This is a genomic window from Acinetobacter sp. NBRC 100985 (genome assembly GCF_000241225.1).
Taxonomy (GTDB): Bacteria; Pseudomonadota; Gammaproteobacteria; order Pseudomonadales; family Moraxellaceae; genus Acinetobacter; species Acinetobacter venetianus.
Genome location: NZ_BAEB01000004.1, coordinates 1 through 56,758, shown reverse-complemented (window position 1 = coordinate 56,758; position 56,758 = coordinate 1). Strand labels below are relative to the sequence as shown.

Here is a 56,758-nt window from a genome sequence, read left to right as displayed (position 1 = left end):
TGAAACTTTTCATATCATCCATGCGTTTAAACCTCATACGCGCTATACCTTTAAAATGTACCGAGATAGAGCAAATCGTGTAGAAAACTTGCTCAATGCATCAGCTCCAGATCCTTTGTGTGTTGATCTATTGCAAGAAGAGCGCATGATTCGTCGATTCTGCCGTCCGTATGATGTAAAGACAGGTTTGGGCGAATTTGTTGAAAAAAAGATTTAATCAAATAGCAGCTTGAATGCTGTGTGGATGAAATTGGAAAAGTAAATGTCAAAACATATTTTAATTTTAGCGGGTGATGGAATTGGTCCTGAAATTGTTGGTGCTGCTGAGAAAGTACTGACAAAGGTCAATGATAAATTTAATTTAGGTTTGACATGGGAACATGGCTTATTGGGTGGCTCAGCAATTGATGCCCATGGTGAACCATATCCAGCAGTGACAAGTGCACAAGCTCAAAAAGCAGATGCGATTTTGTTGGGTGCGGTAGGCGGGCCTAAATGGGACATGATTGAACGTTCAATTCGTCCAGAACGTGGGTTGTTGAAAATCCGTAGTGAATTAAATTTATTCGCAAATTTACGCCCAGCGATTCTTTATCCTCAATTGGCAGATGCTTCGAGCTTAAAACCAGAAGTTGTTGCTGGTTTAGATATTTTGATTGTTCGTGAATTAACAGGTGGTATTTACTTTGGTCAACCACGTGGTATCCGAGAATTAGAAAACGGTGAGAAGCAAGGTTATAACACTGACGTTTATTCAGAAAGTGAAATTAAACGTATTGCCAAAGTTGCTTTTGAATTGGCTGGCTTACGTGGTGGAAAAGTTTGTTCTGTCGATAAAGCAAATGTATTGGAAGTTACTGAGCTTTGGAAGCAAACAGTGACTGATTTACAGCAAGCACAGTATTCAAATATTCAGCTTTCACATATGTATGTCGATAATGCAGCAATGCAACTTGTTCGTGCACCAAAACAATTTGATGTCATCGTAACAGGTAACTTATTTGGCGATATCTTGTCTGACGAAGCAGCAATGTTAACGGGTTCAATTGGTATGTTACCTTCAGCATCTTTAGATGAAAATGGTAAAGGTATGTATGAACCTTGCCACGGTTCAGCTCCAGATATCGCTGGAAAAAATGTTGCAAACCCACTTGCAACGATTTTATCTGTTGCGATGATGTTACGTTATACTTTCCGTGAAGAAGCTGCGGCAAAAGCGATTGAAGATGCAGTAGGTCAAGTTTTAGACCAAGGTTTGCGTACAGCAGATATTATGTCAGAAGGAATGAGCAAAGTCGGTACAGATGCAATGGGCGATGCTGTTGTTGCTGTGTTAGGCTAAAAATCTGATCTATAAAAAATGCAGCGTGTGCTGCATTTTTTATTTGTTGTTAGCAGGCTTTTCCTTCATAACGAATAGAACGTGCAATTTTTTGCTGATCAAGCTCAAAAATAATATGGCAGTAAAAATTGACATCGTAAGATTGGCTATATGTCGTAACTGTTGAAAGGCGAGAACCATCTGAAGTTCCCATATTCATTGGAATAGGAATATTAATTGGGCGAAGTACGGTAAAAACTAACTGCTGGTCAGTTTGGGTTGGTTGTTTTAGAGTTTGGAAGCCTAGGCTCTTGAGATTAAGATTTTGCTGAATGTTATCTGCTGATTGACCGATATAAGGTTGTAAGTAGTCTTGTAGTTGAACCGAGCGCCAGCCAGGGGTTGCACAGCCTTGTAAAATGAGCGCTATAGATAATATGTAAAACTTATAATTCCGCATGAATATTCCTTTATTTCTAAAATAAATCTTTGAATTTATTATAATCGATCACTATTCTAATCGGGAAACAAAAATATACAAACTTGTCTATTTCGGAGTAATGTTCAAGCATAACAAAATGTGATTAGATATGTCGCATAATTAAGTTATCGAGAAAATTTGATGCATAAGATAGTGCTTGGTCTTTTGTGTTATGTCGTTGCGACATTAAGCTATGCCGATAATTGTGATAAAACACGCAATACTTATGATGATATTTACTGCACTAATAAGATTTATGCTAGTGCTGATGCTGACTTAAATAAGAATTATCAGCAGTTACGCAAACATCTCAATGAAACGCAACAAAAGATTCTAAAAAAGTCGCAGCTGGCTTGGATACGCCATCGGGATGCAAGTTGTACCGATTCGCAGCAAAACAGCGTTGATGTGGAATGTCGGTTGAGCACTACTCAGGAGCGTAACCATTGGCTATTAGAGCGCCTACGCGAGTGCCAAACTGTAGGGTGTAAAACCACACGTCTGAGCGAATAATTTAAGAATAAGCGTAAAAAAAGCCACAATCATGTGGCTTTTTTGCATTCACTAATCTGACTTAGCGCGCACGATAAGTGATACGACCCTTAGTTAAGTCATAAGGTGTCATTTCAACTTTAACACTGTCACCTGTCAAAATACGGATATAGTGTTTACGCATTTTACCAGAAATGTGTGCAATAACTTCGTGACCGTTTTCTAAACGTACACGGAACATCGTATTAGGAAGCGTTTCGGTGACAACGCCTTCGAACTCAATGAGTTCCTCTTTATTGGCCATAGCCTACCTGATGATCAAATTGGAAAGGCGCAAATTATAGTCAATTTATTTGAAATTTACAAGACGCTCTCTTAGCAAAGCTTGTACAGATGAATTGGAAAAAACTGTCAGACAATCCTCATTTTTTTTTAACAAAAGAAGCAGAATAGTGTTGTCAGTTTGGTCAATCAACGTTAATCTAAAATTATTGTTTATTGTCACAATAACGTATCTACAGGGAAGGGCACTGCGTGGGTCAGTTAACAGATGCATCGGTTGTATTGCGCTTTGGTTATCAGGCAATTCGTAAAGCAGGATTACCAACTGAAGAGATTCTAACAAAAGCAGGTGTAGCACTAAATCAAGTTGATACAAATGCAAGAACCCCACTGAGTGCACAAAATGCATTCTGGATTGCGGCACAGGAAGTGAGCAATGACCCAGATATCGGTTTGCATTTAGGTGAGCATTTACCACTGTATCGTGGTCAAGTGATCGAGCATTTGTTTATCAGTAGTGAGACTTTTGGTGAGGGGCTCAAGCGAGCTTTGGCTTATCAGCGGTTAATTAGTGATGCTTTTGACGCTAAGTTGGTGATTGAAGATGGGCGTTGTTACTTAAGTAACGGTGAACAGTATTGGTCTGACAATTTAGTGAATCGCCATTTTTCTGAATGTGCGATGTCAGGAATCTTACGTTTTTTAAATTTATTACGGAAGGTCAGTTTCAACCGATTTTCATTGATTTTAATTTCAATGAGGGTGCGGATGATGACGAGTATTTCCGTGTTTATGGATGTCCAGTTAGTTTAGGTCAGAGAGAAACGCGCTTATATTTTGATATGGCAGTTTTGGACTATCCTTTATGGCAGGCTGAACCTGAATTACTACAATTACATGAGCAGCTTGCAATTGAAAAGCTGCAAGAACTTGCTCGTTATGATTTAGTCGGTGAAGTGCGCCGTGCAATCGGCTCAACACTTGAAAGTGGTGAGACAACGTTAGAAACAGTGGCTGCACAACTTAGTATTACGCCACGCCGTTTAAGAACACAGTTAAGCGAAGCGAATACTAGTTTTCAGCAAATTCTATCGGATTATCGTTGTCGTTTAGCGAAAAAGTTATTGGCGAATACCAATGAAAGTGTAGAGCGCATTGTATATTTAACAGGTTTTTCTGAACCAAGTACGTTCTACCGAGCGTTTAAACGTTGGACGAATGAAACACCTGTTGAGTATCGGAAACGAAAGCAACGCTAATAAGAGTATGAGGAATTCTAAAGCCTTATCGTTATTGATAAGGCTTTTTTTATTCCGGTAGATTTAACCATTGTGGCCCAAGGGGTGGCTGAGGCAATTCAAATTGATCAGGGTAATAGCACTGGATGAAGTATAAGCCATCAGGTGGTGCAGTAACGCCAGCAGCTTTACGATCTTGCGCTGCAAACATGGTATCAATGTGTTCAATTTCATACATACCTTGGCCAATTTCAAGCAAACATCCCATGATATTGCGAACCATGTGATGTAAGAAGCCATCTGCTTGTATGTCTAAGACCAAATAACGACCATGTTGGAATAAGCGGCAGTGCTTAACATGGCGAACGGGCTGATTTGATTGACATGCAGCAGCTCTGAATGACTCGAAGTTATGTCTACCTTCAAACTTAGATGCGGCTGCAATCATTTTATCAATATCAAGTTCAGAATAGATGTGTGTAACCTGTTTATGTAGCAGAGCAGGGCGATGAGGTGCGTTATAAACAATATATCGATAACGTCGAGCAGTCGCTTTAAATCGTGCATGGAAATTTTCATCCATACATTTGATCCATTGGATTGAAATATCTTTCGGTAACTGACTGTTTGCGCCCATCATCCAGCCGCGCTCTGGTCGAATTGCCTCTGTATCAAAATGAGCAACCATGTTGGTCGCATGAACCCCAGCATCGGTACGTCCAGCAGCATGAACAATAATCGGTTCATTGGCAATTTTACTGAGGACTTTCTCAATGGTTTCTTGGACACTTACAACGCCAGCTTGTTGAGTTTGCCAACCACGGTATTGAGTACCGCAAAATTCAATACCGATTGCATAACGTTGCATATTTAAACCTCAAGATAAATGCTGATTCCATTGATCAAAACGTTGATCAGGGGATGGGTATTTTAAATACATTTGCAGCGCTTTTGCATATAAATCAGCATGGCTTAGACAATCATTGACCAAAACTTTCGCTGTATTTACCCAAGAACTAATCGCATAACGTTGATCTAATTGTCCAAAAGTCACTTGAGAACTAATGATACAAATACATCCTTTGCTAAATAGAGCTTCAAATAATGTAATGAGTTGATCATTGATTGCGATATTGCCTGTACCAAATCCTTGTAAGATTAAAAAGTGAGGAGGATTGGATAAGATATTTTCAAGTTGTTGTTGTAATTGGAGTTGTCCAATCGGTTGAAGCATTAGATTGAATACACTTAAATGAGCGGCTTTTTCAATATGTTCATTCTGTACAACGAGCATTTTGGTCGCAGTCTTACAATCTAGGTTTGCATCAACTCCAGCAAATGCATTTAAATCGGTAGTATGAACTTTAAGAGTGGTTTGAGCATGGAAAACTTGGTTATTGAATCCAAGATATACTCCTGCTGGAAGTACTTGCACCTGTTCTAACGCTAAATATAGGTTGCCAGTTGCATCTGTGAACTCTCTGGTATCGCTACCATCGATATTGAGTAGAGGATATTGGCTACCTGTGATGATGGCATGGCAAGATTGAGCTAAGAAGCGCGCAAGGGTCGCTGCTGCATAACTGAGCGTATCTGTACCGTGAATAATTACAAAATGTTGATAATCCTGCAATTGCAGTTGTTGTATTTGTTGTATGAGAGGAAGCCAATCTACAGCTGTACAAGCACTACTGTCTTTGATACTTGGTGCTGCAAAGCAGTCTACATTTAAATGTGGCGGAATAACCTTTTCGAGTAAAGGTAAAAAATGCTGTTCAGGCATTGGCATGAGTGGTTCGCCAACACAGCCAAAAGTTCCACCCATGTAGATTAAAGCGATTTTTTTCATCATAAAAAAAGCAGTCTTAGAGACTGCTTATATTAGACTGATCAAATTCAGGAAGCTATTTTATTCAGTAACTTTTCTGAGCTTTGTTGTTGATCAGCATCAAAAATAGACTGACTGTTTTGTAATAAAGTACGAGCAGATTCGTAAGCGCCTAATTCGATATATTGCTCAGCTAAATCCAAATTCAGTTGAGCTTCATTCAGTTGTTCCAAACCAGGGAATGATTGAACAAGCGGATCATTGCTAACAACAGATGAGACTTGTGTTGCGGTTTCTGATGTGGTGAATTCAGTAGTTTGTTCCGCAGCAACTGGCGTTGGTTCAGCAAGGTCAAACGAAAACTCTGTTTTCTCTGCTGGTGTTTGAGTCGTTGGTTCAAAACTAAAGTCCAGACTAGGAGTTTCTTCTACTTTAGGTGCTTCAGTTGGCTCAGGTGCTACGTCTAAAGTAAAGTTGAAATCTGGTTCAGTCTTAGCTTCTTCTTCAACTTTGGTTTCTTCTGGAGTCGCTGTATTTGGCTCTAGACTGAAAGAAAATTCAAGAGGGGTTTGTTCTTTAACTTCTGTAGTTTCAGATTCTACAGGGGTAGGAGATGCCTCAGGAACTTGCGTCTCTTTCTGTTCAAAAGAGAAATTAAAGTCTAAAGGTTGAACCTCTGGTGTAGGTTCAGCAGGTTTTTCTTCTTCGACTGGCGCGACGTATTCAGTTTGTAAGTCATCAAAAGATTGATTTGATGGTGCTTGAACTAAGGCATCAAAGTCTGCTGTATTATTTTGCGGTGCAGCTGCTTCCGTCGTTGTTGGACGTTGATTAAAGTTGCTGCTGTTCGAATGAAAATCAATTGAGTCTGGTTGTTTATTTTTTTCGTATTCACTTTTTTTAGCTTCAGCTGCATGAGCAATATCTTCAAGCTTTAAAGCATGAACATGCTTGATTAATTGATCAATCGCAAAATCATCTTTTTGGGCTAGATGGATATCTAAAAGAAATAAATATAATTCATGTTGAGAGTTATCTTGCTTTAACGCTTGATTAATTTGAGCCTCTGCAGCTTGAAAGTTTCGTTCTTGAATCTGTTGTTCAATTTTTTCACGTAAACTGTCAGATATTGCAGTTGTTACGAGTGGAGCGGCTTCTTGTTCTTCGCGTGCTAAGGTTGTGCGTGATGTCTTTTTGGCAGTTGCTTTTTTCGTTGCTTTTCCAGCAGTCCCTTTCTTAGGTGCTGCTGTATTCTGATTGTCACCACGTTTCTTTAAAACGATTGCGACTACCAATACGATGACGAGTAGTACAATTATTATAGTTGACATGATCTATACCCCTTAAAGATAGAGCCGCTTTTGCAAATTTATGAGAATCTTCTCGTAATTCAGTGTGTTGGCTTTTTAGTTTCCTGCTGCGCTTTCAACCGTTCTTGTAGCTCGGCAAGTCGAGCATTTAGGAGTTGAATTCGCTGTTCCTTCTGACGTAGTGCCAACTCTAACTGTGTTACGTTTCGTTGTAATGTAACGGTTTTTTCCCGAGCTGTCATAACTTTTAATGATAAGTCAGTACTGGTTTTTTGCTGTAATGTGTCTTTTTTCGCACTTCCTGTACTTGAATCTTGATTGCTTTCAGCAACAAGCGACATTTCCGCTTGTTGTAGGCGATATTTTGTTTTTCCAGATGCTGGTTGAGGTGTTTGCGCTGCAATCTGATTCACATTTTGATTTTGACGACTCGGGATATTACCTAGATTGAAATTTAATTGAGAACCTTGTCTAAGCCGGTTTGCATTTCCACCAATAAATGCATGTTCATTCTGTGCCTTAATTTGGTTCATCACTTGCGACACAGGTTTATGTGTTTGACTCGCAATACGATGAGCGATACTCCACAAAGATTCATTACGTGCTACGACATGCTGTTGTTGAGTATTTTCACCTGAAACTGAGGGTGTAGTGTTTTGAGGTGCTTTTTGCTTAACAGGTTGCTCTTTATTTTTAGCACGATATGCAGCGATAGTATCTTCTTTATTCTCAATAAGTTTTTCTGGGTTATCTTGATCTTGGTTTTTACCAAGAAGACTTTCATTTACTGGTTCGTTTTTTGCGGTCTGTGTAACGGCAGTTTCTTTAAGTTCTGTTTTGGTTGTTGGGATTGTAGAATTTTGTCCAGTTGTTGCTGTTTTAGCCGTTATTGGCTGTGTATCGTTGTTTGCAACTGGAGCGCTGACACTTTGTTCTACTTGAGATGGTACAACTGAGATAGCTGCAGAAACAGATACTTTATCAGTTGCAATATCTAAAGCTGGCGGGAGTTCATACGGAGCATTTAAAAGTTTCTCTTGTTTCAGAGTTGGCTCTTTGGGTATAGATGCTGTATTAAAGCGAGTACTTTCAGGTAAATCGAGAGCAATATCTTTTTCACTCACAATAAACTTAGGCGTTAACGTTTTTTCATTACTTACTGTCGCTGCTTGAACTTTTTGTATGTTTGATCGAATTGGTTGTCTAATGTGCTTTAAATGTGATGCACCATCTTCTTGTATTTTAATAATAATATTGAGTTCAGCATCTGTCATAGGACGAGAAGAGGTAATGACGATGACACCTTCGCCTCGGTTATTTCGACGGGTAAAGAAATTCAGTGCTGATGGTGGCTGGTGAGCTGCCCCAATCATAACGAGGTCTTCTGGTGTTGCAAGGCTGACTTCTAATTTTGCATTTGGATCTGCCTGATGAAAACTCATTTCAGCATAAAGTAATTCGCCAGGTGCAGACTGGATTTGTAAAGGATCGAGCGTAATTGCATAAAGATGTTGCGAAGATAAGATGGTTAAAATGGCAATTTTTAATTTGTTATAAACAGTCATCTCGATCCATGAAAAAGTGATGTTATAGTCAGTTCAAAAGTATACATTACCGTGATGTAAATGAATTGTAAATTCTTCATGTTTGATTACATAAAAAAAGCCGATCAAATGTGATCGGCTTTTGATTTCTATCGTTTTTTGCTTACGCGTTCTTGTATTCAACCAAAATGCGTAACATACGGCGTAAAGGTTCTGCAGCGCCCCAAAGCAGTTGGTCGCCCACTGTGAATGCACCTAAATATTCTTTACCCATATTTAACTTGCGTAAACGGCCTACAGGTACAGTTAAAGTACCAGTAACGGCAACAGGAGTAAGATCGGTCATCGATGCTTCACGTGTATTCGGTACAACTTTAGCCCATTGGCTAGAGCTACGAATCATGTCTTCGATTTCATCAAGTGCTACATCTTTTTTCAATTTTAATGTAATTGCTTGAGAGTGACAGCGCATCGCACCGATTCGAACACAGTGGCCATCGATAGGAACGATTTGTTGATTGCCCAAAATCTTATTGGTTTCAACTTGACCTTTCCATTCTTCTTTAGACTGACCACTTTCGAGTTGCTTGTCGATATAAGGAATTAACGAGCCAGCCAATGGCACGCCAAAGTTCGCTTTAGGGAAGCCTTCACCGCGTTGCAAATCTGCGATTTGACGGTCAATATCAAGAATTGCAGACTTTGGATCGTCTAGTAATTCTTTAGTATTGTTGTACAAGTAACCCATGCCTGTGATGAGTTCACGCATATTTTGCGCACCTGCACCAGAAGCTGCTTGATATGTCATTGAGGTTGCCCATTCCACTAAGTTGTTTTGGAATAGAGAACCTAAGCCCATCAGCATCAATGAAACTGTGCAGTTACCACCAACAAAAGTTTTAGTGCCATTCACTAAACCATCTTTGATGACATTTAGGTTGACAGGGTCAAGAACGATAATTGCTTCATCATCCATACGTAATGTAGATGCAGCATCGATCCAGTAACCATCCCAACCTTCTGCTTTAAGTTTTGGAAAAACTTCAGATGTGTAGTCGCCACCTTGACAGGTTAAAATGACATCCATTTGCTTCAGACTTTTAATATCTGTTGCATCCATAAGTGCTGGGGCAGTCTTACCACCAAATGAAGGTGCTTCGCCACCTGCATTACTGGTAGAAAAATAGAATGGCTCAATATGAGCAAAATCATTCTCTTCAACCATACGTTGCATAAGGACAGAACCAACCATCCCACGCCAACCGACCAGACCTACTTTCATGTCATTGTGCCTCGGTATGTAAAAAACTTTAAAGGGGTTTGAGTGTATCAAAAGCGACCACAACTGCAAGCTTTACGTAAATAAAACGATAATTTAATTGAGTGGAATAACTTGTTTGTATTAGATACAAAATTGATAAAGCCATAACTTTATTAATAAATTCCCTCTATCCTCAAGAGTAAAATTAACATGATATGGATTGAGATTTGTGCAGTAGTAGTTATTTGGCTGAGTTTATGGTCACTGATTCCTAGAGATGAATGGTGGTTTCGAGGAGCTGATTTTCCAAGATTACAAATATTAGCAGTGGGTTTAGTCACATTACTTGGCTTGTTGTTGATTAAGTCCGAGTGGACATTATTCAGAGAGCTATTATTAGTTGGGTTAATTGCGGCTGTTGCTTACCAATTAAAAATGGTTTTGCCTTATACGCCGATTTGGAAAAAACAAGTTAAACACGTTACTAAACAGCAGTTAAATGAATCACAGCAGATTTCGTTGCTGGTTGCGAATGTGCTTACACCAAATGACAAGTATGAATTGCTGCTCCAGCATATTTACCAGTTACAACCAGATATTGTATTAACGCTTGAATCAGATGAGTTGTGGCAGAAAGCATTGCAGCCTATAGAACAAGAGTATCGCTATAAAGTTGCAGTCCCATTAAATAATTTATATGGAATGCATTTATATAGTCGGCTTCCTTTGTTGGAATCAGAAATTAAATTTATTTTAAGCGATGAAATTCCGTCAATACATGCCTGCTTAGAGTTGCGTTCAGGTGTACAAGTTCAACTTTATTGTTTACATCCTAAACCACCGAGTCCCACTGAAGCGAAAGATTCAACTTTGCGAGATGCTGAATTATTAATCGTTGGGGATCAAATTAAAGATTTAGATGAAAGTTGTATCGTGATGGGGGATTTGAATGACGTGGCTTGGTCTAGGACGACGCGATTATTTCAACGCATCAGCGGCTTACTTGATCCACGTGTTGGTCGATATTTTATGAATACCTTTCATGCCGACTATCCATTATTAAGATGGTCTTTAGATCATATTTTTCATAGTACAGATTTTGGTTTAGTTGAAATGAAACGCTTGTCTCATATTGGTTCAGATCACTTTCCGATTTATGTGGTACTGCAAACAGGTAAGGTGTTTGAACAACAACAGCAATCACTAGACGAAACACCATCTGATGCTGAAGAAGCTGAAGATGCTATTCAGGAAGGGATTGAAAAGGCCGAAAAGGAAGAAAAAATGGTTGTTGATGAGCTAGCGCAACCTTATAAATAGGCTGGCTGATTAAACAACCCTGATGTAAGCAATATCGTACATGGATTTAGTCCTACAGCGAATAGTCCAGTAAGACCAAAAGGTTTATTCTAAATACATCAGCACAGGGAAGCAGGAATGGAATTCCGATCTAAGGATAGCTAGCGCTGAGATGGAAAAGCATTATGGATATGATGCATGCGATGGACGCAAGATAATAAAAAATGTGAAAGCACAACCTCATTTGCCCGAGTTTCGTAGGATGCGAAACTCGGGTTTTAATTTTTTAATAGATCTTTTCATAACCCTCAGGTCGCGTTTTAAAACGACGGTGAAACCACATCCATTGTGTTGGTGCGATACGTAACTGCGCTTCAATGATTTTATTGATGCGAATGGCATCTTCAACCTCATCTTCGCTTGGCATGTTCTCAACCATAGGCTCAATCAGTACTTTGTATTTTGGATTGCGAATATCACCATAACGATAAAAATACAGTGGGATCGCAACGGCTTTTGAGATTTTTAATAAACGGCGATGTGCGGTAACAGTTGCCGCAGGGACACCAAAAAATGGTGCCATAACCCCTTGTTTCAAGCCAAAGTCTTGGTCAGGACTATACCAAATCGCGCCACCATCTTTTAAACGACGGACTAAGCCGCGCATGTCATCGTGATCAATTTGTTGTTGGTATATCGTGGCACGACAACGATAAATCAGCATATCTAACATCGGATTATTTTGAGGGCGATAAACCACATCAGGGTCAAAATATTGTGCGCATATATAACCCCCTGCATCGAGCAGCGTACTGTGTGTCCCTAACAGTAATATGCCTTTGCCTTGTGCTTTTGCTTCTGTAATGTGTTCTAAGCCTTCAATGCTATGTCGTCCTTTAAACCATTTTGGACAATACCAAGCATTTAAGGTTTCAAATACACCTAACATCATATCGACAAAGACTTGCTTTGCTTGTGCTTCAACTTCAGCAGCCGACCATTCAGGAAAGCAAAGCTCTAAATTTCTTAGTGTTGTTTTGCGGCGCGATTTAAGCAAATGCCAACACAACGCTGCCAAACCATGTGCCAAGCGCCATTGAATTGCCCATGGCAAAATTGCCAATAACATAAGAAAAGTAATGGCGATCCAAATTTTCCAATACTTAGGAAGTAAAAACTCCCATTGAAATTCGCCAGGAATATAAGGCTGTTTTTGACTCATAAACTTAGATGCGTGGATGATGTTAAATTTTGCAGCAGTGTAGCATGAAGTAAGCCTGATAATATGCCAACAAGTTTTTGTTCGGCTGCTACTCGGCGGAAATTGAATGATAAGTTCTTTGCCTTTATTTTAGCTGTAATACAATGCAGATCACACCAGACTCAATCCAGATTGAGTTGAGGATCAATAAAACAAAAAGGGAAGGGATGATGAATATTCAGGAAATATCACAAGGAAAGAAAGTCGATGTTCAGAAAATGATCGAGTTTTATGATCAATTAGATGGGGTTGACTGTTCATTTATGTATGGTCGCTGGAAAGGATTTGAGGTAGTAACAGGTCATCAGATGAATGGACTATTGGAGCTGGCAAGCTGGTATGGGAAGCTATTTATTGATCAGGAAACGGTATATCCGCTAGTGATACTCAATGCGAAGAAAACAGCATTATTTTTCCTTGATCCGAAATGGTTGCCTCTAAATATTGATTTTAGCCTTCTGAAAAATAACAGTAAGTATCTAGCTGGTGCTTTGAAACTATTAAAAACTAAAGACAGTAAAGCACGTTTAAGAATGACTGAGTTTCGAGGGACAATATCGGCAACAATGATTTATGATGAAAAGCCCATTCACGATGTGTTTCGAAAAATAGATGAGAATACCGTATTAGGCTGGATGGATCTAAAACAGCAAGCTCAGCCCTATTTTTTTATTCTGCAACGCGATAATCAAAGTTCGCTTGGCTTTGAATAATCTAACTCTCTGTGAGGATTTATCTTTTGCAAATTGAATCTGAGATCAAGTTGTACTTACACTTTTTAAATCTAAAAAGATAAAGCGCATGCTTTTTGTCGATATATCAATGACTACAAAATGGGAGCAAATCTTGAAAACGATAAAAATAATCAAAGGTGATATTACTCAAATTGCTACGGATGCGATTGTAAATGCAGCCAATACTTCTCTCTTAGGTGGAGGTGGTGTAGATGGTGCAATTCACCGAAAAGGCGGCGCAGCGATTTTGGCAGATTGTCAAAAAATAAGAGCAAAACAGGGTGGTTGTGCTGTTGGTGAAGCGGTGATGACGACAGCGGGAAATTTGCCTGCGAAATATGTCATTCATACCGTTGGACCCACTTGGGTCGATGGACAACACGATGAGGCTTTATTATTGGAAAATGCTTATCGGAACAGTTTTAGGTTAGCTGAAGCTTTGGCATTAAAAAGTGTAGCCTTTCCAAATATCTCAACTGGTATTTATCGCTTTCCTAAACAGCTTGCAGCACAGATTGCATTTACAAGCATTGCTGATGAGCTTAGAAATGGGCGAAGTGTAGAAGAGGTTATATTTGTCTGTTTTGATGAGGAAAATTTTAATATGTATCAAGTAGTCAAAGATGAGCTTAAATTAGAAGATATTGTCGTCATTTAAATCGAGCACCTGTGTCGATGACAGGTGCTCGATGATTTAATTATCCTTTAGATGCGTTTTCTAACTCATCCCAACGCTCTAATTTTTCTAGCAATAATTCTTCAATTTCTGCTAAACGTTGACTTGCTAAAGTTGCGGCATTGGCATCCGAAACAAACCATGAACCATCTGCTAATTTTCCTGATAGTTCAGCTTGTTCCGTTTCTAGTTTTTCAATCTCAGCAGGGAGCTGTTCTAGCTCACGCTGATCCTTGTAACTGAGTTTTACTTTTTTTGGTGCAGCTGTTGCTGCCGCAGCTTCAGCTTTGGCATGTGCTTTTTTTACATCACTTTTTTGATCTACGACTTTTTGATCTGGGCGTTGCTCCAAGTAATCTTGATAACCGCCGATGTACTCATCAATGTTACCTTTGCCATCGAATACCCATGTTGAAGTCACGACATTATCCATAAATGCACGGTCATGCGAGATCAGTAATAGCGTACCTTTGTATTCTGAAAGTAATTCTTCAAGCAACTCTAAAGTCACCATGTCGAGATCATTGGTTGGCTCATCCATCACGATTAAGTTTGATGGTTTAAGTAACAGTTTCGCCAATAAAATACGATTTCGTTCGCCACCTGAAAGTGCTTTAACAGGTGTACGCGCACGCTCAGGTGAGAATAGAAAGTCTTGTAAATAACTGTAAATATGGCGGCGGTTTCCATTGACATCAACATAGTCAGAACCTTCTGAAACGTTTGCCATCACACTTTTTTCAAGATCGAGTGCGTTACGTAATTGATCAAAATAGGCGACTTCAAGTTGCGTACCAGTTTTTACTGATCCACCGTGCTCAATTTCACCTAAGATGGCTTTGATCAAGGTGGTTTTACCGACACCGTTATCACCAACTAAGCCAATACGATCGCCACGGAGTACAATTGCAGAGAAGTCTTTAATCAATGGTTTATGATCATAGCTGACACTTAAGTGCTCGATTTCAAAAACGAGTTTCCCTGAACGATTGGCTTCTTGTGCCGCCATCGTTACTTTGCCTTGCTGCGAACGACGAGCTTTAGATTGTTCACGTAGGTCTTTTAATGCGCGAACACGTCCCTCATTACGAGTACGGCGCGCTTTAATGCCTTGACGAATCCACGCTTCTTCTTCTGCTAGCTTTTTATCAAATAAAGCATTTTGTTTTTCTTCTGCTTCCATTTGCTGCGCTTTGAGTTCGAGATAGCGTGAATAGTTACCTTCGTAACCACGCAAAATACCTCGGTCAAGCTCCACAATACGTGTTGCGATACTGTCAACAAATGAACGGTCATGCGAAATGAACAGTAGTGTGAGATTGTTTTGATCGAGTAAGAATTTCTCTAACCATTCGATACTTTCAACGTCTAAATGGTTGGTTGGCTCATCGAGTAGTAATACATCTGGCTGAGTCAGCAAGGCACGTGCAAGTAGTACACGGCGCTTACGACCACCTGAAAGGTCTGCCAAATCGGCATTTGGGTCTAGTCCCATTTTACCTAAGATAGTATTTACTTTGTTTTCAAGCGCCCAACCATCAAGCTGATCGAGTTTATGTTGCAACATACCCATACGATCACAAGCGTCCATATCGCCGAGTACGCAGGCATCACTTGCTTCATGGTATTCTTTGAGAACTGTTGCAGCTTCGCCTGCACCATCAGCAACAATATCAGCCACTTTGCCTGAATCCATCGGCACATCTTGGGCTAACATAGAAACAGTTAAGCCATTTTGAATCGAAACTTCACCCGTATCGGGCAATAAACTTCCCTCAATCAGTTTTAATAAAGTAGACTTACCCTCACCATTACGGCCAATCAAACAGACTCGCTCGCCACGTTCTAGATTAAAGTGCGCGCCGTCGAGTAGGGCAGGTCCGCCAAATGCGAGATGGACATCCCTTAAAGTAATATAGGCCATAATGTTTCCTAAAAGTTCAGATGAGGTCTGAAATGACTAAACAACATAATTTTGATGATCACGCGTCATTTTCCGCACCCATTGAAGATTTGCAAGTCCGAATTGCATTTTTAGATGATTTAGTTGAACAGTTAAATCAACAATTGGCAATTCAGACCAAAGAAATCGCTGATTTAAAAAAACAAATGCAAATTTTGTATCAACGTGTTGAAGCTTCCGATTTATCTGAAGGAATTGCACCTTTTGATCCGATGAGTAATAAACCGCCGCATTATTAATATATGGCAAGCGTGAAACTTGCCATATTTTGTCTTTTATTTGACAGTTTAATATTAAAAACCATGCAGTACGATTTTACCTTTCGTTGAGCCACTTTCGATTTGTTGATGTGCTTGTTTTAGATTCTCTGCATTAATCGGAGATAAAACTTGGGTTACTGTGGTTTTAATTTTACCAGCATCTACAAGTGTTGAAATTTGATTAAGCAGCTCATTTTGTTTGATCATATCTTCAGTTTGATACATTGATCGTGTGAACATAAATTCCCAATGAATCGACACTGACTTTGATTTAAAGGGCTTAATGTCTAATTGCTCAGGGTCATCAATCAAGCCGAAATGTCCTTGAGGGGCGATTAGTTGTGCAATATCAGGTAAATGTTGATCGGTTTGGGTGGTCGAAAATACATACGTTGGTGCATTTAGACCGAGCTTGGTTATTTGCTCTGCTAAGGGTTGACGATGGTCTAAAACAAAATCTGCACCGAGCTGTTTGACCCATTCGGCTGTTTCAGGACGAGAGGCAGTACTTATAATTGTTAAATTAGTTAATTGCCTGAGTAATTGGATAGTAATTGAGCCTACACCACCAGCACCTCCAATCACCAAGATAGTGGTATTTAAAGGTGATGAAGTCGGTACTTTTAAACGATCAAACAACATTTCCCATGCTGTGATTGCAGTTAAAGGTAAGGCAGCGGCTTCAATAGTATCGATCGACTTTGGTTTATGACCAACAATACGTTCATCCACTAAATGCAATTCGCTGTTGCTACCTTGACGATTCAGTGCGCCTGCATACCAAACAATATCTCCAACTTTAAATAATGTTACTGCCTCGCCGATAGCTTCGACGACACCGACAGCATCCCACCCTAAAACTTTCCATTGATTGTGTTCAGGATTTACGTTGTGACGAATTTTGGTATCAACTGGATTTACAGAAACTGCTTGAACGCGAATGAGTAAGTCATGACCTTGTGCGGTTGGTGCATCAATTTCAATATCAATGAGCGCACTTGTAGATGAGATAGGACTTGCTTTTTGATATGCCACAGCTTTCATGATGGTGATTCCTCTTGTTCGGAATTTGAGCTTAGCGTAAGCTTAGATTATGTGACTACACACAAATAACGCTCATAGTGTCAAAAAGGATACTGTTGTATGGCAAAAGCACGACATTCGAGTTTTGATTGCTCACCTGGTTGTTCTGTTGAAGCCGCCATTAGCTTGATTGATGGAAAGTGGAAATGCGTTATTCTCTGGCATTTATTGAATGAAGGTACATTACGGTTTAACGAAATTCGAAAACGTATTCCTTCTATTACACAGAGAATGTTGACCAATCAACTTCGTGAGTTAGAACAAGATGGCATTATTCACCGTGAGGTCTATCCTCAGGTTCCCCCTAAAGTTGAATATTGTTTAACTGATTTTGGCCATAGTTTAGAGCATATTTTATTGGCTCTAAAAAGTTGGGGAGATACCCACATTGATCAGTTCGGTAAAATCGCTTCAATTGAATAAAATAAATCTAAGCAGTTATAGATGATGCCGCATCATTTTATATAAATAGATCGATTTCTAGTTTATAAATGAATTGAGTAATATTTTTAGGTTGTAACTTGCCTTTTTTATTCAACTTATGTAACGCTAATAAAAGGATGTTTTGGGCGACATTATGAGTAATATTGGAATTTGGATAACGGTTGCGATTGTACTTTTTGTACTGGGTTCGATTTTTGGCTTGCGTGTAAGTCCGAGAGAAAAAGCACTTGGATTAATGCGTGATCAAGCGCGAAAAATGGGACTACATCCACGTTTAATTGTTGCTCCAGAATGGACAAAAGTTCCAATGGCTTCAGAAAAACGTGCCAGCATGGTGGCTTATTATAGTGTGCTAATTCCAGATGCACGCTTAGCGCTGATGCGAGCAAGAGTGGTTGATGGCAAGCTACAAGTGGTGCAAGGTGATCAGAAATTTAATGATTTACCCATTGCATTAACAGGAGTTTATGCTATTGATATGCAGGCTAACTGTGTCGGGCTTTATTGGGATGAAGAAACAGACCTGAGAGCGACACAGCTTGACGATATGAAAGCTTATTTACATGAATTGGCGAAGCGCTAATTCTTTGATTGATCATAGGAATTTTTTTTAATTATGGCGAATACCCCACGCTCTGCTTCAAAAAGCACAGCAGCTTCAACATCTGCTGCAAATAAACGTGCCTTAGTGATTGTGGAGTCGCCTGCAAAAGCGAAAACCATTAATAAATATCTAGGCTCACAATTTGTTGTGAAGTCATCGGTCGGTCACGTACGTGATTTACCTACAGGTGGCGGTGCAAAATCAACAGAAAAGAAGCCAGCTACACGAACCAAGCTGACAGAAGAACAAAAAGCTGAAAAAGCTCAAAGTGCATTGATCAACCGTATGGGTGTTGATCCTGAACATGATTGGATTGCACATTATGAAGTGCTTCCAGGTAAAGAAAATGTTGTTGCTGAATTAAAAAAGCTCGCTAAAGATGCCGATGCCATCTATCTCGCAACGGATTTGGATAGAGAAGGGGAAGCAATCGCTTGGCATTTGCGTGAAGTGATTGGCGGTGATGACAGTCGTTACCATCGTGTTGTATTTAACGAAATTACCAAAAATGCGATTCAAGAAGCGTTTAAACAGCCAACGCGTCTTGATTTAAACCGTGTAAATGCACAACAAGCACGTCGATTCCTTGACCGTGTTGTTGGTTTCATGGTGTCACCACTATTGTGGGAAAAAATTGCGCGTGGACTTTCAGCAGGACGTGTTCAGTCTGTTGCGGTGAAACTGGTTGTTGAGCGTGAACGTGAAATTCGTGCATTTATTCCAGAAGAATATTGGCAAGTCTTTGCAGACACCTTGTCTAAGAAAGATGACATTCGTTTAGAAGCCGTTCGACAAGCAGGTAAAACGCTTAAGCTTAAAAATAAAGCTGAAACTGATGCATTACTCAATGTATTAAAAGACGCAGAATATAAAGTTGCGTTACGCGAAGATAAGCCGACTAAGGTAAACCCAAGCGCACCTTATATCACTTCAACCTTACAACAAGCAGCCAGCACACGCTTAGGTTTCTCTGTAAAGAAAACCATGATGCTTGCGCAACGCTTGTATGAAGGTGGTTTTATTACTTATATGCGTACCGACTCAACCTTTTTGAGTGATGACGCTGTGAATATGGTACGTAACCATATTCAACAAAGCTTTGGTGACAAATACCTACCAGCGAAACCAAATCGTTATGGCAATAAAGCAGGCGCACAAGAAGCCCACGAAGCAATACGTCCATCAGATGTAGTTTTGACGGGTGACAAGCTTGCAGGCGTAGAACGTGATGCTCAGCGTTTATATGATTTAATTTGGCGTCAATTCGTTGCGTGTCAAATGACACCAGCTGAATATTTATCATCAACTTTAACGGTTGAAGCGGCAAATGTTGAGTTGAAAGCCAAAGGTCGTACTTTGGTGTTTGATGGCTTTACCCGCGTTCGTGGTGCCAATAAATCTGATGATGATATTTTATTGCCTGCGGTGAAAGTGGGTGAAGTGCTTAAGCTAGAGAAGCTTGATCCGAGTCAACATTTTACTAAACCACCTGCACGCTTTACTGAAGCATCTTTGGTGAAAGAGTTAGAGAAAAAAGGCATTGGTCGTCCATCAACTTACGCTGCGATTATCTCGACGATTCAAGAACGTGGTTATGTGAAGCTTGAAAACCGTCGTCTGTTTGCAGAAAAGATGGGTGAGATCGTTACTGATCGTTTGGATGAAAGTTTTAACAACCTGATGAATTATGCTTTTACAGCAGATTTAGAAGGACAGTTAGACCGCGTTGCGACAGGTGAACGTAATTGGAAAGAGTTACTCGATACATTCTACGGTGATTTTAAAAAGCGTTTGACCAATGCACAGGGTGAAAACGGTATGCGCCGTAATCAGCCTGTTGAAGTTGCAGATGTGCCATGTCCTGAATGTTCGCGTCCAATGCAAGTCCGTACAGGAACGACAGGTGTGTTTTTAGGATGTTCTGGTTATAACTTGCCACCAAAAGAACGTTGTAAAGGTACGCTCAATTTAACCCCTGTAGAATCTTTAGCAGCATTATCAGATGATGATGGTGCAGAAACTGCAGACTTAATGTCCAAACATCGTTGTCCTAAGTGTGGGACGGCAATGGATAGCTATGTGGTTGATGGTGGTCGTAAACTTCATGTCTGTGGTAATAACCCTGATTGTGATGGCTACGAGCTTGAAGAAGGCGAATTCAAAATCAAGGGTTATGATGGCCCAACCATTCCATGTGATAAATGTGATGGTGAGATGCAGTTGAAAACAGGTCGTTTTGGTCCATACTTCGCTTGTTCTAGCTGTGATAACACACGTAAAGTATTAAAAAATGGTCAGCCTGCGCCACCACGTGTTGATCCAATCAAAATGGAACATCTACGCTCAACCAAGCATGATGATTTCTTCGTGTTACGTGATGGCGCAGCAGGTCTATTCTTGGCGGCAAGTAAATTCCCGAAAATTCGTGAGACACGCGCACCAAAAGTTGCGGAGCTGCGAAGTGTTGCAGATCAGCTTGATCCTAAATATCAGTTCTTATTGCAAGCGCCTGATGTTGACCCAGAAGGAAATGCAACTGTAGTGAAATTTAGTCGTAAGAACCAAGCGCAATATGTAGGTTCTGAAACAGCAGAAGGTAAGCAAACCAAGTGGAGCTTAGTTTTCCAAGATGGAAAATGGGTGGAAGCCTAAAGTAGAAATATTCAAAAAATGCTAGCAACTTGCTAGCATTTTTTTATAGAACAAAATTAAAAAATCAATTGTTGGGTGGGGAATTTAAAAATGTGGAAAAATATCCGAGTAGCATGTCTATTGGTCGTGCTTTTGATCGTTGCAGTAAATGCATATCGCGATCAAAATCAAAACTGGAATCAACCCATTAATATTCTTTTACACCCGATCAATGCAGATGGTTTGGCTTCAACACAACAATATATTCAACAATTACAGTCAGCTGACTTTGCTGATGTAAAACAATATTTAGAAGAAAATAGTCGACAGTATCGTGGGCAAAGTAGTTATTTCATGATTCAAATTGGGCGAGAGCTACACACAGTGCCCCCACGAATGTCCGAACAACCAAGTATTTTGAAAAATATCTTATGGAGTCTCAAGTTTCGCTATTATGCTTGGAAGCAACATCAATCTATTGATGGATCGCCGAGTTTAACCTTATATCTCAATTATTATGATCCGAAGCAAACAAGGGAATTAAAACACTCTACGGCATTAGAAAGAGGACGAATTGGATCAGTCAATTTATTCGCATCACAAAAACAAGTCGAGCAGAACAATGTCGTTTTAGTACATGAGCTGCTACATGGTTTTGGCGCAACGGATAAATATAATTTAAATACGGGTGAACCTATTTTTCCAATTGGCTATGCTCAAGCAGATAAACAGCCTTTGTATCCGCAGACTGAAGCTGAAATCATGGGTGGACGTATCCCATTATCAGCGCAAAAAAGCAAAATGCCGCAGAACTTAGAGCAGACCGTGATCAGCGTAATAACTGCACAAGAAGTAGGCTGGATTAAATGAACTGTGGATAAATCTGGACTTATCCATATTATTTAAAATGATTGCTACAAAATAAAAAAACTGAAATAAAACACAGATTTTTCTGACATTCCGTCATTAATTCTCAACATGCCTTATACAGAATTTACTGTAAAAGGCGCTCAATATATAAATATAACATTGATGATAAAAGAGTAAATAATGATGAAAACTGTGGGTAATGACCTCATTCGTAATCAGCTACATGCTGATCGTAAGTGGTATCTGTTATTAGGTGTCTTATTGGTCGTTTTTGGTTTGGTTCTTTTAGCGGCGCTGCCATTTGCAACATTATCTGCCGTACTTTTATTCGGTGTACTGATGATGTTGGGTGGTATTTTACATTTTGTCGCTGCATTTATGGTGTTTAAAGGCGGTACACGTTGGTTATGGGCCTTGTTTGGTGTTTTATACATCGTGGCGGGTTATTTTGCGTTTACTACGCCTGTGATTACCGCGGTCGTACTTACCAGCTTTTTGGCAGTTGCTTTGATTATTGCGGGTATCATTCGTACTGTTAATGCTTTTATTCTCAGACCGATTTCTGGATGGGGTTGGGTGTTATTTTCAGGTATCTTGACGTTACTAACAGGTATTTTAATTCTGTCATCGCCTGATTCACCTTTCTGGGTATTAGGTATGTTTCTTGCGATTGATATTTTATTCCAAGGGATTAATTATTTGACCTTTGCTAGTGCCATTAAGCAGCTTCCTCATAGTTCTACTACTATTTAAATATTTAGATCGCCTCAGAGCATGTGTTTACATGCTCTTTTTGTTTTTAAGTCATCAGAAACATATCAAGTGTCTGAGTCTGTTAAAATAACGTTTCGTTTATAATTGATCGATTTTATGACGCTTGCCAAGCTAATTGATGAACTGAATCCACAACAGAAACAGGCTGCAACAACCACTGTGCAAAACTGCTTAGTCTTAGCAGGAGCAGGTTGTGGTAAAACCAAAACGATTGTGGCAAGAGCAGCGTATTTAATTGATCAGGGACTACCTGCGCAACAGATTCAAATTCTGACCTTTACCCGCCGCGCAGCGAGTGAAATCATTACGCGTGTTGAGCAACATATGGGTGAGCAGGCTAAGGGCTTACGTGCATCCACTTTTCATACTTTTTGTATGTATCTGCTACGCCGTAATCCACGCGCTTTCGGTCTTACACAATTTAGTATCATTGATCGTGATGATCAATTGCTGATGTTCCGATTATTACGTGGTAAAGATAAAGGTAATGTGCTGCCTAAAGCAGCAGAGCTATGTGATTTGTATTCGTATGCACGTAACACTAAAACCAAACTCTCGGATGCTTTAGTTGAACAACTACCACAGGCTGTAGAGTATAAAGCGCAAATTACTGAACTGATGAAAGCTTATGAGCAGCGTAAGCAAGAGCGTAATTTTCTAGATTATGATGATATCTTAGCGATCGTTGCCGTACACCTACAAAATTCATCTGAGTTAGTGAAATGGGTCACTGGTTTCTGTTCAGCACTTTTAGTCGATGAAATGCAGGATACCAATCCGTTGCAATGGGCGTTGTTACAGCCTTTAGTCGGGAAGGTCAAATTGTTTTGTGTAGGTGATGATGCACAGTCAATCTATGGGTTTCGTGGTGCTGACTTTGAAAATATTCATCATTTCAAAGCGCGTGTTACTGATGCTGACGTGCTTACATTGGAAATGAACTATCGTTCAACTCAAGGTATTTTAGACTTATCCAATTGGTTGCTTGATCAAAGCCAAATTGGTTATGACAAACATTTACAAGCCTATCGAGGCAAAGGCTTAAAACCTCAACTGCATATCTTGAGTAATGAGTTTGAAGAGGCAAATTGGATTATTCAAGATCTAAATCGTCGTCATCTACAAGGGGCAGCTTGGGCTGAACACATGGTGTTATTGCGTTCGGGCTTTAGTGGGCGATATTTGGAAGGTGCGCTGATTGCAGCAAATATTCCCTATCGCTTCATTGGTGGTGTGAAACTACTTGAGTCGGCGCATGTTAAAGATGTTTTGAGTTTATTACGCGTAAGTGTTAATCCACAGGATGATTTGGCTTGGATGCGTTTTCTCACGCTTTGGGATGGGGTAGGGGATGTCGGTGCAAGTAAGTTAGCACAAGAATTGATTCAGCTACCTGATATAGAGGCGCGTTGTCAGCGTTTAGAACGACATGGCAAAGTACCACAACAAGCCATTTTGATCTTGATGCAACTGGATGTGTTACAACAGCATGTCGAAGCTTGTATTGGCTTGGCCTTAGATGCATTGGCTGAGCAATTGGAAAATAATTATAAAACCAAAGATTGGTCTCGTCGTGTTAAAGACTTTGATTTGGTCAAACAATTGGCACGTAAACATAGTGCTTTAGGTGAATTTTTAGAAGAGTATGTACTTGATCCAATTTCTATTTCGGAAATTGATAAAACACCTGATCAAGACCTTGTCACACTGATTACCATTCATTCAGCCAAAGGTGCGGAGCAGAAAGTTTGCTATGTTCCTCATGTCTCTCCAAATCAGTACCCACATGCCAGAGCGCAAGGTGATTTTGATGACGTAGAGGAGGAGCGACGCGTCCTGTATGTTGCATTAACTCGCGCTGAAAATGAATTAATTTTGACCAAGCAGAATCTGAATTTATGGTCACAGGATCAATACGATGAGTTAGGGCGAAAAATAGAAAGTTATTTTTTAAATAATTTGCCTCAGCATTTGGTTGATGTTCAGATTCATCGAGATATTCCTCGTGCTTATGGACAAGCCAATCGTTCTCGTTCGACGACAATCAATTTAGGTTTTGGGATAGATTTCGATTAAACTAGCTCAATTCAATCGTTGTTGATTCACTGACGAGTTCGTGAATCCTTTTTAGGTTTTAGTATGAAAATTTTAGTTCGTAATTTAGATCGTAGCGTGACCGAAGCAGAAGTGCTCGACTTATTTAAGACCTATGGGAAAGTTGATTCTTGCGTTGTCGTAAAAGATGCTGATACGGGTAAGTCTAAAGGTTTTGGCTTTGTTGAAATGTCGAATCCGCGTGAGGCGGTTAAGGCTGTAAAAGGTTTAAATACTTTGAAAGTAAAAGGCGCTGGTATACGTGTGAAAATAGCGGAAGATAAAGCCTAATTTTTTATGTTAAAGCAATATCAAGCTTTATCGATAGTTGCGCCAAATGGTGGGCGAATTGCACAAGGTTTAAAGACGCTTGAAATTCGCTCATGGCAACCTGAGTATCTACCGCTTAAAAATCTTGTGATTGTAGAAAATCAGAGTTTCTTGCTCGCAGATGGTGAAGAGGAAATCGGTCGAGCTGTTGCTTTGGTGGATATTGAGTCCGTACATCTTTGGACAAAAGATGAAGTGAATGCAGCATGTGCTTCATCTTGGGCAGTGGGGTATTTTGCTTGGGTGATCAGCAATGTACGACCATTTTCACAGCCAATCGAAACCATAGCGAAAAGAAAACTTTATCGTCTTGAATTGAAGCTCTAAGTGCTATTTGTTTCATCGCTAATTCGCTTTACAATCAATCAAGATTTAAATGAAATGAAAAAAGGGATTTATTATGTCTCGTGTTGCTCGCTACCATGCCGATCGTACCAATCAAAAACTCTATTTTGCTCGACTCGCATGTCAACAAGCCGAGCAGACTGAGCATATTCAACAGGCTCAAGCATACCGTGAAGCAGCTGTATTTCATTTGCATGGCGCAATCTTAGCGTTCTTGCAGGAGTTAGTCCGTTATTACCGCTTAAATGATTTACAACCGACGTTTAAATCGGTTGAAGAGCATATGGCAGACAAAGGACAGGTTTCGCCTGAAATCGTTGTTTTACAGCAGTTAGCGAAAGATGGTTTTGTGGCAGAGTTGAAACGCGCTTATCGTATGTGTCAATATGCACCTGAGCCGACTGCACCTGAACCAGAAAGTGAAACTTCTTCAAATCTCATTATTAAGGTTACTCAGAGTCCACAAGCGTGGTTGCCAGATGCCAAAATTCTACGTGAATGGCATCGTGAATTGAGCCATCTGATTGATGGTTTTCGTAATGAAATGGTCGAGTTCTAAGTTGAACAATTCAACGACTTGAAATTTAAGCAAGCAGTACACATATAAATAAGACGTGAGATCGCAAAGTACAAACGTGCTTTGCCACCATGTTGAAACATGGAGAGAATATATGTCAATGCAACAGTTAAAAGAATTGTTTGGTAATCAAGAAGCCGTTTTGGAGCTTGTTCAACTCGAAGGTGGTGAGCTTGCTTTGCGTAATGCTGACTCTGAAAAAGAGCCATTGGTGAAAATTCAGTTTAGCGATGAAGTTAAAGAAATCTTAGGAGATCAAACTCCATCAGTTGCTCAGCATATGATTCAGGCTGCTTTATTTGGTTTGTTGGAAAAACAAATGAATCAATGGCAAGCAGAAGTGCTGGATGAGCAGCCAGCTCACTTAAGTTAATTGCATAAAAAAAGCGTACTACAGTACGCTTTTTTATTATATCGAAAAGGCTTAATGTGCTGGTGACTGGTGCGCAAGTTCGATCTGATTCAAAATATGATGACTCATATTCTTCGCCATTTCTTCTTTTGCATAGAACACTTCACCAATATTTTCTTCTCTGATGACAGCTGCTTCTTCCTTACTTTCAGCGCAAATCAGTACTTGGATTTCTGGATTTAGCTGTTTAGAAATATCGACAATACGATGAATATCCAAAATATCCATAGGTGAGATCACCAGTAAGCGGGCATGTTGAATATGTGCCTGAATCAAAACATTCGGTTCAGTCGCTTCACCGCTGACCGCAGCAATGCCTTGCGTACGTAATTTTTCAACAATCTCACGGTTTTCCTCAGCAATAACCACTTTGATGTTTTGTTCCATGAGGTTCTCGCTGATTCGTCGGCCAACACCGCCGTAACCAATAATGACCACTTGATCGCGTAGATATTCTTGATCAACTTCATCTGGAAGCATGGCAAGTGGGTCACCACTACGTTCCAGTAGGCGCGCCAAATGAGAGCGTTCGCGAATCCAGCGTTGAACAGGTTCGATTGCTGAGAAAATAAAAGAGTTAAGCGTAATAGAAAATAATGCGCCTGCGAGAATCAGATTTTGCGCTTCAGGTGTGAGTAATCCAAGAGCTAAACCTAGTGTCGCTAAAATGAAAGAGAATTCTCCGATTTGTGCCAAACTTGCACCAACAGTCAAGGCTGTATTGATTGGATAACGGAAGAATAAAACTAACGCCATGGCAGCTAATGTTTTACCAATCATGATAATTGCCACGACAGCTAAGATATGGAGTGGCTCTTCGACCAATATTCTTGGATCAAACAGCATACCGACTGAAACGAAGAATAAGATTGCAAAGATTTCACGTAACGGTAGGGTCTCCTCTTCGGCACGATGGCTAAAGTCAGACTCTTTTACCACCATTCCAGCAAAGAACGCGCCAAGGGCCATAGAAACGCCAAATACAGCGTATGAGCCATAGGCAATCGATACGGCGGCAGCAACGACTGTGAGTGTGAAAAGCTCACGAGAACCTAAACGAGCGACAAATTGCATGATCATTGGCACAAGTCGTTTACCAATAATGAGCATAAAGGCGATAAAGCCTGTTACTTTAAGTAGTGTTAGTCCAATGGTGATCCAGATACTTTGTGAGGTATCTGTGCCAGGGAGGGCATGACCACCGAGCAATACGGCTGTGGCAGGGAGTAAAACTAGCGCTAAGACCATGACAAGATCTTCAACCAGTAGCCAACCGACGGCAATTTTACCATTCACGGAGTCAAGTAAACCGCGATCACCGAGTGCTTTAAGTAATACAACGGTACTGGCACATGACAGACTTAAACCAAAGATTAAGGCTGAACCAAAACTCCATCCCCAGAACATAGAAACGGCCATACCCAGTAGTGTCGCAACAGCAATTTGTAGAATCGCACCCGGTAAAGCAATACGGCGAACTTGGAGTAGGTCGCTCAGGGAGAAATGCATACCTACGCCAAACATCAAAAACATAACACCCAGTTCAGCAAGCTGATTGGCAAGTTGAATATCACCGACGACTCCCGGTGTGTTTGGGCTAATAATAATGCCCGCAATTAAATAGCCGATTAAAGGAGGTAAACGTAGACGTGCTGCGATATAGCCAAAAATGAGGGCCATACCAAAACCAACAGCAAGTAATATAATTAAATTAACATCATGTGGCATTGAAGCTCCTTAATCGTTGCGGTTAAGGTCAAAGTAAATAAGCATAAAAAATGCCAAAGCGGATAGATTAAAATTTTAACAACTAAAATCGGATTTGTTGATGATATTTTTTTTAATCATCAAAAAAAATTATGTAAATCTTTTATTTTTAGTTCAGGTTTTCGATAGGCAAAAAAAACGACCTCAAAAGAAGTCGTTTTTTTAAAGAACTAAAATTATTTAATTTTAGCTTCTTTGAAAATTACGTGTTGACGGATTTTTGGATCAAATTTTTTGATTTCCATTTTTTCCGGCATAGTACGTTTGTTCTTAGTAGTGGTATAGAAGTAACCAGTACCAGCTGTAGAAACGAGGCGAATCTTATCACGCATTGTTCAGACTCCTTAGATCTTTTGACCTTGAGCACGGAGATCAGCAACAACTTTCTCGATACCCAATTTATCAATAATACGCATACCTTTAGTGGTTAAACGAAGACGTACAAAACGCTTTTCGCTTTCTAACCAAAAACGGTGGTGGTGCAGGTTCGGCTCGAACCGGCGTTTGGTTTTGTTGTTTGCGTGCGATACGTTGTTACCAACGATAGGACGCTTGCCGGTAACTTGGCAAACCTTAGACATGGTGAACTCCATTGCTAGTTCATATAGCACTGATTCGTGCAACTAGCCATTCAAGTAAACGGATGAAATCATTCAAGGGGCGTTTTATACCAAAAATACGATTAAAAGACAAGCGAATTTGGTAAAAACAGGGCATGATCTAGTGTGATAGATCATGCCTTGATCAGCTTAGCGGAATAGTGTTTTTAAAAGCACTTTATGCATCGCTTTATTATACGGCGGAAGGATGAATTTTAAACTGTAAAGTTTAGGACTTACAGGATTTGACATCATTGAGCGTTCGTGTGAGAAGCTAAAGAAACCTTCTTTACCGTGATATTTACCCATTCCAGATGCACCGATACCGCCAAATGGAAGATCGTCTTGCGCGACGTGGGTCAATGTTTGGTTAATCCCGAAGTGACCTGAATGAGTGCGGCTTGCAACATATTCTGCACGCGCGCTGTCGATATCAAAATAATAGAATGCTAACGGACGAGGACGACTATTGATGAATTGAATTGCATCTTCGATATGTTCGTATTCTAAAATTGGCAGAATAGGACCGAAGATTTCATTCTTCATGATTTCCATGTCAGTCGTTACATCTGTTAATAAGGTTGGGGCAATCTTACGAACGTCAGTCAATGACTCTTTTTTGTTATTTAGCTCAACAATATTTGCACCTTGAGCTTGAGCGTCCTCTAAATAACCTTGTAAGCGATTGTACTGCTTGTCATTAACAATAGAGGTGTAGTCTTTATTGTCACGTAGCGTTGGGTACATGGTATTCACAAAGTCATTATAGTGCTTAGTGAACTCAGCAGTTTTACCTTTAGGTAGGAACATATAGTCAGGTGCAACACATGTTTGACCTGCATTCCAGAGTTTACCTACAGCGATACGTTGTGCAACATCGCGAATGTTCATTGCAGAATGAACAAGAGCAGGTGATTTACCACCTAATTCTAAAATGACAGGAACAAGATTTTGAGCAGCAGCGGCCATCACCGTTTTACCAACAGAAGTAGAGCCAGTAAAAATCATTTTATCAAAAGCAAGATGGCTAAATGCATCTGAAATTACACCACCACCATTTACAACTGCAACCAGTTCTTGCGGGAACGCTTCAGAAAGTGCATTTTCAAGTACATAACCAAAGTTTGATGATGCACTTGAGATTTTAATCATGGCATGGTTACCTGCAGCCAATGCACAAATCAATGGGCCAACAGAAAGCAGCAATGGATAATTCCAAGGTGCAATCACACCAACAACACCGAGTGGTTGATATTCTACCCAGCCTTTTGCTGGTTGGTGTAACATGCTGATATGGCGTTTAGATGGTTTCATCCATTCGGTTAAGTTCTTGCTATAGTATTTGATATGCTCTAAACAAGTAAGAACTTCACCAATTTTGGTTTCCATCACTGCACGATTGCCATAATCTTGACTAATTGCGTTAGCAAATTGATCTTGATACTTTACCAAGATATTTTTAAGTCGAGCTAAGCGTTCAATACGTTCTTTTGCGCTCGGTACAGGATGGCGTTGGTAAGCCGCTTTTTGCTGCTCAAGCAAATCATGTAGCCGTTTCACATCAACATGAGGTGTCATAGCGGTTGTTTTTGTTTGACTGTTCATAGGAGTGGACCAAAAGAAAGCTTATTATTTTTAATTTTTAGAGTAAATACTCTAAAGTGTCAAGTCGCTTTATAGGTTTGTTTTATAACCTATTGATAATGTTATAGATGGTTAATTCAATGTCACAAGCTAAGCCAAACAAAACAAAAGATAGAATTTTGCAGATCAGTTTGCAGTTGTTTAATGAGCGTGGTGAACGCTCAGTCACGACAAATCATATTGCTGCTGAGTTAGGTATTAGCCCTGGCAATTTGTATTATCACTTTCGTAACAAGCAAGAAATTATTAAAGAGTTGGCGCAGCAGTATCAGGCGGAAACACTGGAAATGCTGGCATTACCTACTGATCGCCCATTGAATGCCAACGATAAAATTAGTTATTTCCAAGTATTGAGTAATCAATTATGGGCTTATCGCTTCATTCATCGTGATGTTTATCATCTAGTTGAAAATAATGAAGACTTTAGAAAAATTTACCCGCGTTTTGCTGGGCAAGTGATGCAACAAGGTCAACGGATTTATCGTGCTTTCGTTGATGCAGGTTTGATGAAAATGACAGATTCTGAAATCGAAGCATTGATCATCAACTTGTGGATCGTCTTAACCAACTGGACTAACTTTTTGTATATGTCAGGCCATATTAGCGATAATAATCGCTTAGAGGAAAAGTGGGTTTGGCAGGCGTTGCGTCAAATGGTGTTCTTAGAGGGTCCATATTTGATGGGTGAAAGCCGTCAGACTTATGAGCAATTATTGAAGTCGCTTGGTCCATCAGAGTTATTTGCAAGCTTATCTAATCTTAAAAATGACGACGAGTAGCCCTTAGCTATTTAGTCTGAGGCAAAAAAGGGCTAGAATGCTCGGCTTGATTTTAATTTGATTTGAATAAGTGATATTAACCACATGAACACGACTACTGCCAATACAGCACGATTACTGATTACTTGTGAAGACAAGCCGGGGATCGTGCAAGCTGTATCGAGCTTTTTGTATCATCAGGGAGCAAACATTACCGCACTTGATCAATACGCGACAGAAGCTCAAGGCGGACGTTACTTCATGCGTGTTGAATTTGAACTTGATCATTTGCAGTCTCGTAAAGAAGCGTTGATGCAAACATTTGCCGCAAATGTTGCTGAACGTTATGAAATGCAGTGGAAATTGACTTTCGTCAATGAACTGAAAAAAGTCGGTATTTTGGTTTCTAAAGTCGATCATGCACTTTTAGAGCTGTTATGGCGTCACGCGCGTGGTTCATTGCCATGTGAGATTACACAGGTTGTTTCTAATCATCCTGATTTACGTGAAGCGGTTGAGAATTTTGGTATTCCGTTCCATGTTGTACCTGTGAATAAAGACAACAAAGTCGAAGCTTATGCACAAATCAATGACATGATGCAAGGTAATGATTTGTTGATCCTTGCGCGTTATATGCAAATTCTAAGTGAAGATTTTGTTTCGCAATGGGAAATGAAGATTATTAATATTCACCATTCATTCTTGCCTGCTTTCGTTGGTGCAAATCCTTATAAGCAAGCTTATGAAAAAGGTGTGAAGCTTATTGGTGCAACTGCACATTATGTCACTGCTGATCTAGATCAAGGTCCAATTATTGAGCAGGACGTTGAGCGTGTAAGCCATGATTATAACGTCGAGCAATTACGTGAGCTTGGTGAAGATGTTGAGCGTAATGTGTTAGCACGCGCTGTGAAATGGCATTTAGAAGACCGTATTATTGTTGATGGCAATAAAACAGTAGTTTTCTAACAAAGAAATACTCGATGAAAAAGCATGCTAAATCAGCATGCTTTTTTTATGCTATTGTTGTTATGTTATAACATTTGTTTATGCTGAGTGTGGTTTGAGCAATAAATTTAGTCACCATCACAAAAAATAGTTGCAAATGAAAACACTTCTCATTTATTATTACGGCACTTTCATTGTTCTATCCGATGAGTGAAATCGTTTTTTACTTTATAGGAACGTCACCATCTATATAGGTACTTAGATTCTTATGAGTCAATCTCCTGCGACATTCAACACACCACACTCGATGAAAAAGAAAATCATCACTGCCCTTGTTGCGGTTGTGATTGGACATGTAGGAGTTCTGTGGGCGGTTAGCCACATGAAAACGATGGAGCTTAAGCCCGTCGAGAAAGAGCCGTTAAAGGTTAAATTCGTCAAGATTAAACCGGAAGAGGCACCGCCTCCGCCGCCACCTGCGAAAATAGAGCCAATTAAGCCTAAGGTAGAACCTAAACCTGTAGAGAAGAAGGTTGAGCCAACTCCTGTAGAAAAACCAAAAGTTATTTCTCAGAAAGTGCAAAAAATTGAGCCGAAAGTGGTACAGCAGGATGATACTCAAGAGAAGTTAAAGAAACAGCAAGATTTAGAAAAGCAAAGACTTGAGCAACTGCAGCGTGAACAGGCTTTAAAAGATCAGCAAGCTCGCGAACAGGCATTGAGAGAACAGCAAGCGCGTGAGCAAGCTTTAAGAGATCAGGCAAATCGCAATAAACCTAGAAAGGTGAGCTCTGGGGATGTTTCTTGGAGCAGATCACCAAAAATTTCTGACGATAAAGTTGCGTATTACTTTAAGCCAGAAGATGGGCTGAAAGTTATTGTGCTCGAAATTACATCAGATGGTACTGGAAAGATAACTGATGTGAAGATCATAAACTCAACTGGTAATGAGAAGTTTGATGCTTATGTGGTTAAGCAGACTTATGCTGCTAGGTTTAAACCATATAAGCTAGATGGCATTATTACTCCATTTGTGATCCGACAAGGATTTGACGCAAGCGTTGTCAAAAAGTAAAGGCATCAGCAGATTGAATTTTATTATTAAGTAGGAGTTCGTATATGAACTTTTCAGTTTATTGGCAACACGCAGATGCAGTAAGTAAAACGCTGTATTTCATCCTTCTAGCAATGTCGATTGCGACATGGACAATTTTTATTCTGCGCTTATTAGGAACTCGCCAATTAAAACAACAGGCTTATGCTCAACTTGCTCAAGCTTTGGCTGGATTAAAAGCTAAGTTGCAGCCGTTGACTTTTGAGCAGCGTAAAGCAGTTGCTGAACAAGCACTTCTTCGTCAAATCTCTGCTGAAAAATCTCAAGCAGAAAAAGGTGTTTCGGTTCTTGGAACAATTGCCTCGCTTGCACCATTTGTCGGGTTGTTTGGTACAGTTTGGGGTATTTTCCATGCCCTTGTCGCTGTAGGTACGAGTGGTCAGGCTGGTTTAGCTCAAGTTGCAACACCTGTTGGTGAAGCATTGATCATGACGGGTTTAGGTTTGTCGGTTGCGATTCCAGCAGTATTGGCTTACAACATTTGTGTACGTTTCAATCGTGGTTTAGCGCATGACTTGCAAGACCAAGCACATAGCTTGTTAATTGATACTATGTTGCAGCAAGAAACAACGGCAAAGACAGAAACTAAAGCAACTCAACAAAGTTTAGTTGGAGGTCAAGCTTAAAATGGGCTTTCAATTGGGTGAAGACCACGACAGTGGCATGAATGAGATGAATCTCATTCCTCTGATCGACATTATGTTGGTATTGATGATTATCTTTTTAGTCACAGCAACGGTTGCTAACCCATCAATTCCATTAAGTTTGCCAAAAACCACTGCTGAAATTGTTGATCCACCACCAAAAGCGATTACGATTAGTATTAATCAAAATGGTGAGGTTGCTTGGGATGCGAAGATTATTAGCTTAGAAGAGCTAGAAAAGCGTTTCCAAGAAGCGGGTCAAGCAGAGAATAAGCCGACTGTGCAATTACGTGCAGATAAAGAATCAAAATATGATACGGTTGCACAAGTGATGTCTCGCGCCAGTGAAGCTGGTTTAAGTGATATTGCTTTTGTTAGTGAAAACTAACATTAAAAAATACAAAGGAAAAGCAACTCGATGTGAGTTGCTTTTTTTTGCCTAATCTGTTTTGAGTAGATCAAGGTATTTCGAGCGCAATTTTGAAAGCTTTGGTGGAATGCTGAAGTTACAGTAACCTTGTGAAGGATTCCGCGCATAAAAGTTTTGGTGATATTCTTCAGCAGGGTAGAAGGTTGGTACAGGGCTAAGTTCCGTTACGATATTGAGCCCTTCATCTTCTAAGCTGTGAATGATTTGCTCTGCTTGTTGCTTTTGTTCTTCATTGAAGTAATAAACAACTGATCGATATTGGGTACCAATATCATTGCCTTGGCGGTTTAGTGTTGTAGGATCATGTGTTGTAAAAAATACATTCAACAATTGAGTGTAACTAATCTGCTGCTCATCAAAATCAATTAAGACAACCTCAGCATGTTGAGTGGTACCTTGGCAAACCTGTTCATAGGTCGGGTTTTGATTAATGCCACCAGCATAACCGCTTACGACTTTTTCAACGCCTTTAAGTTGTAGAAATACAGCCTCTACACACCAAAAACAACCACCACCAAATAAAGCTTGTTGCATAAAACTCCCCAATTTTTAATTTTAAGAATACTAATAAAGTAAACGAAGTCCTAACAAAGTAAAAGCCCGTGTTTGAAACGGGCTTTTACTTTGGTTAAGAAATTAAGGCAAAGGTTGAATGACTGTCACAAAAGTGACTAAAACGCGACCTGAAGCATCAAGGAATTTCAGTTCATGACCTTTAAGCTCATAATTTGTCGTACTCGCTAAAGCATTTGCATACTGGCGAGAAAGCGTGCTGTTATCATTACCGATACATGCCATCATGGTTGATGCAATTGGCCCTAGACGTAAGATAGAGCCTTGACTTTCAAAGCTACCACGGATTTGGTTACAACCATCTGCACCAAAGAAACGTTTTTCTTTTGCATCAAATTGAATAGCAGGTCGTTTACCTGAAAGATCATTACTTTTTACTTCAACGCCATTAATCTGTGTTGCAATCCAAGTACGGTTGTACAGATCAATGCTTTGTTTTTGAGACGCTTGTGGTGAGGTCTGAAGGGAATCGGTTGTCGCACAACCTGTCATGACAACTGCAACCGCTAAAGTACAAGATGTTAATAATGTTTTTAACATAAGATCTAAAATCCAAATTGTTGTGTTTCTATGATTATTATTTAAATAAAAAAGCATGAACTAGAGTTGAGCATTCAGTATCCTTTTGTAAAATTTAAGATGATTTTAATAAAATTAGTTGAAAAGTCACTCAGTTTTTGGCAATCCAGCACGAATCGTTTTTGAAAAATATTCACTACTTTGATTGGACTGCTGATCATATTTTTCTGCACGGGGATTGATATGCGCTAAGCGATACCATTCTTTCATACTCACACTTTGATTAAGTGCCTGAAGGTCGTATAGATAATTAGGTAAATAACCCGAAGCAAGGAGGCGATAGTCTTTTGGTAGACGTTGAGGATTAATGGCTTGTACCATGTCGAAAACAAGTGTTGTACAGTTACTGGTCAGGGTGTTGTACCATTTCGCTTCTGCTCGTAACTCATCGGCTTGGTGTAAATACTCAATAAATAATGCTTTGCGTTCTGTTGCAGGCATTTTTATAGGAAATAAATAGACTTGTTCATGGCGAATATTGCTACGTGTATAGACGATATCTTTTTCGTCCGATGCAACTAAGCTCAGTTCATACTTTCGAAAAAAGCCACCGATTGCCGAAAATGCTTCACCTTTTTCTTTGCGTATCTCAATAGAAAACACTAATGGTTTTTGATCCGAAAAATCAAAACTGACCAACGTGTGTGCAATTTGTGGCCCCATCCAGTAGGAGGTAATTACATTCACACCTGTGATTTTATTTAAATCAACAGTACGATCTTCCCAGCGGATGTCATAGCTGCCATCGGCATGCCAGTTAAAATTGCGGACATTGTGAAGTGTTACTGTATCGCCATGCTTTTCATAACTGAGCTGTTCTGCAACTTCTGGATCCCAGTCTCGATCTTGTCTTGCATCTAAAGAAAAATACCAAATCAATGCAAGAGCAAAAGCACAGCAATAAATAATGATGTCTGTACGCCGACTAATCAGGTGTCCACTGACGTAAACACCAATTAGGCTGAGTGCAAATAAGCCCCAAAGAATAATTGTAATACGGCTGAGAAGAGAACCAAGTGGTTGTTGAATCCATAGAGCAAGACATAACCAAAAGCTTGAAAGGACCACGAACAAGGTAAATAGACTATGTAAAAGCCCGATACCTAAAGCAATAAAAAACTCTCGTGATCCAATGTTATGCATGATGATGCGCGATCCATTTTTATTTTTGGTAGGTCGCAAACTCAAAGCTTACATTCGATTTTTCATCAATCTGCTGTTCTGAGTTTACTTTCTTGAAATCCTCAGAGATTTGCGGGTAATGCGCATCGCCTTGTACATCTAGGTCAACATGCGTTAATTCAAGTCGATCTGCAATCGCAAGGGTTTGTGTGAAAATCTCTCCACCACCAATAATAAATAATGACGCTTTCTCTGCGTGTTGTGCGTCTGTAAGTGCACCATTCATTGCATCTTCGATTGTATGTGCAACTTTAACACCATCAAACAGCCATTCGGTGTCACGAGTAATCACCCAATTTACACGATTCGGCAGAGCACGTCCCATTGATTCGAGAGTTTTACGACCCATGATTACTACGCCACCTTGGGTAATGGCTTTGAAGTGTTTTAAGTCAGCAGAGATATGCCACGGCAATGCATTTCCCTTGCCGATACAGCGATTTTTATCCATCGCAACTACGTGAACAACTTCAGTGCCTTGCCATGTCATATGTTTTCTCTCTAATCTACTTAAACTGCAACAGGTGCTTTGATCGCTGGGTGTGATTCATATCCTACGATTTCAATATCTTCAAATTTAAAGTCGAAAATATCAGTGATCTCCGGATTTAATTTTAATTGACACAACGGTAGCGGCTCACGGCTAAGTTGTAATTGTGCCTGTTCAAAATGGTTGGCATATAAATGTGTATCGCCACCTGTCCAGACAAAGTCACCAACACCCAAACCACATACTTGCGCAATCATATGTGTAAGTAGGGCATAACTCGCAATATTAAATGGAACACCTAGGAATACATCAGCACTTCGTTGATACAGTTGGCATGAAAGTTTATTGTCTTGTACGAAGAATTGGAACAAAGTATGGCAAGGTGGTAATGCCACTTTACCTGCTTCATTTGGGTTCCAACCAGAAACGATTAGACGACGTGAATTGGGATTGGTCTTGATTTCATTGACAAGCCATTTGATTTGATCGAAGCCATTTTGTTGATAGCTGCCGTCTTCATTTTGTGTCGCGCCAAAATTACGCCATTGATGGCCATACACAGGTCCAAGTTCGCCTTCAGGGCGACCAAAGCGAGCAGTTTGTTCTGCTGTAGACCATTCATCCCAAATCGTCACTTTATTGTCTTTTAAGTATTGAACATTGGTATCACCTTTAAGAAACCAAAGTAGCTCAATGACGATTGAGCGGAAATGTACTTTTTTTGTGGTGAGTAGTGGGAAGCCGTTAGATAAATCAAAACGCATTTGATGACCAAATACTGAACGTGTTCCTGTACCAGTACGGTCGCCTTTGTCGCCGCCGTTGTCTAGGATATGTTGTAAAAGGTTCAGGTAGGTTTGCATCGTCATGCCTATCATTACGTTTGGTCGGGTTGATTCTAGCAGAATTTATATAACTTATTTAGAGGACGAAGGTCAGTGATTGGAAGGATAATGAACGAATGTGTTTGCGACAGTAATTGTCGTTTGGTTCGCTCCACTTCTTTTTAAGTTTAGTCCATTGTTTTATATTGCATTCTATAAATAATGAGATGGGAAATAGATAACATGAATTTTGCCTTTGAAGCGTTGCCTGAAGTATTGAAATCTTATAAAGAAAAAATTGAGGCGACTTTAAAACCCACAGTACAAATGAATTTAAAAAGTTGTGACCGGCTTTCATTGTGGCAAAGCAAAGTAGGAGGGCAACCCTACTTACCATTAGATATGGCTTATCCTATCGACTCGAATGGAAATCCACTGGCGTTATTGGCACAGTTTAATTTTGCTGAAATTCCGAATTTACCTGATTTCCCAAGTCAGGGCATTTTGCAGTTTTATATTGCGACTGATGATTTGTATGGGATGAACTTTGATGACCAGCAACAGCAATCTGGTTTTAGGGTTTTATATTTTGATCAGGTGATTGAAGATATGAAACAGTTAAAACAGGATTTTTCTGATATTCAATTGGATGATGAGGAGTATTTGCTGCCATTCACGGGGCAATATGCAATAGAATTCAGCTTAACGATGCAACCCATCAGCACCGAAGATGAAGGATTTAATATTGGGGATGGATCAGATGAGTTTTATGAAGCTTACAGTGAAAACTTAGCTTCAACAGGTCATCGTTTAGGGGGGTATCCTTATTTTACGCAGAGTGATCCGCGCGGTTATAACAAAGCTATTCGAGATTATGTATTGTTATTCCAACTGGATACGGATGATGCTAAGAATGAGATTATGTGGGGCGATTCGGGAGTAGGAAATTTCTTTATTCATCCAGAGGATTTAAAGAAGCTAGACTTTTCTAAGGTTTTATATAATTGGGATTGTTGTTAATTTTCAATAAAAAAGCGGATGAAATGATCATCCGCTTTTTAAGACTAAACTCAGATTTTTATTCAGTCACAAATGTTACTTTGCCATCAGTTAAAGATTTAACACGTGCTAAAGATTCAACGCGGTAACCTTTTTCAAGTAATACATCGCGACCTGGTTGGAACGATTTTTCAATCACAATACCAACACCAACTACTTCAGCTTGAGCTTGATGAATCAAGTCAATTAAGCCTAAAGCAGCTTGACCATTTGCTAAGAAGTCATCAATCACAAGTGCTTTGTCGCTTGAGTTGATATGCTTGTTAGAAATTGCAATCGTACTTTCAGTTTGTTTAGTAAACGAGAACACTTTAGAACGGTAAAGATCATCTTTCAGTGTCAATGACTGATATTTACGAGCAAAAATTACAGGAACACCAAGCTCTAAACCAGCCATAATTGCTGGAGCGATGCCTGAAGCTTCGATTGTAATAATTTTAGTGATCCCTGCGTCCTTAAAGCGAGCAGCAAACTCTTTGCCGATCTGTTGCATTAATACAGGGTCAATTTGGTGGTTTAGGAAAGCATCAACTTTCAAAACCTGATCTGATAGAACGATACCTTCATTTAAGATTTTCTGTTCTAAAGCGTACACGGGAGAATCCTCTAATCGGATGCTTGTTTAAGCAAAGGCATATTTTAAAAAGCATCCGAAAAATTGCAAGCCAAAATTGACCAGATGCTTAGTTTGTTTTGCCTGAATAGCCAGTCAATAATAAACCATATGAAGATTTACCATCATTATGTGTCACTTTGACCGGTAAATAATCAAGTTTTGGCGCTAACCAGAAAATTGTATTACGTTCAGGTTTGTCGTGTAAAAGAACAACTTTAATGGTACTAAATGTCCCATAACTAGTTTTAACGTTCTCAGTGCCTTGTTTAACGAAACGACGCTCATCTACTGCTTTCGCATCCGCAATAAAATAGCGGGTTTGCAGCGTATTTCCATTTTTCAAATCTTCACGAACTTGTAGCTCTGCATTGAGCTCATCCAAAACACCAGCTTGCCAAGCAAATGAACGTTTCTGATCATCTTTTTGCGTACTAATCGTTTTATTGCTTGGATTGAAGTTGATATTCATCGTGTTGTTGTGAATTAAGATTTTGCTACTACGTGTAAATTTCTGCGAAGTAATTTTGTTATTAGCAAAATTAAATTGGCTGGTTTCTGTTGCCGAGGCAATACCCCCTGCTTTTGCAGCAAACTTGTATGTCCAATTATTTCCTTGCTGAGAAAGCGTACGTGTCGCTGAACCTAGGTTTTTATTATTATAGCTAAATTGGTAGCTCGCTTGGAACGGTGCCATTGCAAATGCATGACTAGATAAACTTGCACATAAAATTACAGCAGAAGTCGCTGTAGTAATACCTAGAGCTTTTGATAAATTCTTTGTCATAACACTATATCCTTTGAACGACCATTCAAATAAATCATTCATTTATCATTACGATTACTAGTTATTATGCCTGTAGATTATGAAGAAAAGATCAGGTTTTTTACTAAGCGCTTGTTAATTTTTCGTATAAATCATGAAGATGATGAGTTGAGTGGCATCAATTGGAAACTTAAAAGCCACTCAAAACTTGGAAAATTATTTTTTGGGATCTTTTTGCTGAATTGGGGTGACAACGGTGTCATCTAATTCATCATCGTCATACTCATGATTTGAGGGGGACAAAATAGCCGCAAGGTTGACATTCCCCCAAACGATTAATTCAGCAGGGCGTACTCGGGCACGATTAACATGAACTTTGCTTAAAGTCTCAATAATGCTTGGTTTCTTGCTAAACCAGCGATTGAGATCAAGATAGAGCAATTCATCTTTTACTGTGACAACTTCAAAATGTTCTAGAATTTTGCCTAAAGGATCTTCATCTTTAAACTTTTGAAAATACCAAATCGCAATATAAAAGCCCCATTTTTGAAAAATGTTTTTGAATTCAGCTTCGATGACTTGGGTGTTGCTGATTTGTTCAAAGACCATCAATTGCACATCTTTGTTCATTTCCATCTGAAGAAGTTTTAAATCAACAGATAAAGTAGTGTGTAAACCTTTTACATCAATTGTAGCGTAAAGGCGTAACCAGCCATCATAAAGGTCTGCATGTAGATCTTTGATGATCTCAACTTTCTCAACGACATAGCGTTCCATCGTTGCGTTCACAAAAACTTGTGAAAGCGAAAATTCTCTTTCTTCTTCGATGAATTCTTCTGCTTTTAGGTAAACTTTTCGTAGACGTTTAACAACAGATGAAATTAGCGTTTGCATAAAAGTTGTTCCAGAAAGTGAAGTGTTTTAGATAACGGCGTCACGATCTTTGTATTCACTAAAAAATAAAAATAAATTTCTGACTTGCAGTGTAGCAAAATTAATTGCTACATTTTCATAAAATGATGGTATGGACACACTGTAAATATAAGTGGATCACATTTTTGTAATTTTTTGAATATTGGTTTGGTTTTTATACGGTTGCCACCGTTGGGGAAGGGACATTTTTGTCGCTTAAATCGCATGTGGAATAAAATAAATTTTCGTTCTGAACTATCTCCTCATTGGTGGCAAGATCCAATCTTTGTAGGAGCTGTTACGGTTGCAATGCTGCTGCATGGAGCTGTGCTGGCGATTCAGTTTGGTATGCCATCGCCGTCTGATACCTCGACCAAAGAAATTGCAGTCACCGTCCGTACAAGTCAAGACAAAGTGAAAGATGCTGATTTTCTTGCACAAGCCGATCAAAAAGGTTCAGGTGATTTCCGTGAAGCACATCGGATGTCGAGTGATATGCCTTCACCGATGCAAGCAGATGCGACTACAGGTGAGACTGAACTAGAAAGTTTGGAAAAGATACAGCAGAAACGTGAATTAAAATTTGAAGAAAAAGTTTTAATGACTGTGCTCAGTTGGCAAAAGCAGTCAGAAGAAACTGAACGTAAAAAAGCTTTGGATGATTTACAAAGCCAGTTTCAAGCAAAAGCTGCGATGGTCGCAAGTTTAGAAGCACAGTATTTACAACGTCAGCAAAATTTTAGCCGTAAGCAACGCATTAAAACAGTGGATGGCATTCAGGCTAAACAAGATGCTTCAGCCGCTTATCTTGATAAATTCCGCCAAAAAGTAGAACTATATGGCAACCGTTATTATCCAGATGAGGCGAAACAGCAACGACTCGCTGGTGAAGTTCGCTTAATGGTGATTCTAAATGCGCAAGGTGGAATTCGAGCGATTCGCTTAATTGAAAGTTCGGGTCATTCTATTTTAGATGAAGCAGCTAAAGCTTCTGTTCGTCGTGGTGCACCGTTTGGACATTTTGATGCCAATATGAAAGACATTTCTGAATTGAGAATTATTCGGACATGGCGTTTTGATCCTGTTGATGCTGAGTTTGAAGTACATTAATTTGCTTATTGGAATTTGCTATTGTGAATTTTAAAAATAAAAAGCAATAAAAATCATAAGGATATTTTTTAATATTAGTGAAATTAAATTTTAATAATTAAAAAACAATGAATTATTTTTAATCTTATTAACTTGAATTGATAATAAAAATAATTATCATTTGCAATGTATTTTTTGTTCAATCTCCTTTGGAATCTGTACATCCTGCTTTTTAGAATTTTTCTTGTGGGGGAGCGAGGTGTGGTGGCTTTCAAATCTTTTGACCTTGCGATAAGGATCTATCTGCATGCATAAACATCCATCGAGACAAGTATTTAAAACACATCCACTGGTATTGGCTATGGCTGTACTTTTACCATCAGTTGCTTACGCTGAGTCAAGTACAGAAAGTACTGCTCAGTTGCCAACTATTAAAATACAAGCGGAAAGTGAAAATTTAAAACAAGCATATACAGTAGAAAAATCGTCGACTGCATTACCTTTAAATTTGACTTTAAAAGAAATTCCTCAATCTGTTTCGGTTGTAACCCAACAACGTATGCAAGATCAAGGGCTAACAACTTTAGTTGAGGTCGCTGAAAATGTAACGGGTATTACCGTAAACCGTTATGAAACAAATCGTGGTGGTTTGTATTCGCGTGGTTTTGTTGTTGATAACTATATTATTGATGGAATACCTACAACATATTCCTTACCTTGGTCTTCTGGAGAGATTTTTTCTAGTACGGCAATTTATGATCATATTGAGGTAGTACGTGGAGCAACAGGATTAACGACTGGTGCTGGGAATCCTTCTGCTGCGATAAATATGGCTCGTAAGCGCGCTACGAGTAAAGAGCCTGCTGCAAATATCGAAGTAAGTGGAGGGAGTTGGAATAATTATCGTGTTATGGGTGATATTGCGAATAGTTTGAATGATTCGGGATCACTACGTGGGCGTGCGGTTGCACAATATGAGCAAGGTGACAGTTTTACCGATTTATTGAGTAAAGAGCGTTTAACGCTGTTACTGACAGGAGAGGCTGACTTAACTGAGTCAACTTTACTTTCAGCAGGAGTCAGTTATCAAGAGGATGACCCTCGTGGTCCAATGTGGGGAGGCTTACCTGTTTTCTTTAGTGATGGTTCGCGAACTCATTTATCGAAAAGTGCAACAACAACGCAGGATTGGACACGTTGGAATGTGAAGTACACCAATTGGTTTGCAGATTTAACTCAAAAAATTAATGATGATTGGAATGTGAAGCTTTCTTATGCTCATGGCAAAAGAGAGGCTGAGTCAAAATTATTTTATGTTTCTGGCAATCCTGACAAAACCACAGGCTTAGGTTTATCTGGCTTTGCTGGTTCGTATAAGGTGAATGTCGATCAAGATAATATTACCTTGCAAACAGATGGGGTATTTAATTTGTTTGGTCGAGATCATAAAGCTGTAGTTGGTTATCAATATTCAAATCAAGAGTTTGAAGCATTAGGTCGATCTGGTACAACTGAAGCCGTGGGCAGTATTTATGATTGGAATGCTTCGCTTCCAGAGCCTATTTGGAGTGCATGGACACCTTCAGAAAGTTATACCGTAAAGCAAAATGCGATTTTTGCAGCAACTCAACTATCTTTACTCGATCCGCTAAAGTTAATTATTGGTGGTCGTGTTACAGATTATGAGAAAGATTTAGGTTCAACTGCGAGTAAGATTAAATATGAACACGAATTTATTCCTTATGCTGGATTGATTTATGACATTAATCAGAATTACTCAGCTTATGCTAGTTATACGAGTATTTTCCAGCCGCAAGATCAAAGAGATTTCAATAATAATTATCTTGATCCGATTAAGGGGAATAGTACCGAAATCGGTTTAAAGTCATCTTGGTTTGATAATCGTTTGAATGGCTCTTTAGCTTTATTCGATATTAAACAAGATAACCTCGCACAAGCAGTAGGGCAAATACAAAGACCAAATGGGACTTTAGAAACATATTATAAGGCTGCGAAAGGTGCTGAAAGTAAAGGCTTTGAGCTAGAAGTTAGTGGACAAGTGACTCCAAACTGGAATGTAACCGCTGGTTATAGTCAATATAAAGCAACAGATGTTAATGATGCTGATATTAATACTCAACTTCCTCGTAAATTGATTCAAACTTATACTTCCTATCAACTTCCAGGAAAGTGGAGTGATCTAAGTGTTGGTGGAGGGGTAAATTGGCAAAGTGATACTTATGTGATCGCTAGTAATGCACCAGCAGGAGCAAATCCTAGAATTGAGCAAGGTTCATATGCTTTAGTTAATTTGATGGCAAAATATAAAATTAATAAAGATTTTTCCGCGCAATTGAATGTCAATAATGTATTTGATAAAGGATATTATGGTGTTTTCCCTGCGTATGGACAGATCACCCAAGGTGCACCACGTAATGCAACACTCACTTTACGTTATCAATTTTAAGATCCTGTGAAATAAAAAACGGCTTAATACAAGCCGTTTTTTATTAAATTGTGGATAAGTTTGATCTTATTCACAATTAGATTAGCTATGATAAGCACGCTCTAATTTACAGATTTCAACGCTAAAGTTTTGGTACCATTTTTCTTTTCCCAAGCGCTGTGCGATTTGATGTTCAGTATCGAGATGCCAACGTTGTATATCATTAAGTTCTTTCCAATAAGAAAGCGCGATTTCAAAACCATTTTCACTACACGCTTCAAACTTTATACAATTGTATTCATTTAAAGCTTTATCTCTTAATTTCTGAGCCATCTCTATGTAATCAGAATCTAATTTTTTGATTTCAGCCTTGAAAATAACGATATACATAGTATTCCCACTAGATCTCATCCGCTTGGTATGGATTTGCAACACCAAGTTTCTTTAAGATTTCGATTTCTAAAGCTTCCATTTCTTCTGCATCAGCTTCACTAGTCTCATGGTCATAACCTAAGAGATGCAAAATACCGTGAACCAATAAATGAGTAAAATGATCAGTTGCTGTTTTTTGCTGTTCAATTGCTTCTTGTAAGACAACAGGAATACAAATCACTAAATCACCCAGTGGTTCAGCATCAAGCAGAGATAACATTTCCTCAGGAATATCACTTGGAAAGGATAATACATTTGTTGGTTTATCTTTTTCACGATACTGCAAGTTGAGTTCATGACTTTCAGCAAGATCAACACAAGCAATGCCGATTTCACAATCCACATCGAAACCAACATGGCGTAATGCAGTTTCGATATTTTTTTTGATTTGACCACGTTTGAGTGGCAGTTCAGAGGCTTGAAAGTCCTGTTGAAGACTTAAATTGATTTTCAAAATAGATCCTTAAAATCTTCCCCCTAAAATGCGACTAAAGCATCACCATAAAAGGGGGATTGAGGAGGTTTTCTAAGAGTGTTGGGCATCAGCAGCAGAATCATTTTCTGCAACCAATGCTTCTTGTTTTGCTTTGCGTTCAGCTCGAGCTTCAGCAGACATACGTTGCTGCTCGCTATCCCAGCCTTCATAAGCTTCAACAATTTTTTGAACCAGTTGATGACGTACAACATCTCGGGAATGGAAACGTGTGATGTGAATTTCATGTACGTTTTCAAGTACACGTAGCGCATGGGCTAAACCCGATTGTTGTCCGCGAGGTAAATCGACTTGTGTTACATCTCCAGTAATGACCGCACGCGAGCCAAAGCCTAATCGAGTGAGGAACATTTTCATTTGTTCTGGTGTAGTATTTTGTGCTTCATCCAGAATAACGAAAGAATGATTCAAGGTACGACCACGCATATAGGCAAGAGGTGCAACCTCGATCACTTGGCGTTCAATCAGTTTTGCAACTTTTTCAAAACCAAGCATTTCGTAGAGTGCATCGTAGAGAGGACGTAAATAAGGGTCAATTTTTTGAGTTAAGTCACCCGGCAAAAAGCCAAGCTTTTCACCCGCTTCAACTGCAGGGCGTACCAGTAGAATACGTTGGATTTCATTGCGTTCTAACATATCGACAGCGGCAGCAACAGCCAGATAAGTTTTACCTGTCCCAGCTGGCCCGACGCCAAAGGAAATATCACTTTGTAAAATACGCTGGACATAGCGCTTTTGATTTGCGCCGCGTGGATTGATACGCCCTTTGCGCGTCTGAAAGTAGACATCAATTGGCGCATCATATTCATCCATTTCTTCGCCGACCAATTCGAAGTTACGTTCGGTTTGCGAAGACTGAATCATTAGGTGCAGTAAATCCGCACTGATTTGTGACGAAATTTCTGATTCTTGATAGAGCCGCTGCAGCAAAGCTTCGGCTCTTTCGACCGCTTCCATATCACCGTCTAGATAAAAAGCATCGCCTCGGTGAGTAATTTTGACATCTAAACGTTGTTCGATTTGTTTTAAATGCCCGTTATACGCACCGAGCATGCTTTTTAAACGTTCCATTGAAATCTCAGGGAACGTTACTGTACGTCGAATCGCTGCAGTCAAGAGAAACCCTTTTTGTTGACTTGTAAGAATACCCTTACATTACGCCACGTCAGGTTCAAGATTCAAGAGTTCTCCATAAACTAAATTTAAAGTTTTGATTTCAGTAATCTCAATCTCTGCGAAACGTCCGACCCACGCTGCATCACCGATAAACGTAACTAAACGTGTATTGTCAGCTGTACCCATTAAAACGTTCGGATCTTTATCCGATACTTTCTCAATCAGTACACGTTCGATCTTACCGAGCATTGCATCAGTTTTATCAATACTTGACTGTTTAATGACTTGTTGTACTTGAGCCAAGCGGTCTTTTTTCACTTGCTCAGGCGTGTCATCTGGAAGTTCAGAAGCAGGTGTACCTGGACGCTTTGAATAAACAAAACTGTACGAATGATCGAAATCTAAATCTTTGATGAACTGTAATGTTTCAGCAAAATGTGCATCAGTTTCACCAGGGAATCCAATAATAAAGTCACTCGATAAATGCATATCTGGGCGTACTTTGCGTAACTTGGCAATTTTATCAATATAAACATCAATAGTATGGTTGCGTTTCATTGCCTGTAACACATCGTTTGAACCACTTTGTACAGGTAAATGCAAGTGAGAAACCATTTGTGGCAAATCACGGTAGCATTGAATCAAGTCATCAGAAAATTCGAGCGGGTGAGATGTGGTGTAACGTAAGCGACCAATCCCCGGAATTTCCGAAACTAAACGTAATAATTCAGGGAATGTACAGATACCACCTTCAAAAGTTTCGCCACGATAACCATTTACGTTTTGACCAAGTAAGCTGATTTCACGAACACCTTTTTCAGCAAGACCCGCGATTTCTGCCAATACATCATCTAATGGGCGAGAAACCTCTTCACCACGAGTATAAGGAACAACACAGAATGAACAGTATTTAGAGCAACCTTCCATGATCGAAACGAATGCTTTAAAACCTTCAACACGAGGTTCAGGTAAGAAGTCAAACTTCTCAATATCAGGGAATGAAATATCAACTAATTTGATTTTTTCTTTCTTTGGCTTCTCAACTTGTAAATGATGTTGATCTAACATCTGCGGCAAGCGGTGCAAAGTCTGTGGACCAAAAACCATATCCACGTAAGGCGCACGTTTTTGAATGTTGTCACCTTCTTGTGATGCAACACAGCCACCGACACCGATGACTAATTCTGGATTTTGTTCTTTTAATTTACGCCAGCGACCGAGTTCACTAAACACTTTCTCTTGTGCTTTCTCACGGATCGAGCAAGTGTTCATCAATAAAATGTCGGCCTCATTAGGATTCGTGGTAAGTACGTAACCATGAGAATCGCCTAATAAATCTGCCATACGATGACTGTCATACTCATTCATCTGACACCCTTGCGTTTCAATATATAATTTTTTCATTGAAACATTAGTGGTGTGCGTTGGCTGGGTGACAGTGTTTTCTGAGGCAGCTTGTGTAGCACTTGGAATGAATGTTTGAACCGTCATGCAGGCTCCTAAACAAGGTGGGTTGAGACAAACCGCGGATTATAGCAGTATTTTTTGATGTGCGCAGAGAATAAAAAACTGACAAAAATGGACACTTTGTGAATGAAATTACGTGAATTTTAATGAATATGAATCAGCAAGTTACATAACACAACAATTGTAAGAAGCTAGACTTATTAAACTATAATCGCAGGGCGAAATTAGGCAAATGTATTGATGAAGATGAACAAGCAACATAATTTTATAAGTAGCGTTACCCGTAAATTGAATAATAAGAAAAGCTTCCGTCGTATGTTGGCGGCGAGTGGTGTGATTGCATGTTCATCTGTTTATGCCTTGGACGAACAATTTAATGATGCTCTGCGTGCAGCAAATTCAAGCAATATGGCATTGCTCGATCAATATCAATATGAAATGCAAAATGATGTGTTGGGATATTATCCAGAATATTGGAAGCTGAATAGTAATCTTGGATTTCAACCTGCTGCTTCAATTATTAGTTTTGCACAACGTTACCCTCAATCAGCAATGGCAGAAAAATTATCGGCTGATTATGTTGAGGAAAAAGTAAAACAAGCAAATTTCAGTGAAGCAAAGCCCGTATTATCTTATGTCACTAACCCTGATCAGGCGGAAAGTTGTGCCGTTGCCCAAGTTCGTGCTCAAACAGGTGATGCTTTAGTTTATGCTGAATATAAAGATGTATGGTTAGCGACTGACTCACAGCCAGAATCTTGCACAGGTTTAGGTCGAATGATGTTGTCGAGTCCGTTGATGACAGCGCAAGATCGTCAACAGCGCTTGTGGGTTTTATTGCGTGCTGGGCAGTCTGGACAAGCAATTGCAACCGCACAAACTATGGGGTTGAGTTTATCTTTAGCTCAACTCAATCAGATTCAATCCAATCCATTGGAATATATTTGGAATGCACCTAAGTCCAATGATGCTGATTATGCGTATTTGATTTTTGCATTAGGTCGTATAGCTGATAACGACTTAACCAATGCGCTTGGCAATGTGCAGCGAGCGGCACAAGATACGCCACAAGCTGTTCAAAAATATTTATATCGTACCGTTGGTTATGTTGGTGGTACGACGGTAATGAAGAATAATTTTAATCGTGAAGTGCTGAATGCATTTGATCAAAGTTATGGTTATCCATTTAGTCCTGAAGAAGCTGAGATTTACGCTCGTCAATCCATTCGTTTTGGTGCATGGGAAAGTCTGATTCGAGCGATTGATGCGATGTCAGTGACACAAAAGCAAGAAGATCGTTGGCAATATTGGTTAGCACGTGCATCTGAGCAACGTTCTGACGCAGCATCTAAGCAAGCCGCGCAACAGATTTATCGCAAACTAGCGCAAAGTGGCGATGATTATCATAACTTACTTGCCAAAGATCGTATTGGTGAGCGTTATAACCATCAGCCTTACAATGAGCAGCCTTCTGCTCAGGATGCACAGCGCTTAAATCAAAATATTCATTTTAGACGTGCGTTTGCATTAAGAGATATTAATGCGCCTGCAAGTTATACCAATCGTGAATGGAACTGGGCAGTTCGTCAGGCGTATTTGCAACATGACGATGGTCTACTATTAGCAGCAGCCAAACGCGCGCATGATATGGGGTGGTATGATCGTGCTATTTATGCTGCGGATCGTACGACATCAAAGCATAACGATACTTATCGCTACGCTACACCGCATCGTAGTAATGTGACGAGTCATAGTTACAATGCTGGTATTGATCCCGCTTGGGCGTATGGTTTAATGCGCCAAGAAAGTCGATTTGTTACTTCTGCACGTTCGCATGTAGGTGCTGGTGGTTTGATGCAAATCATGCCCAATACGGCAAAACTTGTTGCTCGCCAGATGGGAGAAACATATAACCCTGCGGCATTAAGTGAAATGAACACCAATATCCGTTATGGAACATATTATCTTTCAATGATTCAAAGTCAGCTAAGTGGCAATGCTGTACTTGCAACAGCAGGTTATAACGCAGGCCCAAATCGAGCACGCCGTTGGCAGCCTGATTTTCAAACGATGGCTGCTGATCAGTACACAGAGTCTATTCCTTTGCTTGAAACGCGTGATTACGTTAAACATGTCATGACCAATGCAACACATTATGGAGTGCTACTTGGGCAGGGGCCGCAATCCCTTGAAAAACGTATGAGCACAATTCCTGTGCGTAATACACCTTAAGGCACAAAGATGTTGAATTTAAAACAATGAAGTTTTTGTATTTGATGAAAGCGATAAACACATTCAAGTTCCAAATGCGTAGCGTGTTACAGACATTGATCTGTTATTTCGCGCTCTCATTTGGTGCGCCATTATATGCAGCCGACAATGCCGATATAGCAGGTTATGTCATGCATATTCAAATGACGCCTGCGGTTTGTTCGTTTGATTCAACACGACAAAAACAGCGCAAGTGTTTAGAAGGTTACTCACTTACGATTTCTAGTTTGCTACCTGAAGTTCCAGTAGGGCGTGAGTGTGAAACAAAAAGTTCTGCGAAACTTTCACCGCTACAAGCCAAAGTCGTGGCGCGTGTGATGCCTGATGAAAATGCTCGCGTACAGCTTTGGCAGGGGGTTGGCGGATGTGTCCCCATGAATGCAAGTCAATATTTTAGAAAAATAATTAATTTTGCTGAGCGTTTAAAAGTTCCATCAGATTTAACAAGTCCCAATACGATTGATGTTCAAAAAGAAAATCTTAGACAACAGTTCACGAAATTAAATCCTTCGTTACCACCAAATGGCATTCGTTTTACTTGCCAGTCTTCACGGTTTGAATCAGTTTTAACCGAAATTCGAGTGTGTTATCAGAAGAATGGTCAGTACAAGCAATGTTCAAGTCATATTGTGACGGGTTGCCCAAATGACTTTACAATTAAAGGTAGTTACTAGGCTTTTTTAGCCCTTTATTTGTATTTTCTATCAGACTTTTGTTGAAATCCATTCTCTTTTACATGCATCTGCGTTCGCTTTAGAGTACAATCTTTGCCGTTTATGATAATTCGATTGAATAACAATATGTTTCAATCGTGCTAACGCATCTCATTGGAGAATATCACATGAAGCAACCCGTTCGTGTTGCCGTTACAGGCGCTGCTGGTCAAATTGGTTATAGCTTATTATTCCGTATCGCAAGCGGTGAAATGTTAGGTAAAGATCAACCTGTAATTTTACAATTGCTTGAAGTTCCATTTGAGAAAGCTCAACAAGCGCTTAAAGGCGTGATGATGGAACTTGATGACTGTGCTTTCCCTTTATTGGCTGGCATGATCGGGACTGATGATCCTAAAGTTGCATTTAAAGATGCTGACTATGCTTTATTGGTAGGTTCTCGTCCACGTGGTCCAGGTATGGAACGTGCTGACTTATTAAAAGTAAATGGCGAAATCTTCATTGGTCAAGGTCAAGCATTAAACGAAGTTGCTAGCCGTGACGTTAAAGTATTGGTTGTAGGTAACCCTGCAAATACCAATGCTTACATCGCGATGAAATCTGCTCCAGATCTTCCATCGAAGAACTTTACAGCAATGTTACGTCTTGACCACAACCGTGCGTTAACTCAACTTGCTCAAAAAGCGGGTGTAGCTGTTTCTGATATCGAAAACATGACTGTTTGGGGCAACCACTCTCCAACAATGTATGCTGATTATCGCTTTGCAAATGTAAATGGCGAAAGCTTGAAAGACAAAATCAACGATGCTGCTTGGAACAAAGATGTATTCCTTCCAACCGTTGGTAAGCGTGGTGCTGCGATTATCGAAGCGCGTGGTCTTTCTTCTGCTGCTTCTGCTGCAAATGCTGCAATCGACCATATGCGTGACTGGGCGCTTGGTACAAACGGCAAATGGGTAACGATGGGTATTCCTTCAGACGGTTCTTATGGTATTCCTGAAGGCGTAATGTTCGGTTTCCCTGTAACAACTGAAAACGGTGAATACAAAATCGTTCAAGGTTTAGAAATTGACGAATTTAGCCGTGAGCGTATCAACTTCACTCTTAACGAGTTAGAAGAAGAGCGTGCAGCAGTTGCTGACATGGTGAACTAATTTATCTTTTTTGATAAATTGAAAAAGCGCCTGAATTCGGGCGCTTTTTTTATGTATGTGCACATAAAAACTACAAGAAAATATAGACATACAGATGTATTGAATAACTGTTTATGTTTAGATTAATTTAATTAAAGCATGAGTTTGGAGAATAAAAATGTTTGAGCAACAACCTACACTAGAACTTTTATTTGAACAGTTAGGTCTTGATGCTGATGAGGCGAGTATTGAAACTTTTGTCCAAGCACATCAACTTAGTGCAGATCAAAAATTACATGAAGCAGCGTTTTGGAGTGCGGGACAACGTGATTTTCTTAAAAGCCATTTAGATAAAGATGATGAATGGGCAATTGTAGTTGATGAGCTAAATCAACAACTACATTTAGATAGCACCAAATAATAATTTATAAAAAATAAAGCTCACATTAGTGAGCTTTATTTTGAATCAAGGCTTTAAACCAGTCTTCCATCCGTACTGATTTGAAAGCAGGATGAACTTGTAATAATTCTAGATCATATTCAAAACATGACACATATTTTTGTAACCAGTGGCGTGTCATTGCTTGTTCTTGCTTAGCTGCTGATGCATACGCAAGGAAAAAATAAATGTCTAAATGGTTATGGTGTGCCAAAGGTTTTAAGATTTGTTGTGTAATCAAAGCAAAGCGCTGTTCTTTGGTTAGTTCAAAATAGATCATATATGCTTTGGCTAGATACAACGATAAGTTTAAATATAAACTTAGCGGCATTTCGTCATATTCAATACGCGCTTGTTCTAGCAATACAATTGCTTCTTGCAAGAAGTGGAGCTGTTCCTGACGAACATGACTCAACATGACTAATTGCAAGCGCAAGTCAGCTCGCTCTAAAGCAAGTTCAGGCGTATTATTTTCTAAATACAGTTGGTCAGTTTCACCAATCCGAGCAATCACTTGTTTAGTTTCATTCGACATGTATTGATCCAAAATCATCAGTTATGCCTAACTATATAAGGCTGTTTTTAGTGATTTAAAGGGCTTATGAATTCCAAATCGAGTTGCCACTACGTAACCAAGCCGTAATTGATAAGCGCTGTTGTTTTGAAAGCAAGACTTCATGTAATACATCACTTTGAAAAATCGCAAGACGATTTGGCAAAGGTTGAATGATGTGCCAGTTTCCCTTTTTATCTTGTAGGCGAAGTTCACCACCCAAATTGTCTTCCCAGCTTTCATGTAAATAAAATACAGTTGAAATCATACGATCATTTTTTTGCTGTGGATTATCACGGTGTAAAGCATAAAATTCGCCAGCGTTATAGCAAGCAAAATGTGCTTCAACCTCTTTAATGCCAAGATAAAATGCTTGATTTAATGCTTGGGATAGATTGTGTAGCGTTTGGATGTGCTGCTGAGCAATAGGAAGTTGTCCATCAATCCATAAAATATGATCGCTACGAATATGACTTACAACGCCATTTTGTATGCCTGCTGCTCTAAACTCGGCAAGATGCGATATGCATTCATCAGCTAAGGCTGTGACGTATTCGGGTGGGTAGACATGATCAATAAAAGCAAAGCCAAACTCATTTAAATCATCTAGGACGCAATCTAAATTCCATGAGGTTGCATTTAAGGTTTGGGAGAAAGAAGTTTGTTGCATATAGCTCCTATCAAACAGCTGTTTGATTAACATTACTATTTTAGACGATCACATCAACGCTAAAGAATACTTTTTTCTTTCATGTTAAACTATCTTCTGAATTGAGGAATAATTGTCAACATGAATTACCGTCACCATTTCCATGCGGGTAACTTTGCCGATGTTATGAAGCATGTACTTTTGCTTCAACTGCTCGCTCGTTTAAATGCCAAAGATAAACCTTATCGATATATTGATACCCATGGTGGTGCAGGTAAATATGATTTATCTACGTCTCAAGCACAAAAATCAGGTGAATTCTTAACGGGTATCCATCGTTTGGTTAAGCTTGACGATTCGATTAAGCGTAATGCGCCTGAAGGCGTAAAACAATATCTTAAAATAGTTGAAGATATGCGTGCTGTTTCAGGTAAAGGTGCTTATCCAGGTTCACCTTGGTTTGCACTCGAAGGCATGCGTGATATTGACAAAGCGACTATTTTTGAAATGCAGCGTGATGTGTTTCAGCAATTGTATTTTAACATTCGTGATAAACGTGCGGGTTTACACGAACGTGATGCATATGAAGGATTACTTGGTGTAATTCCTCCGAAAGAAAAACGTGGCTTAGTCATGATTGACCCGCCATATGAAATTGAACGTAAAGATTTTCCTCAGCTCGTTGAGTTGTTGCAAGCTGCTTATAAAAAATGGCCGACTGGCGTTTTTGCAGTTTGGTATCCAATTAAAGACCGTGCCATGATTGAACGTTTTGAAAAGAAAATGTTTAAAACGGGTATTCGCCGTCAGCTTATCTGTGAAATTTGCGTATGGCCAGATGATACTCCAGTTGGTTTAAATGGTTGTGGTTTACTCGTGATTAACCCACCTTGGAAATTTTCAGAAGATGCAGATCAAGCCTTACAATGGCTTTTCCCTCATTTACGCATGAGTGAAAATGGTGGTCATGCTGCTGTGCGTTGGTTGGTGGGTGAATAACCCATCTACCTCAAGATATTCTCGAGGAATTGAAAATAATGACAAATTCTCCAAAAACAGATTCTGATTTGAATACAAAGGATCATTCTTTTGATGGAATCACATTTGAAGTAGAAGAAGAAGAGCACACGCACGAAGGGCAAAAAGTTAAACGCCGTGGTATTTATCTATGGCCGAACCTGATTACAACAGCTGCGCTTTTATCTGGTTTTTACTCAATTATTGCCAGTATGAATGGTAATTTTAATCAGGCAATTTATGCGATTTTCTTGGCTGCATTATTGGATGGTTTAGATGGTCGTGTAGCTCGTGCAATTGGTGCTCAAAGTGCATTTGGTGAGCAATATGATTCATTGTCTGATTTATTGGCATTTGGTGTTGCGCCAGCAATATTGATGTACAGCTGGAGCTTGCACGATTTAGGTCGCATCGGACTAGCTTGTAGCTTCATTTACACGGCTTGTGCTGCATTCCGTTTGGCTCGCTTTAATGTCCAAATTGGTGTTGTTGATAAACGCTACTTTATTGGTATTGCAAGTCCACTTGCTGCAGTCACTGTGATTTCAATTGTTTGGGTTGGACGTGATTTTCCATTCATTTTTGATTTGCAAGATATTACGATTCAGATAATCAATGCTGCGATTATGGTAGGTGTTGGTTTATTAATGATTTCCAATATCAAATACTATTCATTTAAACAGATGGACCGCAAACGTGTACCTTTTGTTGTGATGTTACCAGTGGTCTTGATTTTTGCTGCAATCACGTACAACATTCCAGTAGGAATACTGACAGTTTGTATTCTCTATGTGCTTTCAGGTTTCGTAACAACACTGCTTGCCCACAAAAATGATTCTAAAATAATAAGTTAAAAAATCGGAGGTTCAGTATGCCAATATTGATGAGTAACAATCAATTAAAGCAACTGAACCTCGATAAATCAGATGCTTTAACCTTTTATCCACCTAAAGGCTTATTTAAAATCGTTTATCAGGCACTGATTCTGCCAAACCTACCTGAACCCTTTCATTATCTTAATTTCATCAGCCTTATCGGGCAGCCTCGTATTCCAATTTGTTATAACGCGAGTGCAATAACGACGACAGCAATTGATACTGCGACAGTGCTTGTTACAACTAGTCCGTCTACGGTTGGACATCTCAAAAGTTATAGTGCCAAAGAACAATGTCAATTAGAGATTGATCATTACCAGTTTTTAGATGTGGATCATATTCAAGTTGATTTTCCGAATTATTATTTTAATCGTAAAGATGATGAACTCAGTTGTCAGCTTAAAGTCACAACTTCTACCGAAATTGAAAGTCATTCTGCTTTACAGTGGGGAGTAGCGGATTATTGGTATGTGAATTGTCATTGTGAGGGTGAGGTTACTTATAAAAAACAAAAGTATGAAATAAATGCTTCAGGTATTTTGAAGCATGCGAGAGCAATCTACTTGCCTTTTATTGCATTTCATTTTTTTACTTATCAAATCATTCAAATTAATAATGATTTGCAAATCATTCTTTCTGAATTAAGAAACCAATGGAACAATATTGTTTTTTCAAGAATTGAAATTCAGTCAAAAGAAAAAGAAACACGACTTTATCAAGATAATGTGATTTTTGATGTAACTCGAGTTTATCCAAAAATACAAACACCTAATGGACGTGAAATGTATTTACCTCGCGTATTTGTCTGGCAATATCACGAAGATGATCAAATCATTTTCCAACTTCAAGCACAGAGTAGAGGGGATTATAAATTTGGATTGGCAGCAGGGTATGTAGGAAGTTTTACTTATGAGTTGCTTTGGGATAATGAAACATATCAAGGCACGGGGTACTGTGAATATGTCGATTGTCGTCCTTTGCATTGGCAAGAAAAAGATAAAACAGATCAAATTATAGACCAAACTCCACATTTACAGCCTTTTTTGTGTAAAAAATAGACGCTCGTCACATTGTTTTTGGAAAAGGTA

Annotated in this window: 61 protein-coding genes and 1 pseudogene (1 of these 62 cut by a window edge); 34 read left to right on the top strand and 28 right to left on the bottom strand. The window is 39.5% G+C overall.

Annotated elements, in window-relative coordinates; all coding sequences use genetic code 11:
- Both ACT4_RS01270 and leuB read left to right on the top strand, forming a co-directional pair.
- Positions 1-217: the 3' portion of a hypothetical protein gene (locus tag ACT4_RS01270; protein WP_007479098.1), read on the top strand. It extends 359 nt beyond the left edge of the window; only the last 217 of its 576 coding nucleotides appear in the window; its start codon lies beyond the left edge, outside the window; its stop codon occupies positions 215-217.
- Between the two features lie 45 nt (positions 218-262).
- On the top strand, positions 263-1,342 hold the full coding sequence (gene leuB, locus ACT4_RS01265; protein ID WP_007479096.1) for a 3-isopropylmalate dehydrogenase: 1,080 nt from the start codon (positions 263-265) through the stop codon (positions 1,340-1,342).
- A gap of 49 nt (positions 1,343-1,391) precedes the next feature.
- On the opposite strand, the gene ACT4_RS01260 is transcribed toward leuB, so the two are convergent.
- Positions 1,392-1,781, bottom strand: coding sequence for a hypothetical protein (locus tag ACT4_RS01260; protein WP_004876665.1), 390 nt, complete (start codon positions 1,779-1,781; stop codon positions 1,392-1,394).
- 162 nt (positions 1,782-1,943) lie between these two features.
- On the opposite strand from ACT4_RS01260, the gene ACT4_RS01255 reads away from it, so the two are divergent.
- Positions 1,944-2,315, top strand: coding sequence for a lysozyme inhibitor LprI family protein (locus ACT4_RS01255; protein ID WP_007479094.1), 372 nt, complete (start codon positions 1,944-1,946; stop codon positions 2,313-2,315).
- A 61-nt stretch (positions 2,316-2,376) separates the two neighbouring features.
- Here the strand turns inward: ACT4_RS01255 and infA are convergent, their stop codons facing one another.
- Positions 2,377-2,598, bottom strand: a complete 222-nt coding sequence (gene infA / locus ACT4_RS01250) for a translation initiation factor IF-1 (RefSeq protein ID WP_001284370.1) — start codon at positions 2,596-2,598, stop codon at positions 2,377-2,379.
- Between the two features lie 230 nt (positions 2,599-2,828).
- Between infA and ACT4_RS17675 the strand changes: the two are divergent.
- Positions 2,829-3,382: pseudogene (locus tag ACT4_RS17675) on the top strand (AraC family transcriptional regulator ligand-binding domain-containing protein); the annotation flags it as partial.
- A gap of 36 nt (positions 3,383-3,418) precedes the next feature.
- Entirely contained in the window at positions 3,419-3,835 is a 417-nt protein-coding gene (locus tag ACT4_RS17670) for an AraC family transcriptional regulator (RefSeq protein WP_007478981.1), read from the top strand.
- A 49-nt stretch (positions 3,836-3,884) separates the two neighbouring features.
- Here the strand turns inward: ACT4_RS17670 and truA are convergent, their stop codons facing one another.
- The 5 genes from truA to asd all read right to left on the bottom strand — a co-directional run bounded on the left by truA (position 3,885) and on the right by asd (position 9,778).
- Positions 3,885-4,682 (bottom strand): tRNA pseudouridine(38-40) synthase TruA, encoded by a 798-nt coding sequence (gene truA / locus ACT4_RS01240; protein WP_007478979.1) that lies wholly within the window; start codon positions 4,680-4,682, stop codon positions 3,885-3,887.
- A gap of 9 nt (positions 4,683-4,691) precedes the next feature.
- Positions 4,692-5,666, bottom strand: coding sequence for an asparaginase domain-containing protein (locus tag ACT4_RS01235; protein ID WP_007478978.1), 975 nt, complete (start codon positions 5,664-5,666; stop codon positions 4,692-4,694).
- 44 nt (positions 5,667-5,710) lie between these two features.
- Positions 5,711-6,973, bottom strand: coding sequence for a hypothetical protein (locus ACT4_RS01230; protein WP_007478977.1), 1,263 nt, complete (start codon positions 6,971-6,973; stop codon positions 5,711-5,713).
- Between the two features lie 59 nt (positions 6,974-7,032).
- Positions 7,033-8,517, bottom strand: coding sequence for a FimV family protein (locus ACT4_RS01225; protein ID WP_007478976.1), 1,485 nt, complete (start codon positions 8,515-8,517; stop codon positions 7,033-7,035).
- Between the two features lie 142 nt (positions 8,518-8,659).
- Positions 8,660-9,778, bottom strand: coding sequence for an aspartate-semialdehyde dehydrogenase (asd, locus tag ACT4_RS01220; RefSeq protein ID WP_004876674.1), 1,119 nt, complete (start codon positions 9,776-9,778; stop codon positions 8,660-8,662).
- 189 nt (positions 9,779-9,967) lie between these two features.
- Between asd and ACT4_RS01215 the strand changes: the two genes are divergently transcribed.
- A complete protein-coding gene (locus ACT4_RS01215) occupies positions 9,968-11,077 on the top strand; it encodes an endonuclease/exonuclease/phosphatase family protein (RefSeq protein ID WP_007478973.1) in 1,110 nt (369 codons plus the stop codon).
- A 265-nt stretch (positions 11,078-11,342) separates the two neighbouring features.
- Here the strand turns inward: ACT4_RS01215 and ACT4_RS01210 are convergent, their stop codons facing one another.
- Positions 11,343-12,278 (bottom strand): lauroyl acyltransferase, encoded by a 936-nt coding sequence (locus ACT4_RS01210; RefSeq protein ID WP_007478972.1) that lies wholly within the window; start codon positions 12,276-12,278, stop codon positions 11,343-11,345.
- 209 nt (positions 12,279-12,487) lie between these two features.
- Between ACT4_RS01210 and ACT4_RS01205 the strand changes: the two genes are divergently transcribed.
- Both ACT4_RS01205 and ACT4_RS01200 read left to right on the top strand, forming a co-directional pair.
- Positions 12,488-13,030, top strand: coding sequence for a DUF4334 domain-containing protein (locus tag ACT4_RS01205; protein WP_007478971.1), 543 nt, complete (start codon positions 12,488-12,490; stop codon positions 13,028-13,030).
- A 133-nt stretch (positions 13,031-13,163) separates the two neighbouring features.
- Entirely contained in the window at positions 13,164-13,709 is a 546-nt protein-coding gene (locus tag ACT4_RS01200) for an O-acetyl-ADP-ribose deacetylase (RefSeq protein ID WP_171054755.1), read from the top strand.
- A gap of 40 nt (positions 13,710-13,749) precedes the next feature.
- Here the strand turns inward: ACT4_RS01200 and ACT4_RS01195 are convergent, their stop codons facing one another.
- Positions 13,750-15,651 (bottom strand): ATP-binding cassette domain-containing protein, encoded by a 1,902-nt coding sequence (locus ACT4_RS01195; RefSeq protein WP_007478969.1) that lies wholly within the window; start codon positions 15,649-15,651, stop codon positions 13,750-13,752.
- A gap of 32 nt (positions 15,652-15,683) precedes the next feature.
- Between ACT4_RS01195 and ACT4_RS01190 the strand changes: the two genes are divergently transcribed.
- Positions 15,684-15,929: a SlyX family protein gene (locus ACT4_RS01190; protein WP_007478968.1), complete on the top strand. Its 246-nt coding sequence runs from the start codon at positions 15,684-15,686 to the stop codon at positions 15,927-15,929.
- Positions 15,930-15,983: 54 nt separating this feature from the next.
- On the opposite strand, the gene ACT4_RS01185 is transcribed toward ACT4_RS01190, so the two are convergent.
- Positions 15,984-16,994 (bottom strand): zinc-binding alcohol dehydrogenase family protein, encoded by a 1,011-nt coding sequence (locus tag ACT4_RS01185; protein ID WP_007478966.1) that lies wholly within the window; start codon positions 16,992-16,994, stop codon positions 15,984-15,986.
- A gap of 99 nt (positions 16,995-17,093) precedes the next feature.
- Between ACT4_RS01185 and ACT4_RS01180 the strand changes: the two genes are divergently transcribed.
- The 10 genes from ACT4_RS01180 (at position 17,094) to ACT4_RS01135 (ending at position 26,075) form a co-directional block, all read left to right on the top strand.
- Positions 17,094-17,456, top strand: a complete 363-nt coding sequence (locus ACT4_RS01180; RefSeq protein WP_007478965.1) for a helix-turn-helix domain-containing protein — start codon at positions 17,094-17,096, stop codon at positions 17,454-17,456.
- A gap of 154 nt (positions 17,457-17,610) precedes the next feature.
- Positions 17,611-18,060, top strand: a complete 450-nt coding sequence (locus ACT4_RS01175; RefSeq protein WP_004876695.1) for a hypothetical protein — start codon at positions 17,611-17,613, stop codon at positions 18,058-18,060.
- A 33-nt stretch (positions 18,061-18,093) separates the two neighbouring features.
- On the top strand, positions 18,094-20,733 hold the full coding sequence (gene topA, locus ACT4_RS01170; RefSeq protein WP_007478962.1) for a type I DNA topoisomerase: 2,640 nt from the start codon (positions 18,094-18,096) through the stop codon (positions 20,731-20,733).
- A 90-nt stretch (positions 20,734-20,823) separates the two neighbouring features.
- The gene (locus ACT4_RS01165; protein WP_004876699.1) at positions 20,824-21,582 is read left to right on the top strand and encodes a hypothetical protein; all 759 of its coding nucleotides are present in this window, start codon (positions 20,824-20,826) and stop codon (positions 21,580-21,582) included.
- Between the two features lie 180 nt (positions 21,583-21,762).
- Positions 21,763-22,335, top strand: a complete 573-nt coding sequence (locus ACT4_RS01160; RefSeq protein ID WP_007478960.1) for an HdeD family acid-resistance protein — start codon at positions 21,763-21,765, stop codon at positions 22,333-22,335.
- Positions 22,336-22,452: 117 nt separating this feature from the next.
- On the top strand, positions 22,453-24,432 hold the full coding sequence (locus tag ACT4_RS01155; RefSeq protein WP_007478958.1) for an ATP-dependent helicase: 1,980 nt from the start codon (positions 22,453-22,455) through the stop codon (positions 24,430-24,432).
- A 63-nt stretch (positions 24,433-24,495) separates the two neighbouring features.
- Entirely contained in the window at positions 24,496-24,741 is a 246-nt protein-coding gene (locus ACT4_RS01150; protein ID WP_004876705.1) for an RNA-binding protein, read from the top strand.
- Positions 24,742-24,747: 6 nt separating this feature from the next.
- The gene (locus ACT4_RS01145; protein ID WP_007478956.1) at positions 24,748-25,107 is read left to right on the top strand and encodes an ASCH domain-containing protein; all 360 of its coding nucleotides are present in this window, start codon (positions 24,748-24,750) and stop codon (positions 25,105-25,107) included.
- Positions 25,108-25,180: 73 nt separating this feature from the next.
- Complete coding sequence (locus ACT4_RS01140; RefSeq protein ID WP_004876710.1) at positions 25,181-25,684, top strand: DUF6586 family protein; 504 nt, start codon at positions 25,181-25,183, stop codon at positions 25,682-25,684.
- Between the two features lie 112 nt (positions 25,685-25,796).
- Positions 25,797-26,075 (top strand): hypothetical protein, encoded by a 279-nt coding sequence (locus tag ACT4_RS01135; RefSeq protein ID WP_004876712.1) that lies wholly within the window; start codon positions 25,797-25,799, stop codon positions 26,073-26,075.
- A 51-nt stretch (positions 26,076-26,126) separates the two neighbouring features.
- On the opposite strand, the gene ACT4_RS01130 is transcribed toward ACT4_RS01135, so the two are convergent.
- The 4 genes from ACT4_RS01130 to ACT4_RS01115 all read right to left on the bottom strand — a co-directional run bounded on the left by ACT4_RS01130 (position 26,127) and on the right by ACT4_RS01115 (position 30,085).
- On the bottom strand, positions 26,127-27,842 hold the full coding sequence (locus ACT4_RS01130) for a cation:proton antiporter (protein ID WP_007478954.1): 1,716 nt from the start codon (positions 27,840-27,842) through the stop codon (positions 26,127-26,129).
- A gap of 215 nt (positions 27,843-28,057) precedes the next feature.
- Positions 28,058-28,213 (bottom strand): 50S ribosomal protein L33, encoded by a 156-nt coding sequence (gene rpmG, locus ACT4_RS01125; RefSeq protein WP_003654787.1) that lies wholly within the window; start codon positions 28,211-28,213, stop codon positions 28,058-28,060.
- Between the two features lie 12 nt (positions 28,214-28,225).
- Complete coding sequence (gene rpmB / locus ACT4_RS01120) at positions 28,226-28,462, bottom strand: 50S ribosomal protein L28 (protein WP_004649871.1); 237 nt, start codon at positions 28,460-28,462, stop codon at positions 28,226-28,228.
- Positions 28,463-28,630: 168 nt separating this feature from the next.
- Positions 28,631-30,085 (bottom strand): coniferyl aldehyde dehydrogenase, encoded by a 1,455-nt coding sequence (locus ACT4_RS01115; RefSeq protein WP_034604421.1) that lies wholly within the window; start codon positions 30,083-30,085, stop codon positions 28,631-28,633.
- Between the two features lie 119 nt (positions 30,086-30,204).
- Between ACT4_RS01115 and ACT4_RS01110 the strand changes: the two genes are divergently transcribed.
- The 5 genes from ACT4_RS01110 (at position 30,205) to ACT4_RS01090 (ending at position 33,976) form a co-directional block, all read left to right on the top strand.
- Positions 30,205-30,903 (top strand): TetR/AcrR family transcriptional regulator, encoded by a 699-nt coding sequence (locus ACT4_RS01110; protein ID WP_004876718.1) that lies wholly within the window; start codon positions 30,205-30,207, stop codon positions 30,901-30,903.
- A gap of 84 nt (positions 30,904-30,987) precedes the next feature.
- A complete protein-coding gene (gene purU / locus ACT4_RS01105) occupies positions 30,988-31,851 on the top strand; it encodes a formyltetrahydrofolate deformylase (RefSeq protein WP_004876720.1) in 864 nt (287 codons plus the stop codon).
- 247 nt (positions 31,852-32,098) lie between these two features.
- Positions 32,099-32,905 carry an energy transducer TonB gene (locus ACT4_RS01100; protein ID WP_007478898.1) on the top strand — a complete coding sequence of 269 codons (807 nt, stop codon included), beginning with the start codon at positions 32,099-32,101 and terminating at the stop codon, positions 32,903-32,905.
- A gap of 44 nt (positions 32,906-32,949) precedes the next feature.
- Positions 32,950-33,570, top strand: a complete 621-nt coding sequence (locus tag ACT4_RS01095; RefSeq protein ID WP_007478897.1) for a MotA/TolQ/ExbB proton channel family protein — start codon at positions 32,950-32,952, stop codon at positions 33,568-33,570.
- Between the two features lies 1 nt (position 33,571).
- The gene (locus tag ACT4_RS01090; protein WP_004876726.1) at positions 33,572-33,976 is read left to right on the top strand and encodes a biopolymer transporter ExbD; all 405 of its coding nucleotides are present in this window, start codon (positions 33,572-33,574) and stop codon (positions 33,974-33,976) included.
- A gap of 51 nt (positions 33,977-34,027) precedes the next feature.
- Here the strand turns inward: ACT4_RS01090 and msrA are convergent, their stop codons facing one another.
- The 5 genes from msrA to thyA form a co-directional block, all read right to left on the bottom strand.
- A complete protein-coding gene (msrA, locus tag ACT4_RS01085) occupies positions 34,028-34,552 on the bottom strand; it encodes a peptide-methionine (S)-S-oxide reductase MsrA (protein ID WP_007478895.1) in 525 nt (174 codons plus the stop codon).
- Positions 34,553-34,654: 102 nt separating this feature from the next.
- On the bottom strand, positions 34,655-35,131 hold the full coding sequence (locus ACT4_RS01080; protein WP_007478893.1) for an META domain-containing protein: 477 nt from the start codon (positions 35,129-35,131) through the stop codon (positions 34,655-34,657).
- Positions 35,132-35,257: 126 nt separating this feature from the next.
- Complete coding sequence (locus ACT4_RS01075) at positions 35,258-36,313, bottom strand: DUF4105 domain-containing protein (RefSeq protein WP_007478892.1); 1,056 nt, start codon at positions 36,311-36,313, stop codon at positions 35,258-35,260.
- Positions 36,314-36,332: 19 nt separating this feature from the next.
- Entirely contained in the window at positions 36,333-36,842 is a 510-nt protein-coding gene (locus ACT4_RS01070) for a dihydrofolate reductase (protein WP_007478890.1), read from the bottom strand.
- A 20-nt stretch (positions 36,843-36,862) separates the two neighbouring features.
- Positions 36,863-37,705 (bottom strand): thymidylate synthase, encoded by an 843-nt coding sequence (gene thyA, locus ACT4_RS01065; RefSeq protein ID WP_007478888.1) that lies wholly within the window; start codon positions 37,703-37,705, stop codon positions 36,863-36,865.
- A 204-nt stretch (positions 37,706-37,909) separates the two neighbouring features.
- On the opposite strand from thyA, the gene ACT4_RS01060 reads away from it, so the two are divergent.
- Complete coding sequence (locus ACT4_RS01060) at positions 37,910-38,686, top strand: YwqG family protein (protein ID WP_007478887.1); 777 nt, start codon at positions 37,910-37,912, stop codon at positions 38,684-38,686.
- A 58-nt stretch (positions 38,687-38,744) separates the two neighbouring features.
- Here the strand turns inward: ACT4_RS01060 and ACT4_RS01055 are convergent, their stop codons facing one another.
- From ACT4_RS01055 to ACT4_RS01045, 3 genes are all read right to left on the bottom strand, one after another.
- Positions 38,745-39,320: a xanthine phosphoribosyltransferase gene (locus ACT4_RS01055; RefSeq protein ID WP_004876738.1), complete on the bottom strand. Its 576-nt coding sequence runs from the start codon at positions 39,318-39,320 to the stop codon at positions 38,745-38,747.
- A gap of 88 nt (positions 39,321-39,408) precedes the next feature.
- Positions 39,409-40,125: a DUF3108 domain-containing protein gene (locus ACT4_RS01050; protein ID WP_004876740.1), complete on the bottom strand. Its 717-nt coding sequence runs from the start codon at positions 40,123-40,125 to the stop codon at positions 39,409-39,411.
- A gap of 195 nt (positions 40,126-40,320) precedes the next feature.
- Positions 40,321-40,998 (bottom strand): hypothetical protein, encoded by a 678-nt coding sequence (locus tag ACT4_RS01045; RefSeq protein ID WP_004876741.1) that lies wholly within the window; start codon positions 40,996-40,998, stop codon positions 40,321-40,323.
- Between the two features lie 243 nt (positions 40,999-41,241).
- Here ACT4_RS01045 and ACT4_RS01040 point away from each other — a divergent pair, with 243 nt between their 5' ends.
- Both ACT4_RS01040 and fhuE read left to right on the top strand, forming a co-directional pair.
- Entirely contained in the window at positions 41,242-42,126 is an 885-nt protein-coding gene (locus tag ACT4_RS01040) for an energy transducer TonB (RefSeq protein ID WP_023013224.1), read from the top strand.
- 286 nt (positions 42,127-42,412) lie between these two features.
- Complete coding sequence (gene fhuE, locus ACT4_RS01035; RefSeq protein WP_007478882.1) at positions 42,413-44,572, top strand: ferric-rhodotorulic acid/ferric-coprogen receptor FhuE; 2,160 nt, start codon at positions 42,413-42,415, stop codon at positions 44,570-44,572.
- Positions 44,573-44,653: 81 nt separating this feature from the next.
- Here the strand turns inward: fhuE and ACT4_RS01030 are convergent, their stop codons facing one another.
- The 4 genes from ACT4_RS01030 to miaB all read right to left on the bottom strand — a co-directional run bounded on the left by ACT4_RS01030 (position 44,654) and on the right by miaB (position 48,083).
- A complete protein-coding gene (locus tag ACT4_RS01030) occupies positions 44,654-44,941 on the bottom strand; it encodes an antibiotic biosynthesis monooxygenase (RefSeq protein ID WP_004876744.1) in 288 nt (95 codons plus the stop codon).
- A gap of 10 nt (positions 44,942-44,951) precedes the next feature.
- Positions 44,952-45,437 carry an rRNA maturation RNase YbeY gene (gene ybeY, locus ACT4_RS01025; RefSeq protein WP_007478879.1) on the bottom strand — a complete coding sequence of 162 codons (486 nt, stop codon included), beginning with the start codon at positions 45,435-45,437 and terminating at the stop codon, positions 44,952-44,954.
- Positions 45,438-45,509: 72 nt separating this feature from the next.
- Positions 45,510-46,592 carry a PhoH family protein gene (locus ACT4_RS01020; RefSeq protein ID WP_004876747.1) on the bottom strand — a complete coding sequence of 361 codons (1,083 nt, stop codon included), beginning with the start codon at positions 46,590-46,592 and terminating at the stop codon, positions 45,510-45,512.
- Between the two features lie 39 nt (positions 46,593-46,631).
- A complete protein-coding gene (gene miaB, locus ACT4_RS01015) occupies positions 46,632-48,083 on the bottom strand; it encodes a tRNA (N6-isopentenyl adenosine(37)-C2)-methylthiotransferase MiaB (RefSeq protein ID WP_007478877.1) in 1,452 nt (483 codons plus the stop codon).
- Positions 48,084-48,374: 291 nt separating this feature from the next.
- On the opposite strand from miaB, the gene ACT4_RS01010 reads away from it, so the two are divergent.
- The 4 genes from ACT4_RS01010 (at position 48,375) to ACT4_RS00995 (ending at position 52,558) form a co-directional block, all read left to right on the top strand.
- Positions 48,375-50,291, top strand: a complete 1,917-nt coding sequence (locus ACT4_RS01010) for a lytic transglycosylase domain-containing protein (RefSeq protein WP_171054754.1) — start codon at positions 48,375-48,377, stop codon at positions 50,289-50,291.
- Positions 50,292-50,317: 26 nt separating this feature from the next.
- A complete protein-coding gene (locus ACT4_RS01005) occupies positions 50,318-51,004 on the top strand; it encodes a ribonuclease I (RefSeq protein ID WP_171054751.1) in 687 nt (228 codons plus the stop codon).
- A gap of 167 nt (positions 51,005-51,171) precedes the next feature.
- Positions 51,172-52,158: a malate dehydrogenase gene (locus ACT4_RS01000; protein WP_004876757.1), complete on the top strand. Its 987-nt coding sequence runs from the start codon at positions 51,172-51,174 to the stop codon at positions 52,156-52,158.
- A gap of 157 nt (positions 52,159-52,315) precedes the next feature.
- On the top strand, positions 52,316-52,558 hold the full coding sequence (locus tag ACT4_RS00995; RefSeq protein ID WP_007478872.1) for a DUF2789 family protein: 243 nt from the start codon (positions 52,316-52,318) through the stop codon (positions 52,556-52,558).
- A 25-nt stretch (positions 52,559-52,583) separates the two neighbouring features.
- On the opposite strand, the gene ACT4_RS00990 is transcribed toward ACT4_RS00995, so the two are convergent.
- Both ACT4_RS00990 and ACT4_RS00985 read right to left on the bottom strand, forming a co-directional pair.
- Positions 52,584-53,111, bottom strand: a complete 528-nt coding sequence (locus tag ACT4_RS00990; RefSeq protein WP_019385707.1) for a hypothetical protein — start codon at positions 53,109-53,111, stop codon at positions 52,584-52,586.
- A gap of 64 nt (positions 53,112-53,175) precedes the next feature.
- Complete coding sequence (locus ACT4_RS00985) at positions 53,176-53,799, bottom strand: 2OG-Fe(II) oxygenase (protein WP_007478868.1); 624 nt, start codon at positions 53,797-53,799, stop codon at positions 53,176-53,178.
- Between the two features lie 120 nt (positions 53,800-53,919).
- On the opposite strand from ACT4_RS00985, the gene ACT4_RS00980 reads away from it, so the two are divergent.
- From ACT4_RS00980 to ACT4_RS00970, 3 genes are read left to right on the top strand one after another with little or no spacing between them, the layout of a single operon-like run.
- Positions 53,920-54,777, top strand: coding sequence for a 23S rRNA (adenine(2030)-N(6))-methyltransferase RlmJ (locus ACT4_RS00980; RefSeq protein ID WP_004876766.1), 858 nt, complete (start codon positions 53,920-53,922; stop codon positions 54,775-54,777).
- A gap of 38 nt (positions 54,778-54,815) precedes the next feature.
- Positions 54,816-55,649 carry a CDP-diacylglycerol--serine O-phosphatidyltransferase gene (gene pssA / locus ACT4_RS00975; RefSeq protein ID WP_004876769.1) on the top strand — a complete coding sequence of 278 codons (834 nt, stop codon included), beginning with the start codon at positions 54,816-54,818 and terminating at the stop codon, positions 55,647-55,649.
- Between the two features lie 17 nt (positions 55,650-55,666).
- Positions 55,667-56,728 carry a DUF6670 family protein gene (locus tag ACT4_RS00970; RefSeq protein ID WP_004876771.1) on the top strand — a complete coding sequence of 354 codons (1,062 nt, stop codon included), beginning with the start codon at positions 55,667-55,669 and terminating at the stop codon, positions 56,726-56,728.
- The last annotated feature ends 30 nt before the right edge of the window (positions 56,729-56,758 follow it).

Excerpts from the sequence above, each read along its gene's own strand:
- leuB (WP_007479096.1), top strand. The coding sequence starts at position 263 with ATGTCAAAACATATTTTAATTTTAGCGGGTGATGGAATTGGTCCTGAA.
- ACT4_RS01260 (WP_004876665.1), bottom strand. The coding sequence starts at position 1,781 with ATGCGGAATTATAAGTTTTACATATTATCTATAGCGCTCATTTTACAA.
- ACT4_RS01255 (WP_007479094.1), top strand. The coding sequence starts at position 1,944 with ATGCATAAGATAGTGCTTGGTCTTTTGTGTTATGTCGTTGCGACATTA.
- infA (WP_001284370.1), bottom strand. The coding sequence starts at position 2,598 with ATGGCCAATAAAGAGGAACTCATTGAGTTCGAAGGCGTTGTCACCGAA.
- ACT4_RS17670 (WP_007478981.1), top strand. The coding sequence starts at position 3,419 with ATGGCAGTTTTGGACTATCCTTTATGGCAGGCTGAACCTGAATTACTA.
- truA (WP_007478979.1), bottom strand. The coding sequence starts at position 4,682 with ATGCAACGTTATGCAATCGGTATTGAATTTTGCGGTACTCAATACCGT.
- ACT4_RS01235 (WP_007478978.1), bottom strand. The coding sequence starts at position 5,666 with ATGATGAAAAAAATCGCTTTAATCTACATGGGTGGAACTTTTGGCTGT.
- ACT4_RS01230 (WP_007478977.1), bottom strand. The coding sequence starts at position 6,973 with ATGTCAACTATAATAATTGTACTACTCGTCATCGTATTGGTAGTCGCA.
- ACT4_RS01225 (WP_007478976.1), bottom strand. The coding sequence starts at position 8,517 with ATGACTGTTTATAACAAATTAAAAATTGCCATTTTAACCATCTTATCT.
- asd (WP_004876674.1), bottom strand. The coding sequence starts at position 9,778 with ATGAAAGTAGGTCTGGTCGGTTGGCGTGGGATGGTTGGTTCTGTCCTT.
- ACT4_RS01215 (WP_007478973.1), top strand. The coding sequence starts at position 9,968 with ATGATATGGATTGAGATTTGTGCAGTAGTAGTTATTTGGCTGAGTTTA.
- ACT4_RS01210 (WP_007478972.1), bottom strand. The coding sequence starts at position 12,278 with ATGAGTCAAAAACAGCCTTATATTCCTGGCGAATTTCAATGGGAGTTT.
- ACT4_RS01205 (WP_007478971.1), top strand. The coding sequence starts at position 12,488 with ATGAATATTCAGGAAATATCACAAGGAAAGAAAGTCGATGTTCAGAAA.
- ACT4_RS01195 (WP_007478969.1), bottom strand. The coding sequence starts at position 15,651 with ATGGCCTATATTACTTTAAGGGATGTCCATCTCGCATTTGGCGGACCT.
- ACT4_RS01190 (WP_007478968.1), top strand. The coding sequence starts at position 15,684 with ATGACTAAACAACATAATTTTGATGATCACGCGTCATTTTCCGCACCC.
- ACT4_RS01185 (WP_007478966.1), bottom strand. The coding sequence starts at position 16,994 with ATGAAAGCTGTGGCATATCAAAAAGCAAGTCCTATCTCATCTACAAGT.
- ACT4_RS01180 (WP_007478965.1), top strand. The coding sequence starts at position 17,094 with ATGGCAAAAGCACGACATTCGAGTTTTGATTGCTCACCTGGTTGTTCT.
- ACT4_RS01175 (WP_004876695.1), top strand. The coding sequence starts at position 17,611 with ATGAGTAATATTGGAATTTGGATAACGGTTGCGATTGTACTTTTTGTA.
- topA (WP_007478962.1), top strand. The coding sequence starts at position 18,094 with ATGGCGAATACCCCACGCTCTGCTTCAAAAAGCACAGCAGCTTCAACA.
- ACT4_RS01165 (WP_004876699.1), top strand. The coding sequence starts at position 20,824 with ATGTGGAAAAATATCCGAGTAGCATGTCTATTGGTCGTGCTTTTGATC.
- ACT4_RS01160 (WP_007478960.1), top strand. The coding sequence starts at position 21,763 with ATGATGAAAACTGTGGGTAATGACCTCATTCGTAATCAGCTACATGCT.
- ACT4_RS01155 (WP_007478958.1), top strand. The coding sequence starts at position 22,453 with ATGACGCTTGCCAAGCTAATTGATGAACTGAATCCACAACAGAAACAG.
- ACT4_RS01150 (WP_004876705.1), top strand. The coding sequence starts at position 24,496 with ATGAAAATTTTAGTTCGTAATTTAGATCGTAGCGTGACCGAAGCAGAA.
- ACT4_RS01145 (WP_007478956.1), top strand. The coding sequence starts at position 24,748 with ATGTTAAAGCAATATCAAGCTTTATCGATAGTTGCGCCAAATGGTGGG.
- ACT4_RS01140 (WP_004876710.1), top strand. The coding sequence starts at position 25,181 with ATGTCTCGTGTTGCTCGCTACCATGCCGATCGTACCAATCAAAAACTC.
- ACT4_RS01135 (WP_004876712.1), top strand. The coding sequence starts at position 25,797 with ATGTCAATGCAACAGTTAAAAGAATTGTTTGGTAATCAAGAAGCCGTT.
- ACT4_RS01130 (WP_007478954.1), bottom strand. The coding sequence starts at position 27,842 with ATGCCACATGATGTTAATTTAATTATATTACTTGCTGTTGGTTTTGGT.
- rpmG (WP_003654787.1), bottom strand. The coding sequence starts at position 28,213 with ATGCGTGATAAGATTCGCCTCGTTTCTACAGCTGGTACTGGTTACTTC.
- rpmB (WP_004649871.1), bottom strand. The coding sequence starts at position 28,462 with ATGTCTAAGGTTTGCCAAGTTACCGGCAAGCGTCCTATCGTTGGTAAC.
- ACT4_RS01115 (WP_034604421.1), bottom strand. The coding sequence starts at position 30,085 with ATGAACAGTCAAACAAAAACAACCGCTATGACACCTCATGTTGATGTG.
- ACT4_RS01110 (WP_004876718.1), top strand. The coding sequence starts at position 30,205 with ATGTCACAAGCTAAGCCAAACAAAACAAAAGATAGAATTTTGCAGATC.
- purU (WP_004876720.1), top strand. The coding sequence starts at position 30,988 with ATGAACACGACTACTGCCAATACAGCACGATTACTGATTACTTGTGAA.
- ACT4_RS01100 (WP_007478898.1), top strand. The coding sequence starts at position 32,099 with ATGAGTCAATCTCCTGCGACATTCAACACACCACACTCGATGAAAAAG.
- ACT4_RS01095 (WP_007478897.1), top strand. The coding sequence starts at position 32,950 with ATGAACTTTTCAGTTTATTGGCAACACGCAGATGCAGTAAGTAAAACG.
- ACT4_RS01090 (WP_004876726.1), top strand. The coding sequence starts at position 33,572 with ATGGGCTTTCAATTGGGTGAAGACCACGACAGTGGCATGAATGAGATG.
- msrA (WP_007478895.1), bottom strand. The coding sequence starts at position 34,552 with ATGCAACAAGCTTTATTTGGTGGTGGTTGTTTTTGGTGTGTAGAGGCT.
- ACT4_RS01080 (WP_007478893.1), bottom strand. The coding sequence starts at position 35,131 with ATGTTAAAAACATTATTAACATCTTGTACTTTAGCGGTTGCAGTTGTC.
- ACT4_RS01075 (WP_007478892.1), bottom strand. The coding sequence starts at position 36,313 with ATGCATAACATTGGATCACGAGAGTTTTTTATTGCTTTAGGTATCGGG.
- ACT4_RS01070 (WP_007478890.1), bottom strand. The coding sequence starts at position 36,842 with ATGACATGGCAAGGCACTGAAGTTGTTCACGTAGTTGCGATGGATAAA.
- thyA (WP_007478888.1), bottom strand. The coding sequence starts at position 37,705 with ATGCAAACCTACCTGAACCTTTTACAACATATCCTAGACAACGGCGGC.
- ACT4_RS01060 (WP_007478887.1), top strand. The coding sequence starts at position 37,910 with ATGAATTTTGCCTTTGAAGCGTTGCCTGAAGTATTGAAATCTTATAAA.
- ACT4_RS01050 (WP_004876740.1), bottom strand. The coding sequence starts at position 40,125 with ATGACAAAGAATTTATCAAAAGCTCTAGGTATTACTACAGCGACTTCT.
- ACT4_RS01045 (WP_004876741.1), bottom strand. The coding sequence starts at position 40,998 with ATGCAAACGCTAATTTCATCTGTTGTTAAACGTCTACGAAAAGTTTAC.
- ACT4_RS01040 (WP_023013224.1), top strand. The coding sequence starts at position 41,242 with ATGTGGAATAAAATAAATTTTCGTTCTGAACTATCTCCTCATTGGTGG.
- fhuE (WP_007478882.1), top strand. The coding sequence starts at position 42,413 with ATGCATAAACATCCATCGAGACAAGTATTTAAAACACATCCACTGGTA.
- ACT4_RS01030 (WP_004876744.1), bottom strand. The coding sequence starts at position 44,941 with ATGTATATCGTTATTTTCAAGGCTGAAATCAAAAAATTAGATTCTGAT.
- miaB (WP_007478877.1), bottom strand. The coding sequence starts at position 48,083 with ATGACGGTTCAAACATTCATTCCAAGTGCTACACAAGCTGCCTCAGAA.
- ACT4_RS01010 (WP_171054754.1), top strand. The coding sequence starts at position 48,375 with ATGTTGGCGGCGAGTGGTGTGATTGCATGTTCATCTGTTTATGCCTTG.
- ACT4_RS01005 (WP_171054751.1), top strand. The coding sequence starts at position 50,318 with ATGAAGTTTTTGTATTTGATGAAAGCGATAAACACATTCAAGTTCCAA.
- ACT4_RS01000 (WP_004876757.1), top strand. The coding sequence starts at position 51,172 with ATGAAGCAACCCGTTCGTGTTGCCGTTACAGGCGCTGCTGGTCAAATT.
- ACT4_RS00995 (WP_007478872.1), top strand. The coding sequence starts at position 52,316 with ATGTTTGAGCAACAACCTACACTAGAACTTTTATTTGAACAGTTAGGT.
- ACT4_RS00990 (WP_019385707.1), bottom strand. The coding sequence starts at position 53,111 with ATGTCGAATGAAACTAAACAAGTGATTGCTCGGATTGGTGAAACTGAC.
- ACT4_RS00985 (WP_007478868.1), bottom strand. The coding sequence starts at position 53,799 with ATGCAACAAACTTCTTTCTCCCAAACCTTAAATGCAACCTCATGGAAT.
- ACT4_RS00980 (WP_004876766.1), top strand. The coding sequence starts at position 53,920 with ATGAATTACCGTCACCATTTCCATGCGGGTAACTTTGCCGATGTTATG.
- pssA (WP_004876769.1), top strand. The coding sequence starts at position 54,816 with ATGACAAATTCTCCAAAAACAGATTCTGATTTGAATACAAAGGATCAT.
- ACT4_RS00970 (WP_004876771.1), top strand. The coding sequence starts at position 55,667 with ATGCCAATATTGATGAGTAACAATCAATTAAAGCAACTGAACCTCGAT.